This window comes from Escherichia sp. Marseille-Q3837 (assembly GCF_916618735.1).
GTDB classification, from domain to species: Bacteria; Pseudomonadota; Gammaproteobacteria; order Enterobacterales; family Enterobacteriaceae; genus Escherichia; species Escherichia ruysiae.
Genome location: NZ_CAKAKC010000001.1, coordinates 2,532,773 through 2,590,443, shown reverse-complemented (window position 1 = coordinate 2,590,443; position 57,671 = coordinate 2,532,773). Strand labels below are relative to the sequence as shown.

Here is a 57,671-nt window from a genome sequence, read left to right as displayed (position 1 = left end):
ACCCGCAAACCAGGTTTCCAGAATCGCGTCGGCCTGCTGATCTTCTTTCACCAGCGCCAGCGGACGACCGTTCATCAGCACCAGCACCAGCGGTTTACCGGTGGCTTTCAGCGCCGCAATCAAATCACGCTGACTTTGCGGGATGGTGATATCGGTACGGCTGGAGGCTTCGTGCGCCATCCCCTGAGCTTCACCGACCACAGCCACCACCACATCAGATTGTTTCGCGGTTTGCACCGCTTCATCAATCATCTCTTGCGGCGAGCGCGGATCGACTTTGACCGCTTCTTCATACTGATTCAGGAAATCGATAATGCCTTTGTCACTGGTAACGTTCGCCCCTTTGGCATACAGCACTTTACCGTTTTCACCGACGGCATTTTTAATCCCGGTCAGTACGGTCACGGATTGATCGGCAACACCGGCTGCGGACCAGCTGCCCATCACGTCACGTTTACTGTCCGCCAGTGGCCCAACCACCGCAATGGTGGCCGATTTTTTCAGCGGTAACGTTTCGAGACGGTTTTTCAGCAACACCAGGCTTTCACGCGCCACTTCACGCGCTTCTTTACGGTGCAGGCGGCTTTCGGCATTGGTATCCACCGGGTCAGACTCTTTCGGCCCCAAATGGCTGTATGGGTCGTTAAACAGCCCCATATCATATTTGACGTTCAGTACGTGACGCGCGGCATCGTCCAGCTCTGCCATCGTCACTTTGCCGGATTTGATCAACCCAGGCAGATACTTCGAGTAATACTCGTCGCTCATACTCATGTTGATCCCGGATTTCAGTGCCACGCGCACCGCATCTTCCGGATCTGCCGCCGTACCGTGTTTAATCAGTTCTTTGATTGCGCCATGATCGGAAACGGTGATGCCTTTAAAGCCCCACTGATCGCGCAGCACATCTTTCAGCAGCCAGGAATCGGAGGTGGCTGGCGTGCCGTTCAGCGAGTTCAACGCCACCATCACCGCGCCGCTGCCTGCATCCAGCCCCGCTTTGTACGGCGGCATATAGTCATTAAACAGACGCTGCGGGCTCATATCGACGGTGTTGTACTCTTTACCACCTTCTACCGCGCCGTATGCAGCAAAGTGTTTGACGCTGGTCATCACCGAGTAGCGATCTGCCGGGCTTTTACCCTGCATCGCTTCCACCATGGTTTTACCCATGATTGAGGTCAGATACGTATCTTCGCCAAAACCTTCGGAAGCACGTCCCCAGCGCGGATCGCGCGAGACATCGACCATTGGCGCCCAGGTCATATTCAGGCCATCATCTGCCGCTTCATAAGCAGAGACGCGCCCTACTGTTTTCACCGCATCGAGGTTAAAAGAAGAGGCCAGGCCGAGGCTAATCGGGAAGACAGTGCGCTGACCGTGCAGCACATCATAGGCAAAGAAGAGAGGAATTTTCAGGCGGCTTAATTCCATCACCTGATCCTGCATGGCGCGGATATCCTGACGGGTTACGGTGTTGAAAATCGCCCCAACCTGCCCGTCTTTGATCATCTCGCGGATCGCCTCTTTCGGGTTATCCGGGCCGACGCTGATTAAGCGCAGTTGACCAATCTTCTCATCAACCGTCATTTTTTTGAGCAGTTCGGTGACGAACGCATCACGCGCTTCGGGCGTTAATGGATGGTTACCGAACAAATCATCCGCCAGTGCTGGCTGTAAGGCCAGACTTACCGCGATACCTACTGAACATAGCCATTTCATGTGGATTTTTCTTCCTTTGTTGCCCGACGTGGCAGCGAAAATGGTGCAAAAACCGTAGTTTGCCATAAGCATGATGGAGAGAGAAAAAGAATGCTCAGTTTATTGTCTGAATTTTCAAAATATTCACTCGCTGAATTGTCATACAAGGCGCTATTCTAGTTTGTGATATTTTTTCGCCACCACAAGGAGTGGAAAATGTCTTCCATGACAACAACTGATAATAAAGCCTTTTTGAATGAACTTGCCCGTCTGGTCGGTCATTCACACCTGCTCACCGATCCCGCAAAAACGGCCCGCTATCGCAAGGGCTTCCGTTCTGGTCAGGGCGACGCGCTGGCTGTCGTTTTCCCTGGCTCACTACTGGAATTGTGGCGGGTGCTGAAAGCCTGCGTCACCGCCGACAAAATTATTCTGATGCAGGCCGCTAATACTGGTCTGACCGAAGGCTCGACGCCAAACGGTAACGACTATGATCGCGATATCGTTATCATCAGCACCCTGCGTCTCGACAAACTGCACGTTCTCGGCAAGGGCGAACAAGTGCTGGCCTATCCGGGCACCACGCTCTATTCGCTGGAAAAAGCTCTCAAACCGCTGGGTCGCGAACCGCACTCGGTGATTGGTTCGTCGTGTATAGGTGCATCGGTCATCGGCGGTATCTGTAATAACTCCGGCGGCTCGCTGGTGCAGCGTGGCCCGGCATATACCGAAATGTCGTTATTCGCGCGCATAAATGAAGACGGCAAACTGACGCTGGTGAACCATCTGGGGATTGATCTGGGCGAAACACCAGAGCAGATCCTCAGCAAGCTGGATGACGATCGTATCAAAGAAGATGATGTTCGCCACGATGGTCGTCACGCCCACGATTATGATTATGTTCACCGCGTTAGGGATATTGAAGCCGACACACCCGCACGTTATAACGCCGACCCGGATCGCCTGTTTGAATCCTCCGGTTGCGCCGGAAAACTGGCAGTATTCGCGGTACGTCTTGATACCTTCGAAGCAGAAAAAAATCAGCAGGTGTTTTATATAGGCACCAATCAGCCGGAAGTGCTGACTGAAATCCGCCGCCATATTCTGGCTAATTTCGAAAATCTGCCGGTTGCAGGGGAATATATGCATCGGGATATCTACGATATCGCGGAAAAATATGGCAAAGACACCTTCCTGATGATCGATAAACTTGGCACCGACAAGATGCCTCTCTTCTTTAACATCAAAGGGCGTACCGATGCGATGCTGGAGAAAGTGAAATTCTTCCGTCCGCATTTTACCGACCGTGCGATGCAAAAATTCGGTCATCTGTTCCCCAGCCATTTACCCCCGCGCATGAACAACTGGCGCGATAAATATGAACATCATCTGCTGTTAAAAATGGCGGGCGATGGCATTGGCGAAGCGAAATCGTGGCTGGTGGATTATTTCAAACAGGCTGAAGGTGATTTCTTTGTCTGTACGCCGGAGGAAGGCAGCAAAGCATTTTTACACCGTTTCGCCGCTGCGGGGGCGGCAATTCGTTATCAGGCCGTGCATTCCGATGAAGTCGAAGACATTCTGGCGCTGGATATTGCTCTGCGGCGTAACGATACCGAGTGGTATGAGCATTTGCCACCGGAGATCGACAGCCAGTTGGTACACAAGCTCTATTACGGCCATTTTATGTGCTATGTCTTCCACCAGGATTACATCGTCAAAAAAGGTGTGGATGTACATGCGTTGAAGGAACAGATGCTGGAGCTGTTACGCCAGCGCGGCGCGCAATATCCTGCCGAGCATAACGTCGGTCATTTGTATAAAGCACCGGAGACGTTGCAGAAGTTTTATCGCGAGAACGATCCAACCAACAGTATGAACCCTGGGATCGGTAAAACCAGCAAGCGGAAAAACTGGCAGGAAGCAGAGTAAATATAGCCGGATGCCTGATGCAGATGTAGGCCTGATAAGATGCGCCAGCATCGCATCAGGCATCGTGCCCGAATGCCGGATGCGGCGTAAACGCCTGATCCGGCCTACAGGCAAGCAAACTTAATCGTTCTGTGCCGTCTGCCCCGCCGCCGCCATCTGAGCGGCTTTTTGTTTTTTTATAGCTCAACGCCGCAGCCGGAACAGGCATCACTTTACCGGTTTCAATCCAGGTACGCAGGCGGCTAGCATCGGCAAAATGGGTATATTTGCCAAATGCATCCATCACCACCAGCGCCACCGGTTTATTATTGATAACCGTGCGCATCACCAGGCAATGCCCTGCGGCATTGGTAAAACCGGTTTTGGTTAACTGAATATTCCAGTTATCGCGATAAACCAGATGGTTAGTATTGCGGAACGGCAGGGTGTACGTCGGATTAGAGAAGGTCGCCATATCTTCACGGGTGGTACTCAACTGACCGATCAACGGATATTGTTTGCTGGCAATCAACAATTTGGTCAGGTCACGGGCCGTCGAAACGTTATGCACCGACAACCCGGTCGGTTCAACAAAGCGCGTGTTGTTCATTCCGAGCGACTTCGCTTTCGCATTCATCGCTTTAATAAAAGCGTTATAACCACCAGGATAATGGTGCGCCAGGCTTGCCGCCGCGCGGTTTTCCGAAGACATCAGCGCCAACAACAGCATATCTTTACGGCTGATTTCGCTGTTCAGTCGCACGCGCGAATAGACCCCTTTCATCTCTGGCGTCTGGCTGATATCCACTTTCAGTTTTTCATCCAGCGGCAGTCGTGCGTCAAGCACCACCATTGCGGTCATTAATTTGGTGATTGACGCAATCGGACGCACCAGATCCGGGTGGTTCGAATAGATCACTTTGTTGGTATTCAGATCAACAATCATCGCACTACCGGAAGCGATTTCCGGCTGCGAAGCTGTGGTAGCGGCGGTCGTTTTCGCAACGGCCTGCGGTGCAAAAGGCACAGCCAGCATTAGAGCCAGGCTAAATAAAGAAACTCGAAATTTCGGCATGATGAGCATTCAGATAGTGGTTCACGCGCACGGGTTGCGCACCGCCGGAGTAAGGATTTACTGAGGCTAGCGACGCCATCATAACGAGCAAAAAGTGCGATCGTCAAAGGAGAATCGTGAGGAAATGCTGCATTGCTGACATTTACGCCAGCAATGCAACGCAAAAGAACTTTCTAGAACAGCCGATAACCGTACCCCCACAGAATAACGGTAATAGCGAGCAGCACTTCCAGCACCAGTACGCCAATCGCCAGCGTCGAACTGGAGAAACTAAGACCTTCCTCTTTGTTGATATTCAGGAAGCTCGGAATACCGAGATAAAGCAGATAGCCGGTGTAAAACAGCGCCACCGTGCCGACCAGCGCGCACAGCCAAACCAGCGGATAAAGCGCCACCAGGCCGCTTAAAAACAGCGGCGTTGCGACATATCCGGCAAAGACCATACAGTGCGCAAGCGATGGACGTTGCGGATATTTGCGCGCCATCCACCAGATGACTCGCCCCATCACCGCGACCCCTGCCAGCATAACGCCATAAAACAGGACAGCCAGCGCCAGTCCGGTAAACCAGGATAACTTCAGGATAGTGCCATCGCCAAAATTCCAGCCAATTTGCGTGGTGCCAATGAAGGCACAGATCACCGGAATCGCCGCCATCAGCAAAACGTGGTGGGTGTAGTGATGAGAAATCGTTTCGTTTTCACGATTAATCACCTGCATTTCACGATCGGGATGGGAAAACAGTCCCCAGACATGGCTCATACCGCCCCCTTTTTGTGAGTTGCTGAACCTGACAGTTCAAGTATAAGTCAGCTTGTGGTTATTTTTTGCCCTGTTGTGAAATTTGCGTCGCGTGATGAAACGCCTTTTTCTGCGCAAACAATTCACAGGGTGTATGCTTACAGGCAACCAAAGGGAGACAGACTGGCCTATGGATCTCAATACACTCATCTCACAATATGGTTATGCCGCGCTGGTGCTCGGCAGTCTGGCAGAGGGTGAAACCGTGACTTTGCTGGGAGGCGTTGCGGCACATCAGGGATTATTAAAATTCCCGCTGGTGGTTCTTTCTGTGGCGCTTGGCGGCATGATTGGCGACCAGGTGCTTTATCTGTGCGGACGGCGGTTTGGCGGCAAGCTGTTGCGTCGTATCTCAAAGCATCAGGATAAAATTGAGCGGGCACAGAAACTGATCCAGCGCCATCCGTATCTGTTTGTTATTGGCACGCGTTTTATGTATGGCTTTCGGGTCATTGGCCCGACGCTGATTGGTGCCAGCCAGTTGCCACCGAAAATCTTTCTGCCGCTGAATATTCTCGGCGCATTTGCCTGGGCGTTGATTTTTACCACTATCGGTTACGCCGGTGGTCAGGTGATAGCGCCGTGGTTGCACAGTCTTGATCAGCATCTGAAACACTGGGTCTGGTTGATTCTGGTCGTGGTTCTGGTGGTTGGCGTGCGCTGGTGGCTGAAACGGCGCGGGAAGAAAAAGCCGAATAATCAGGCATAAAGCAGTTGCCCCAGATAAGTCGTTCGCGCCGCATCCGACACCGGGTGCACCATGCCTGATGCGACGCTGGCGCGTCTTATCATGCCTACCAAACGTGACCGGCCTGTAGGTCGGATAAGGCGTTCACGCGCATCCGACACCGGGTGCACCATGCCTGATGCGACGCTGGCGCGTCTTATCATGCCTACCAACGTGACCGGCCTGTAGGTCGGATAAGGCGTTCACGCCGCATCCGACACCGGGTGCACCATGCCTGATGCGACGCTGGCGCGTCTTATCATGCCTACAACATACCCATTGAAATATCCACATATCCCATTGCGCTACTCCGGTTTAAACTGCGGATTCGCCAGCATAAAACCGCCATCGACAATCAACGACTGCCCGGTGGTGTAATTTGCGCCTTCGGAACATAGCCAGGCCACCAGACTGGCAATCTCATGCGTTGTGCCGAAACGCCGCAGGGGAATTGATGGCTCTGCATCGGGCTTCACGTCGCCGTCATCCATGCCGTTCATCGGCGTGGCGATGGCACCTGGCGCGACCGCATTCACCAGAATCTTATGCCTGACCAGTTCGAGCGCCATCGCTTTGGTTAACCCGCCGAGTGCATGTTTAGCGGCGGTGTAGGCGCTGGCATCCGGCAGCGGCGTATGTTCATGTACCGATGTAATGTTGATGATGCGACCACCTTGCCCCTGTTTCACCATCTGGCGGGCGGCAATTTGCGAGCATAAAAAAGCACCATCGACATCAACGGTAAAAATCTTGCGCCACTCATCAAAAGCCATATCAAGAAACGGCGCTTTGGTCATCGCTCCCGCGTTATTCACCAGCACATCAATACGCCCCAGTCGTTGAATGAGTTTCTCCAGCGCCTGCGCACCTTCTGGTAGATTGCCGAGATCCAGTTGCACCATCTCCGCACGGACGCCGTAGCTAACCACTTCACGCGCGGTTTCTTTTGCCCCTTCTTCATCTGAGTGCCAGGTAACGCCTATATCAAAACCCTGTTGCGCCAGTAATAACGCGCACTCTTTACCGATCCCCGAATCGGAGGCGGTAATTATCGCGACCTGTGCCATAGAGTTCTCCACTTAACGCTGAATAAACGTTAAGTATAGAAGGCGCATATCATCAGCGTTTGTAGCCCCCACCCAGCGCGCCGGTGAGTTGAACGGAGGCATCCAGCCACTGCCCCTGCAAGAGCAGACCGTTCGCCCGCTCACGCAGCGCCGGGATTCTTGCCTCGCTGACGCGGGAACCAGCAATGATGCCCGCGTTAAAACGCGCCTGCGCCAGACCAACGACTCGCAGGGCATCGCGCTCAATTTGCGCCTGATGCTGGTTTTTCTCCGCCAGTGTCTGAACCTGACTGGCTGCCCGCGCCACGTCATTTACCGCTTCAACCACCGCTTTGTTGTAGCTGGCGATAGACAAGTTGCTTTCGGCTTTCGCAATATCGAGATTGGCGTTAAGACGGCCGCTATCGAAAATAGGTAGCGTCAAACCTGCCGTAACGCCCATTTGCTGCGCGGAATGGCGGAACAGATCGCTTAAGTGCAATGCATCTTGTTGCAGGAAGGCCATCAGGTTTATGTCGGGGTAAAAGGCCGCTTTTGCCGCGTCGATGCTGCTTAAGGATGATTCAACGTACCAGTGCGCCGCCTGCAAATCGGCACGGCGTGCCAGCAAGGAATAACCCAGTTCATCAGGAAGCTGGCTTGCCACTTCAGGCAGCACGACCGGATGCAGCTTTAAGGCGCTCGTCTGGCTGTTAGTCAGCGCACTTAACCGCGCCTCAATAATTTTCATTTTTCCCGCCGCATCGTTGCGCTGCTGCCGGGTTTTACTGGCATTAATATCGGTTTCCACACCTTCAACCGAAGAGGTAATTCCGTTTTGATACAACTGGCGATCGGTCGCGATAATGGTGTTCTGCTCTTTTTCGATTTGCTGCAAGACAGTATTTAACGCCGCCTGGGTTTGCCACTCCCAGTACAGACGTGCCACGCTGCCAGCCAGCAATTGGCGAGTTTGCTCGCGTTCCGCCACCCGTGCTTTAACCGTACCCAGGCGAGCAGTAACCTCCGCCCGATTCTTTCCCCAGATATCAAGATGCCAGCCCGCCGTTAAGCCCAAAGTACCGTTGGTGTACCACGGACCGGTCGTACCTGCCGCAGGATCGTTCAGAGCAAACGGCCCCATTAACCCTTCTGCCGACATTTTTTGCCGCTCCATATCCGCAGAAAAGTCGATCTGCGGACCATCCTGAGTGGCTACAGCTTTCGCCTGAGCTTCAGCCAGTTGAATGCGCTGTTCAGCCACCTGCATATCCGGTGCGTTCTGTAGTGCATTGTTAATTAATGAAGTGAGTTGATTATCGTGATATTCCAGCCACCACTGACTGTCTGGCCAACCATTCTTCAGCGCCATGGGTAATGCGGTGTCAACTTGTGCAGCGGGCGTTTGCTGGCTTAACGCCTGGCGGGTTTCGTGCACAGGCGCACACCCGGCCAGCATCAGTAACAGCGGAAAACAGGCGATGGCTGGATAAAAGGAATCACGATTCATGGGGGAATAATCAGGTAAGAAAAGGTGCGCGGAGATTACCGTGTGTTGCGATATATTTTTTAGTTTCGCGTGGCAATACATCACTGGCAATAAAACGACATATCCAGAAAAACATACAGTAAGTAAATGATATTCTCCGATTTATCTTAATCGGTTATGAATAACGGCAAAGGGTTTTATTTTTTCCTATACTTACTCAGCACTCACAAATAAAGGAACGCCAATGAAAATTATACTCTGGGCTGTATTGATTATTTTCCTGATTGGGCTACTGGTGGTGACTGGCGTATTTAAGATGATATTTTAAAATATCAGATAAACCAGATATGACATATAGGTAGTCAGGTTAGTCATTAGATGTTTTGTGTACTTGATTTACAAACAGCTCCGGTGTTGGTGGCGTCAAAATCGCCGAGGCGTTCCCTGGAGGCCGGGGCAGCCCACATGGATGTGGGCTGAGGGCGCGTCTTACAGGGATGTTACCTCGCGCCCGACCCGGTAGCCGTAAGGGATAAGCCGAGGGCACCGCGCAGCGGCGATTTTGTTCGCCAGAGCCCGGGGGTGCAGGGGGCGGCGGCGATTGGCCGCCCCCTGCGCGCTCCTTGCGCCAGTTGTGATATATGGCTTAGCTCATGAAAGGAGCGCAACAAAATGATGAAGCTGAATAAGCGATTTATTGTCTCTAATATGCTGCGATTCCACTATTATCGCAGCTTATCTATATCAATTGCCTGAATAGCCCTTGCAATATCAGGGGAATTATTCAACACCCGAACATGCTGAAATAATTCCGTTGCTTCATCGTATTCTTTACGCAAATAACTCAACCACTGTTTAATTCGCGCGACATGATATAGCCCGGTATCGCCCTGCTTTTCCAGACGGGTATATTTTTGCAGCAAAGCAACCACCTCCGGCCACGGCATTCGCGGTTCGTTATATTTTACCACCCGGCTCAGGTTGGGAATATTCAGCGCCCCGCGACCAATCATTACCGCGTCGCAGCCGCTCATCGCCATACATTGTTGCGCACTCTGCCAGTCCCAGATTTCACCGTTGGCAATCACCGGAATATTCAGCCGCTGGCGAATTTCGCCAATCGCCTGCCAGTCAATATGCTCCGCACGGTAGCCCTGCTCTTTTGTCCGCCCATGCACCACCAGTTCCGTGGCGCCAGCCTGTTGAACAGCATCGGCAATTTCAAACTTCTTATCGCCGCTGTCCCAGCCAAGCCGCACTTTCACGCTGACGGGCAAATGCGCCGGTACAGCTTCGCGCATCGCTTTTGCCCCCTGGTAGATGAGCTCGGGATCTTTGAGTAACGTCGCCCCGCCGCCGCTACCGTTAACCGTTTTCGATGGGCAACCGCAATTGAGATCCACGCCCCAGGAGCCTAACTCCACCGCACGAGCGGCATTTTCCGCCAGCCATTGCGGGAACTGCCCCAGCAGTTGTACGCGCACCAGCGTACCGGATAGCGTTCGACTGGCATTTTGTAGTTCAGGGCAAATGCGATGAAAGACTTTTACCGGCAGCAGTTGATCGACCACGCGGACAAATTCGGTGATGCACAGATCGTAGTCGTTAACTTCGGTCAGCAATTCACGCACCAGAGAGTCAAGCACACCCTCCATCGGCGCCAGTAGTACACGCATATCATCACCCGCAAAAAAATGAGGCGCTATGGTAGCGCCTCCGGTCAGCGGATTAAAGTGCTCAGCGTGGTTGCAGACAGTTATCTTCTTTCCAGCCGTACAGCCACTCCATACCACGATAAAACTCTGCCTGCGATTTCCCTTTCCACAGCAGGTTACGTACCTGGCGTTCGACCCCCGCAGCGTGGTATACCCGCCCCATTTCACGGGTTGACCAGACGATGCGCGCGGTGCGTGGAATACGTACCGACTCATACAGCGCAAAGGCTTGTGCCGCATCGCCGTCACATTCTGCCAGCGCCTTACCGAGCGTCACCGCGTCTTCCAGTGCCATACAGGCACCCTGCGCCATATATTGCGCCACCGGATGCGCCGCATCGCCCACCAGCGTTATGCGCTTCGTTCCCCACTTCGCCACCGGTTCGCGGTCGGCAGTTGACCAGCGTCGCCATGAGGTCGGTTTATCCAGCATCTGACGCGGGCGTGGATGAATGCCTTCAAAATAGGAGAGCACTTCCTCTTTGCTGCCATCCTTCACGCCCCACTCTTCCTGCTGGCGACTGTGGAATGTCACCACCAGGTTATACTGCTTGCCGCCGCGCAAAGGGTAATGCACCAGGTGACAGTGCGGCCCCGCCCACAGTACCGGCGCGTTAATACGCAAATCTTCCGGCATATCGGCACAATCGATAACCGCACGGTAGACCACATGCCCGGTAACGCGCGGCACATCGCCTAATAAGCTCTGACGCACCACTGACTTCACGCCATCACAACCAATCAGAATATCGCCGCTCCAGCTATTGCCGCGATCGTCAAAAACGGTGACATCGTCTTCCGTCTCACGAATATCCACCACCTGTGTGGAGGTGTGATATTCGACGTCCGGATGCGTCAGTACCGCTTCCCACACCGAGGCATGGATATCAACGCGATGGATCACCGCGTAAGGGCCGCCAAAATGGTCACGAAAGGCCTGCCCGGTTTCAATGCGCACCACCTCTTCGGCGTTTACTGCGTCCATCATGGTGATGTGATCGGTAAACACCGCGCGCTGACGGGCAATTTCCCCGACGCCAAGACTGTCCAGCGCCGAAAACGCGTTTGGCCCCAACTGGATGCCTGCGCCAATCTCACCGATTTCATGTGCCTTTTCCAGCAGCACGACTTTGATCCCCAGGCGGGCCAGTGACAGCGCAGTTGCCGCACCGCCGATCCCGCCTCCCACAATTACTGCGCGTGTCACTTTCGTCATTATGCTTCTCCTGGTCAGGCTGAAATTTTATCTTGTTGATTTTCTGGCGCGGCAGCTATAAATGCTGGCAGCTGCGTGCAGGCGTCGTACACCACTTTACAGCGCGGATATGCACTCAGGTCGCAGTTCATGCGTAACGCATTTGCCCACTGTGGGACAAGGCAGCAGTCTGCCAGCGTCGGCGTCTCGCCCACACAAAATTGCCCCGACTGGCTCTGGCGCAGCAGTTGTTCCACTGCGCTTAACCCTTGCTGGATCCAGTGCGCATACCAGCGTTTTTTCTCTTCTTCACTGACGTTCAGTTCTTCGGTCAGGTAGCGCAGCACACGCAAATTATTCAGAGGATGAATGTCGCAAGCGATGGCATAAACAATTTCCAGGACTTTATTGCGAGCCGGTTCTTCCTGCGGCAACAGCGGAACTTGTGGATAATGACGATCCAGCCAGTCAATTATCGCCAGCGATTGACCGAGTGACTCGCCATCATCGGTCAGCAGCGTCGGCACCAGCCCGACCGGATTCATCCGCCGGTAGGCCAGTTCGTTTTGCTGACCAATGCGGATATTCACCCCTTCGGTCTGGTAATCGATACCCTTTAGCGCCAGCGCGATACGCACCCGGTACGACGCTGAACTATTAAAAAAACTGTACAGCTTCATCTTGCACCTCAGACAATCTTCACCGCGATAGGGGTTAAACCCTCGACGTTGCCCGTGATCACATCGCCTTTCACCACCGGGCCAACACCTTCCGGCGTGCCGGTGAAGATCAGATCGCCCGGTTGCAGTTCAAAGAAGCCGGACAGGTAGCTGATGGTTTCATTCACTGACCAGATGAGATGACGAATATCGCTGCGCTGATGATCTTCGCCGTTAACCTGTAACCAGATTGGCGCGTTATCAATACCGCCGGTTTCGCTGGCTTTGTGCAGCGGCGCGATCGGCGCAGAGAGATCAAACGCTTTGCCGATTTCCCACGGGCGTCCCATCTGGCGCATTTCCATTTGACGATCGCGACGGGTCATATCAAGCCCCGTGGCATAACCCCAGACATATTCATGCGCGTTTTCCAGCGGGATATCGCTGCCCTTTTTGCCAATCGCCACCACCAGTTCAATTTCATAATGGTAGTTATCAGTCTGTGCCGGATACGGCAGCGCCAGCGTTTCGCCTGCGGCAACCGGAACAACGGCATCCGCTGGTTTGCAGAAGAAGAATGGCGGTTCACGATCCGGATCGAAGCCCATTTCGCGGGCGTGGGCAGCATAGTTACGTCCGACGCAGTAAACGCGACGCACGGGGAATTGTTCATCACTGCCAACAACCGGTACGGTAACGGGCGCTTGCGGTTCGAATACATATTGAGTCATTTTTTCTCTCCCAAATTAATAACGCGCTTCGCGGAACAGCCCCAGGGCTTCTTGTACCGGTCTGTCCGAAAAACTAAATAAAACGGTATCTTGCGTGGTCTGGAATGACACGCCGTGCCAGGTCGGCACCACGAAGATATCTTTTGCACTAAAGGTGAAGGTTTCATTGCCGATAGTGACCAGCCCGCCGCCTTCCACCACGTGGTAGATGGTGCTGTCAGTTGTGCGCGCCACGCGGGAGGCGAACCCTTTCGGCAACAGTTGCAGGAAAGCGCCCATCGACGGCATCGGATACCCGCCAGTGACCGGGTTGACGTAGCGCATTTTGTAGCCATCCCACTCATCGGCATCGCCCAGGCGGGTTAAATCGTGCAGCACTTCGCGGCTGCGGTCATAACGGTAGTTAAAGATCGGCGAGGAGTTCCCCGTCTGATGGCGCAGCGGCAACATATTGGCGGCATAACGCGGCAGATAATCCCCCTCTTTGCGCGTTACCGGTTGTTGCTCTTCCGGATAATCTTCGGCAAAACCGCAGCCCAGAGTGTTCACTAATGGCAGATCCAGTCCATCCAGCCAGATAACCGGTTCGTCGCCAGGATTACCGTGATCGTGCCAGCGCCACTGCGGGGTCAGGATAAAATCGCCCTCATTCATTGGCGTGCGTTCGCCATCAACGGCGGTAAATGCGCCTTTACCTTCAACAATAAAACGCAGCGCCGACTGGTTATGACGATGGCTTGGTGCCACTTCGCCTGGCATGATCAGTTGCAAACCGGCATACAAGGTGGCGGTAATAGAGGACTGACCGCGCAGCGCCGGGTTTTCCAGCACCAGTACGCGACGCACCGCCTCTTTCGCGCCAATCAGGCTGCCACTTTCCAGCAACAACGGGCGGATCTCCTGATAATTCCAGTACGCTGGCGCGCAATTAGCGTTGGGCGTTTTCGGCACCAGATGGTGCAACGACTCCCACAGCGGGGTCAGGTTTTGCCCGGAAATGTGTTGATAAAATTGCTCGCGGCTATTTTGATTGTTATCAGTCATTGAGATGCTCCTTATTCGTTCACAACGCCTGCGCGAGGCAGTGAGTCAGGGACAGAGGTCGACTGGCGAACGACGGTAATCAGCAGCGTTAACATCACCGCACTGATCGCCGCAGGCACAGCGATAATGAAAAACAGAGTGTCGAAAGAGAAATTCATCGCCATCATCACGCCGCCAGAAAGCGAACCGACAATCGCGCCGCAGCGGCCGACGGCGTTTGACCAGCTCACGCCCGTGGCGCGACTTTGTGTCGGGTAGAGCGTGGCGGTCAGCGCGTTCAGCCCCACTTGCGATCCGCTGATACCAATGCCAGTGCCAAAGACAGCCAGTGCCATCAGCCATAATCCGTCCTGACTTAAGCCAATCATCACGATGCATACAACGCCTATGGCATAGCTCAGCGCCAACACGCGGAAAGGATTGAATTTATCCATCAGTACGCCCAGCGCCAGCGCGCCCAACGTGCCGCCAATCTGGAATGCGGCGGTGACCCAGGACGCATGTTGCAGGTCGATACCACGATGGTTAAGCAACGTCGGCATCCAGCTTGAGAGCAGGTAAATGATCAGCAGGCTCATGAAGAAAACGACCCACAGCATCAACGTGATGGTTAACTGACGCCCGGCAAACAACTGGCGAATGCTGCCTTTGGCAATAGCGGCTGGTTCATTGAGATAAAAGTGGGTATCGACATAACGCTCGCGAGTCATGGCACTCACGGTTTTTGCAATTACCGCCTGCGGTAACTGGCGACGCACCTGCCAGCGTGGCGATTCCGGCAAAACCACCACCAGCGCGACAAATAAAATCAGCGGTAATACGCCTCCCAGCACCAGAATGCCGTGCCAGCCAATCACCGGCACCAGTTGCGCGCTGACAATCCCGCCAAAGGCTGACCCCAGCGTGAAACCGCAAAACATCAGCGTTACCAGCGCGCCTCGACGACGAGCTGGCAGATATTCCGACGTCATGGTGATGGTATTCGGCATTGCGCCGCCAAGCCCTAACCCGGTGAGAAAGCGCAGGATTACCAGTGTTTGCAGATCTGGTGAAAAAGCAGAGGCAAGACTTAACGCACCAAATAAAAAGACGCACAACTCAATGACCCGTTTACGACCAAAGCGATCCGACAACGGGCCGCAAAGCAGCGCGCCTGCGGTTAATCCCAACAGACCCGCGCCAAACAGCGGCGCGAGATCGCCTGCGGAGAGTTGCCAGTGAGTACGAATATCGGGAGCGATAAAGCCGATAGCCGCCGTGTCAAAACCATCGAGCATTACCACCAGAAAACAGCAGATGATAACGCGCCACTGCATCTTGCCGACCGGAGCGGCATCGATCAGTGCTTGTAAATCACGTCGTTGAGTCATAGTGAATGCCTCAGTGCAGGTAAGGTAGATGTTTCTATTGTTTTGTATATGTTGCGATATTGTGATTAAAGAGATGAAATGTACAATGGCATTTTCGGCAGAGAGATAACCTGGAGGTTATGGCAAATGGCAAACTGGGCGCAGAAATTAAAACTTCATCACCTGCAAATGCTGGTGGCGCTGGGCGAACAGGGTAATCTGACCCATGTGGCGCGGATGATGAATATCACTCAGCCTGCGCTGTCGAAATGGCTGTCACAACTCGAAGATGAGATCGGCCTCACACTCTTTGAGCGGCACAGCAAAGGGCTACGTCCGACCGAAGGTGGCAAATTGTTATTGCAACATGCCCAACGATTAATCAATGACATGGAGCGATCGCAACATGAACTGGCGCGCTTTAAACAAGGCGGGCTGGTCGGCAGTCTGAAAATAGGTTGTTCTCCTGTCGCCACTGACTGCGTATCCCAGGCAATTTTGCATTTGCTAAAAGAGATGCCGACGCTGCACCTGAATATCGAAGAGAAGGTGATGACGCCATTACTGCAAGACCTGCTGGCAGGTTCTGTGGATGTAGTGGTTGGTCGTATTGGTGGTCGTGCACTGCAACTGCCGCTAAATTATCAGGTGCTCTACACCGAGCCAGTGTGCTTTGTCGCTCGCCCAAACCATCCACTGGCGAAATATGCCGCTCTTGGCTGGGATGATCTGGCTAACTGGCGCTGGATAGTCTGGCCAACCGGGACACCTATTCGTCTCAGTATTGATAATGCGCTGGTAGAACATGGCGTGATGCTGCCAGAAAACACCATTGAATCGGCGTCAATGAACGTCAGCACCAATCTGCTCCAAAGCAGCGACATGATTTCTATACTCTCTTTACGTCTGGCGCAACGCTATGCCAGTCAGGGACAACTGGTGATCCTGAACCTGCCGAAGATAGAACAGAAAGGCAGCGTCGGCGTGTTCTGGCGTAATAACGAAACGCCCTCCCGTGCGCTAAGTCGGTTCCTGCACTTTTTGAACCAGAATTAGACCACTGAATTGGGCGCTTGCCCGATATTCGTCTCCTGTAATTCAACTATGCTCAGATTTCATGATGTGATCGGTAGCACGTTTTACAGATTAATTGTATGATGAATCCATCTCATCTGGGGTGTTGATCATGAGTAAGACACTGAACATTATCTGGCAATATTTACGCGCTTTTGTCCTGATTTATGCCTGCCTGTATGCAGGTATTTTCATTGCTTCCCTGCTACCGGTAACCATTCCGGGCAGCATCATCGGGATGCTGATCCTGTTTGTCCTGCTGGCCTTGCAAATTCTTCCGGCGAAGTGGGTCAATCCGGGGTGCTACGTACTGATTCGCTATATGGCGCTATTGTTTGTGCCGATTGGCGTAGGCGTCATGCAATATTTTGATTTGCTACGCGCACAGTTTGGCCCGGTAGTGGTTTCCTGTGCCATTAGTACGCTGGTGGTTTTTCTGGTGGTGAGCTGGAGTTCGCACCTGGTACACGGTGAACGTAAAGTCATAGGTCAGAAAGGATCAGAGAAATGATGGCGAATATCTGGTGGTCATTACCGCTGACATTGATTGTCTTTTTTGCCGCCCGCAAACTGGCAGCGCGGTATAAATTTCCATTGCTCAATCCGTTGCTGGTGGCAATGGTGGTGATCATTCCTTTTTTAATGCTGACCGGCATCTCTTACGACAACTATTTTAAAGGTAGTGAGGTTTTAAACGATCTGCTGCAACCGGCGGTGGTGGCGCTGGCCTATCCTTTATATGAACAGCTGCATCAGATCCGCGCGCGCTGGAAGTCAATCATCACCATCTGTTTTATCGGTAGCGTGGTCGCGATGGTGACAGGGACTTCCGTGGCATTGTTGATGGGTGCTTCACCAGAAATCGCCGCGTCAATCTTGCCGAAGTCGGTGACTACGCCAATTGCGATGGCTGTCGGCGGCAGTATTGGCGGTATCCCTGCAATTAGCGCAGTTTGCGTCATTTTCGTCGGTATTCTGGGCGCGGTGTTTGGTCATACGTTGCTTAATGCGATGCGTATTCGCACCAAAGCGGCGCGCGGTCTGGCGATGGGAACGGCCTCTCACGCCCTCGGTACGGCGCGCTGTGCCGAGCTGGATTATCAGGAAGGCGCATTTAGTTCGCTGGCACTGGTGCTGTGCGGGATTATTACCTCGCTGATCGCACCGTTCCTTTTCCCGATTATTCTGGCTGTAATGGGCTAAAATTTTGCGATGCGTCGCGCATTTTTGATGTAAGTTTCACGTGTTGCATAATTAATGAGATTCAGATCACATATAAAGCCATAGCGGGTTCGTAAACTGTTACCCCATTACATGATTATGAGGCAACGCCATGCATCCACGTTTTCAAACTGCTTTTGCCCAACTTGCGGATAACTTGCAATCTGCACTGGAACCCATTCTGGCAGACAAGTATTTTCCTGCGTTGTTGACCAAAGAGCAGGTCTCTTCGCTAAAGAGCGCAACGGGGCTGGACGAAGACGCGCTGGCTTTCGCACTGCTGCCGCTGGCGGCGGCCTGTGCCCGCACGCCATTGTCGAATTTTAATGTTGGCGCTATTGCGCGCGGCGTGAGTGGAACCTGGTATTTTGGTGCCAATATGGAATTTATTGGCGCGACAATGCAGCAAACCGTTCATGCCGAACAAAGTGCTATCAGCCACGCCTGGTTAAGCGGTGAGAAAGCACTCGCCGCTATCACCGTTAACTACACGCCTTGCGGTCACTGCCGTCAGTTTATGAATGAACTGAATAGCGGTCTGGATCTGCGTATTCATCTACCGGGTCGCGAAGCGCACGCGCTGCGAGACTATCTGCCGGATGCTTTTGGGCCGAAAGATCTGGAGATTAAAACGCTGCTGATGGACGAGCAGGATCACGGCTTTGCACTGACCGGCGATGCGCTTTCTCAGGCGGCGATCGCAGCGGCAAACCGTTCACACATGCCTTACAGCAACTCCCCAAGCGGCGTGGCGCTGGAATGTAAAGACGGTCGTATTTTCAGCGGTAGCTACGCTGAAAACGCGGCGTTTAACCCGACTCTGCCGCCATTGCAAGGAGCGTTAATTCTGTTGAATCTCAAGGGGTATGACTACCCGGATATTCAGCGCGCGATTCTGGCAGAAAAAGCCGATGCGCCGTTGATTCAGTGGGATGCAACCTCCGCAACGCTGAAAGCTCTCGGCTGCAACAATATCGACCGCGTTCTTCTCGCTTAAGCCTGGTGCCGGATGCGGCGTGAACGCCTTATCCGGCCTACAGGTCTGGCGCACTGATAAGCGTCGCATCAGGCTTGCCAACTTATCCTGGTGTCGAAAATCCCGGCAAACAGTTTGCCGTTTCTTGCGCAAAGCCCGCAGGTAAAGTAGCCTGATTGAAATTCCCCAAGATCGAGTTTTCTGCATGTTAAAGCGCGTGTTTTACAGCCTGTTAGTCCTGATCGGCTTGCTGCTGTTGACTGTGCTCGGCCTCGATCGCTGGATGAGCTGGAAAACTGCGCCTTATATCTACGACGAGTTACAGGATCTCCCCTACCGCCAGGTCGGCGTGGTACTTGGCACCGCGAAGTATTATCGCACCGGGGTGATTAATCAGTATTACCGCTACCGTATTCAGGGGGCAATAAATGCCTATAACAGCGGTAAGGTGAATTATCTATTACTTAGCGGCGATAACGCGTTGCAGAGTTATAACGAACCGATGACCATGCGCAAAGATTTAATTGCCGCTGGTGTCGATCCAGCTGATATTGTTCTCGACTACGCAGGTTTTCGAACTCTCGACTCTATCATACGCACGCGCAAAGTCTTCGATACTAATGACTTCATTATTATCACTCAGCGTTTCCACTGTGAACGGGCATTATTTATCGCTCTGCACATGGGTATTCAGGCGCAGTGTTATGCCGTACCATCACCCAAAGATATGTGGTCGGTACGTATTCGTGAATTTGCCGCTCGTTTCGGCGCTCTGGCTGATCTTTATATCTTTAAACGTGAGCCACGCTTTTTAGGTCCTCTGGTTCCTATTCCGGCAATGCACCAGGTGCCGGAAGATGCGCAGGGGTATCCGGCCGTTACCCCCGAACAATTACTTGAATTAGAAAAGAAACAAGGAAAGTAGTTATGGATGTTCAGCAGTTTTTTGTCATTGCCGTTTTTTTCCTGATCCCTGTATTTTGTTTTCGCGAAGCCTGGAAAGGCTGGCGTGCTGGCGCAATTGATAAACGGGTTAAAAATTCCCTGGAACCAGTGTATGTCTGGCGTGACAAAAATCCCGGACTCTTCTTCGCTTATATAGTGGCATATAGCGGCTTCGGACTTTTATCCATCGGCATGATTATTTATCTTATTTTTTACCGATAATATTATTTCTTCCTCTTGCTAATTATTGAGAATAATTATTAGTTCACCCACCAGGCTGCGGATATAACATTCTGAACCGCAGCTATTTGTGAATCTTTTCACAGTTTAAATTCCCCCGCACGCTTAGCCTTAATATTAGTACGTTATATTTACCCAAAATAATTTGAGTTGCAGAAAGGTGCTATGTCGCAGCACATGCCACTTGAAGTATTGCGGGTAAAACAGGCGTTCGCCTTAATTACCCATAGCATTAAGGAAGATCACATGCCGCAACAAAATTATCTGGATGAACTCACTCCGGCTTTTACGCCTTTACTGGCGATTAAAGAAGCCTCCCGCTGTTTATTATGTCACGACGCGCCCTGCAGTCAGGCTTGCCCGGCGCAAACCGATCCGGGGAAATTTATTCGCTCAATCTATTTTCGTAATTTTAAAGGCGCTGCCGAGACAATTCGCGAAAATAATGCCCTTGGTGCCGTTTGCGCCAGAGTGTGCCCTACGGAAAAATTATGCCAGAGCGGTTGTACCCGTGCGGGTGTCGATGACCCCATTGATATTGGTCGCTTACAACGTTTTGTTACTGATTTTGAACAACAAACCGGAATGGAGATTTATCAACCGGGCAGCAAGACGCGCGGTAAAGTCGCGATTATTGGTGCAGGCCCAGCCGGATTACAAGCCAGCGTGACGCTGACCAATCTGGGTTACGACGTCACAATTTATGAAAAAGGAGCGCAACCCGGTGGCTGGTTGTGTAACGGTATTCCGCAATTTCGTTTGCCGCAGTCGGTGCTGGATGCGGAAATCGCTCGCATCGAAAAAATGGGGGTGACCATTAAGTGCAACTGTGAAATTGGCAAAACGCTTTCGCTGGAACAACTGAAAGCAGAAAACCGTGCAGTGCTGGTCACCGTGGGGTTATCGAGCGGTTCTCGGCTACCGCTGTTTGAGCATAGCGACGTTGAGATCGCCGTCGATTTCCTGCAACGCGCGCGTCAGGCACAAGGCGATATCCGCATCCCGCAAAGCGCATTAATTATTGGCGGCGGCGATGTCGCGATGGACGTTGCCAGCACGCTGAAAGTTCTCGGCTGCCAGGCGGTGACCTGTGTGGCGCGCGAAGAGTTAGATGAATTTCCGGCAAGCAAGAAAGAATTCACCAGCGCCCAGAAATTGGGGGTATCGATTATTGATGGCTTTACGCCAGTGGCGGTAGAGGGCAATAAAGTTACCTTTAAACATGTTCGTTTGCCGGGCGAACTGACAATGGCAGCGGACAAAATTATTCTCGCCGTCGGTCAACATGCCGAACTTACCGCTTTTGCGGCGCTGGAGCCGAAGCGCAACATCATCGAAACGAAAAATTACCAGACTCGCGACCCACAACTGTTTGCCGCTGGCGATATTGTTGAGGGCGACAAAACCGTGGTTTATGCCGTGAAGACCGGGAAAGAAGCCGCCGAGGCGATTCATCACTATTTAGAGGGAGCTTGCTCATGTTAACGAAAGATCTTTCTATTACCTTTTGCGGCGTGAAGTTTCCCAACCCGTTCTGCCTCTCTTCTTCGCCGGTCGGCAACTGCTACGAGATGTGCGCCAAAGCGTACGACACCGGCTGGGGCGGCGTGGTGTTCAAAACGATCGGCTTTTTTATCGCCAACGAAGTTTCGCCACGTTTTGATCATCTGGTGAAAGAAGATACCGGTTTTATTGGCTTCAAAAATATGGAGCAGATTGCCGAACATCCCCTGGAGGAGAATCTGGCCGCTTTGCGTCGGTTGAAAGAAGATTACCCTGACAAGGTGCTGATCGCCTCGATCATGGGGGAAAATGAGCAACAATGGGAGGATCTGGCGCGTCTGGTGCAAAAAGCAGGCGCCGATATGATCGAATGTAATTTCTCCTGCCCGCAGATGACCTCTCATGCGATGGGGAGCGATGTCGGGCAAAGTCCGGAACTGGTAGAAAAATATTGTCGTGCGGTGAAACGCGGTTCCACTTTGCCGATGCTGGCGAAGATGACGCCGAATATCGGTGATATGTGCGAAGTGGCGCTGGCGGCGAAGCGTGGTGGCGCAGATGGCATTGCGGCGATTAACACCGTCAAATCCATCACCAATATCGATCTTAATCAGAAAATTGGTATGCCGATCGTTAACGGTAAATCGAGTATTTCAGGTTATTCCGGTAAAGCGGTGAAACCAATCGCCCTGCGCTTTATTCAGCAAATGCGCACCCATCCGGAACTGCGTGATTTCCCGATTAGCGGTATCGGTGGTATTGAGACCTGGGAAGATGCAGCGGAGTTTTTATTACTCGGTGCGGCAACGTTACAGGTGACCACTGGCATCATGCAGTACGGTTATCGCATTGTGGAAGATATGGCGAGCGGGTTGTCACATTATCTTGCCGATCAGGGATTTGATTCGTTGCAGGAGATGGTTGGCCTGGCGAATCATAATATTGTCCCGGCGGAAGATTTAGACCGCAGTTATATCGTCTATCCCCATATTAATCTTGATAAATGTGTCGGCTGTGGGCGCTGTTATATTTCCTGCTACGACGGTGGGCATCAGGCGATGGAATGGGATGAGAAATCGCGCACGCCGCACTGCAATACCGAAAAATGCGTCGGTTGTTTGCTTTGCGGTCACGTCTGTCCGGTGGGATGCATTGATCTCGGGGAAGTGAAGTTTAAAAAAGGAGAGAAAGAACACCCGGTAACGTTGTAGAACCAACATCGCATCCGGCATTTGGCTCCTGTCGCCGGATGCGGCGTGAACGCCTTATCCGGCCTACAAAAACCATACAAATCAGTATATTGATCCCATTGTAGGCCGGATAAAACGCGCCAGCGTTGCATCCGGCAATCCCTACATTCATATCACTTCTTACGCGCGTATTTCAGTGAATCCAGCGCCACGGCGAAGATAATAATCGCCCCTTTGATGATGTACTGCCAGTACGGATTTACGCCGATGTACGTCAGGCCATAGTTGATGACCGTAAAGATAATTACCCCGGTCACCACGCCAATGACCGTCCCCACACCGCCGCTGAACGATACGCCGCCCACCACGCACGCCGCGATGGCGTCCAGCTCATACATAAAGCCGAGGTTGTTAGTCGCAGAGCCGATACGTCCGGCTTCTAACATCCCGCCGAAGGCATAGAACACGCCAGACAGCGCATAAATCATCAGCAGGTTCAGGCCGACGTTGACACCAGAAACTTTCGCCGCTTCCGGGTTACCACCGATAGCAAAAATGTTCTTACCGAAGCGGGTTTTGTTCCACAGTACCCAAACGAACGCCACGGCAATCAGCGCGTAGAAGGTAATGTAAGAGAGACGGAAACTCCCCAGCGCGACAAAGCCCTGAGCAAAGGTGGAGAAACCGCTGTCAAAACCAGAAATTGGCGACGCACCCACAAAGTCATAATAGAGCGAGTTGATGCCGTAGACGATAATCATCGTGCCGAGCGTGGTAATGAACGGCGTTACGTTGAGATAAGCGATAATCAGGCCGTTGATTAAACCGATAACTGCGCCAATGGCACAGACAATCAGAATAACCAGTGCAATCGGCATCGTCGCCATTTCAGGAAATACTTTGTTGGCGTTTTCCATCGACTGCAATAACGTCGCGGCTACCACCGCTGCCAGCCCTACCTGGCGCCCGGCAGAAAGATCAGTCCCCTGAGTGACAATTAACCCTGCCACGCCGAGCGCGATAATAATACGTACCGATGACTGGGTGAGAATATTACTTAAGTTCAACAGACTTAAAAAAGTAGGATCCTGGAAAATTATAATCGCCAGCAAAACTAAAAGAACGACGTAAATACCGCCCTCTTTCAGGTAAGTAAGAAAACTTTTCTTATTTAACGCACTCATAGGAAGCCCCTAATCTTAAAGGTGCAAAGACGCAAGACGCAGAATTTCGTTTTGCGTTGTTGTTTTTGTATCGACAATTCCAGAAACGAGACCATTGCTCATCACCAGAATACGGTCTGTTATCCCTAACAACTCTGGCATTTCGGAGGAGATAATAATAATCCCCTTGCCTTTCTTCGCCAGTTCGGCAATTAACTGATAAATTTCAAACTTCGCCCCAACATCAATACCGCGCGTCGGTTCATCGAGCATTAATATTTCTGGTTGCGTTAGCAGCCAGCGACCAATGATCACCTTTTGCTGATTACCGCCGGAAAGTGAACCAATTTGCGTCCGATGCCCCGGCGTTTTTACCCGCATCGAATCAATCACCCACTGGGTATCGCTTTTCATCCGCGAGTTATCCAGTAAACCAACTTTATTTTTGTAGTTGCGAATATTGGAAATTAACGAGTTAAAACCAATATCCAGATAGGCATAAATTCCCGTCGAGCGGCGCTCTTCAGTGACCAGTGCAAATCCGTGGTTAATAGCTTCGTTGGCGTTATGGTTATTGATCTTTTTGCCATGCAGCGTAATGGTGCCAGCCGATTTCTCGCGAATACCAAATAACGTCTCAACAATATCAGTACGTTTCGCCCCCACCAGACCGGCAATACCGAGGATCTCCCCTTTGTGCAGATCAAACGAGACATCGCGGATGGAAGGCTGGCGCAGCGACGTCAGGTTACGCACTTCCAGAATCACTTCGCCCGGCTTGTTTTCTTTGTCAGGGAAACGTTGGTTAAGAGAACGCCCAACCATCATGGCGATGATCTTGTCCATCGTCAGCCCTGCCAGCGGTTCGGTAGCGATCCACTGACCGTCGCGCAATACGGTAACTTCATCACATAACTGGAAGATTTCTTCCATTTTATGCGAGATATAAACAATACCGCAGCCGCGCTCTTTTAATTTACGAATAATAGTGAACAGATGATTGACCTCTTTTTCGGTTAACGAAGAAGTCGGTTCATCCATAATCACAATTTTCGCGTTATAGGAAAACGCTTTGGCGATTTCGATCATCTGCATTTGCGAAACGGATAATGTGCCGACCCGCGCACGCGGATCGATATCAATATCCAGTTCATCAAAAATCGCTTTGGTTTCACGGTACATTTTGTCCTGATCGACAAACATGCCTTTGGTGGGATATCGCCCCAGCCACATGTTGTCCATCACCGAACGTTGTAATACCAGGTTTAACTCCTGGTGTACCATCGAAATCCCATTTTCCAGTGCTTCTTTGGCAGAATGAAAATCGATCTCTTTACCCTGGAATAAAATGGTGCCGGAGTCTTTTTGATAAATACCAAACAGGCATTTTAATAATGTTGATTTTCCTGCGCCATTTTCTCCCATTAATGCATGGATAGAATGTGGCCGGACTTTTAAATTAACGTTATCAAGTGCCTTAACACCGGGAAAAGACTTGTTGATACCGCTCATTTCCAACAAGTATTCCCCGGAAGACGGAGTCGTTGAGCTGACCATATAATTTTACCTTGTTGGCCATACAATAAGGGCGCAGTAAACGACTGCGCCCAATCAGTCTTATTTCTTGCTGAATTCAGCCAGGTTGTCTTTATCTACGCCGACATAAGGAACGCGGACAACTTTATTGTCGATTTTCCAGTTGGTGCCATCAGCCGCACCTTTGCCATCGGCCAGGTTTTTCGCCAGATCAAAGGTCGCTTTCGCCTGGTTGTTAGCATCGTTCAGCACCGTGCCCGCCAGTGCACCGGATTTCACCAGTGCCAGAGCTTCTGGCAGCGCATCGACGCCAAACACCGGAATGCTGGACTTGTTGTGCGCTTTCAGTGCTTCTACCGCGCCCATTGCCATCGCATCGTTGTTGGCAATAACCACTTCGATTTTGTTGGCGTTCGGGCCAGACAGCCACGCATCCATCTTATCTTTCGCCTGAGCGGTGTCCCACATAGCGGTATCTAATTGTAACTGCTCGGTTTTGATACCTTTATCGTTCAGTTCTTTTATCACGTAGGTAGTACGCGCTTCTGCATCCGGATGGCCCGGTTCACCTTTCAGCAGTACGAACTGAATCTGACCGTCTTTGTTAAGATCCCAACCCTGATTCGCCGCCCAGTGTTTAGCAATCAAATCGCCCTGAATAATGCCGGACTCTTTCGAGTCAGTGCCTACGTAGTAGGCTTTGTCATAGCTATCCAGCGCCTTACGGGAAGGTTCTTTGTTAAAGAAAACCACCGGCACGTTTTGCCCACGCGCTTTCTCAATCACCGTACCCGCAGCAGCCGGGTCAACCAGGTTGATTGCCAGCGCCTTCACCCCTTTCGCCAACAGCACGTCAATCTGATCGTTCTGCTTGGACTGGTCATTCTGTGAATCATTCATCAGCAGCTGGACGTCTGGCGCGGCTTTCGCATCTTGTTCGATAGCCTTACGCACCACGGACATAAAGTTATCGTCGTATTTATAAATCGTCACACCAATACGGGTATCTGCAGCGTGTGCAGCGGCACCGAATAACATGCTGGCCATCACAGCAGACAGGGTTAACACCTTCTTATTCATGGTATCTCCGGTTTTTCTTATGCAGGGTAGTGCTTGAGATAAATGCTCGGCGGGGCAGTATAGTTAATGAAGTGTTACTGAACGCCGAAGCTCACGTTTTAAAATTCGTTCTTCCATGCCCGGTAACGCTCCAGAAAACGACTTTAATTGTTGTTATGACGCTATAACCTCGATAAAAGTGATTATTCACTGTTACATATAGGTTACAACGTTAAAACGGTGCAATCATAGCTATCGCATTGTTAATATACTGTGAAATCACTCACAGATTGAAAGCGGTTACATCGCCTGATTTGTTGAGTTAGTGATCGCCGCCGCATTCTGGCGTGTTGCGACAGAATGCCGACGCACTAACGTCGGCATAAAACAGTGGCTGGCTCGCGGATCAATGTTGCCTGCTGCGCCCTGCAAGGCCAGTTCAGTAGCTAATTTTGCCATCGAAGCAATGGGATAACGCACGGTCGTTAATTGCGGGTCGGTGTAACGGGCGATGGGGATATCATCGAAACCGATGATGGAGAGATGTAACGGAATCGCAATGCCATTATCTTTTAATGCCGTCAGTGCGCCAGCGGCCATATTGTCGTTATAAGCAAACACAGCAGTAAGTTGCAGATTGCGTCCCAGCAGCTCGACCATTGCCGTCTCACCGCCGGGCATGTCCGGCGTGCCGGTGCCAATCCAGCTTTCCGGCGGAACAATATCCTGCTCTTTCAGCGCACTCATCCAGCCGGCTTTGCGCATTGCATCATCTTCAATGCCGTGGCTGGAAGAAAGATAACCGATGCGTTGATGACCGTTATTCAGCAACATACGCGTCGCCATTCGGGCACCGCTGAGATTATCCAGGCAAACGCAACGATGGGCGTAACCCGGTACAACGCGATTGATCAGCACCATACCGGGAATGTTGTCCATAAACTGCGCCAGTTCGTCGTCGCTTAACGCTTTCGAATGAACAATCAACGCATTACAACGCTGGCGAATTAACACCTCGATGGCGTGACGCTCTTTTTCCGCTTCATGATAGCTGTTGCCAATCAACACATATTTCTGATGCTGTTGGGCGACGAGATCGACGGCTTTCACCAGTGCGCCAAAAAACGCATCAGAAACGTCCATCACCACCACGCCAACGGTATCGCTCACCTGAGTTGCCAGCGCCTGGGCATTGGCGTTTGGTCGGTAATCCAGTTCGCTTACGGCTTTCATTACCGCTTCACGCGTTTCTGCACTTACCAGCGTGCTGTTATTGAGCACTCGGGAAACCGTTGCCACAGAGACGCCAGCCTGACGCGCTACATCACGAATGGTGATCATATTCACTACCTGTTGTGAGATTGCAGTAGGTTACTGCTTGCTGGCGGCTATTTTGTCAGCACTGAATACAGGACTTCGTGAATCGAGTCACAGCAATGGAAACGGTTACAACCATTTTGTTAATGAATGTGATCAAGATCGTTATCTTGATGTTTTGGACAATGCAGGTCCCGCAGCACGGAGGGTGAGCTGACGCCAGAGCCATTCTATCGGCCCCTGACGGAAGTAACGTAGCCAGATAACAGAGAAAAGGATATTCGCCAGCCATACCGGAATAACAAACGCCAGCAATTCCAGACGGTCAAACTGCATAAACAAACCGAAGTGGTAAAATAGTGTGGTACAAATCAGCGTTTGTAACAGGTAGTTGGTCAGCGCCATCCGTCCGACGCAGGCGATCGCCAGCACCAGCTTAAAACGGCTTAATTGCGGCCAGTAGCCGAACAGCAACGACGCATAACCCATCGCCTGAAATGGCGCACTCAGTTCACGCGGCATCTGAAGTAAGAAGGCGCACCAGCGATACGCCCAGTCCAGCCGCCATTGTAGTGCGATAGCAGGAAGGTTAATCATCAGCCCAATCGCCACCAGCACAAAACCGGTTCGGCGATAGTGGTGCAAGCTGTATTGCCCTTTCAGCCAACCGCTACGCATCAATGCCGCGCCAATTAACATCATCCCCGCCAGTTGCCAGCCATACTGCGCACCCAGTGCCAGTAAACTGTTCCCTACGCCATCGGCACGGTTACTGATGGCTTCCACGCCGCCGTGAAGTTTCCAGTATTTTTCATACAAAATGGCGGACGCATCCGGCGTCCAGGCGCGACTGGTCTGGCTGTCGGAAATCAACCCCAGCAGCAGCAAAACGCCAAGCCCTACCAGATATAGCATGACGCCGGTATTAAACAGGCTTTTTACCGATGGCGCATCGCGCACCAGCCGCCAACTGATTAAGCCCACCAGCCCGTAAGCCAGCAGAATATCGCCGTCCCAGAATAACAAGCCGTGAATAAAGCCCAACAAGACTAACAGGGTGAGCCGTGACTGGATCCAGCGTCTGCCACGCGGCAGCAGCATTTGCAGCCCCGCACCAAACAGCAACGCAAAAAGCGTGAGGAATTTCACCTGCCCGATGAGATCGAGAAATGCCCATGTCCAGGCATCAGACGGTGTAATAGCACCGTACCAGGCGGGGTTGAGATAAGCCGCCTTTGGAAGTCCAAAGGCGCTGATGTTAAGAAGCAGGATCCCCAGAATGGCGACGCCGCGAACAAAATCGAGCGTGACGTTGCGCTCCATGGTTCCTGCCTTTTAATCAGTTGTGATGACGCACGGCGCGCAGAAACTCGTGGCGTGTATTCTGACTGGATTTGAACAAACCACCGAGGGAGGTCGTTGTCGTGGCGCTGGTCGCATCGCGGATACCACGCGCTTTCACGCAGTAATGCACCGCATCGATAGAGACCGCCACGTTATTGGTGCCCAGCAGCGTTTGTAGCGCAATGAGAATTTGCTGGGTCAGACGTTCCTGCACCTGCGGACGCTGGGCAAAGAACTGCACAATACGGTTAATTTTTGACAGACCGATCACCGAATCCTTCGGGATGTAGGCCACCGTCGCTTTGCCATCAATAGTGACAAAATGGTGTTCACAGGTGCTGGTCAGAGTGATATCGCGCACGGTGACCATTTCATCGACCTTCATTTTATTTTCAATGAGGGTGATTTTCGGGAAGTTGGCGTAATCCAGACCGGAGAAAATTTCATCGACATACATTTTGGCGATGCGATGCGGCGTTTCCATCAAACTGTCATCAGCCAGGTCGAGATTCAGTAGCTGCATGATTTCGGTCATATGGCCGGCAATAAGGCTTTTGCGCGTTTCGTTATCCATTTCATGCACGGGCGGGCGTAGCGGTGTTTCCAGTCCTCGCGCAACCAACGCTTCATGAACCAGGGCCGCTTCTTTACTGAGTGATGGCATTTATATTTTCTCCTGCAGGTGTGACGCCTCCGCCCTGCGTGGGGGCAAAGTTATTAAGCTGATTAGCAGCCTGATTATTGTGCGTGAGGTGACGCACATAATCCAGTATTCACAGCGATAATTATTGTAATTGCCGCTGCCTTTCAGCCGTAGATGTTAAAACATCGTTATGCATATGCGGAAGTGAAAGTTACTCACAACACACTGAATAAACGGTATGATGAAAAAATTGCAAACAACATAACAAGGAGCCACGCATGGAAATGCTCGAAGAGCACCGCTGTTTTGAAGGCTGGCAACAACGCTGGCGGCACGACTCCAGTACCTTAAACTGTCCGATGACGTTCAGCATCTTTCTCCCACCTCCCCGCGATAACGCCCCGCCGCCGGTGCTGTACTGGCTTTCGGGATTAACCTGTAATGACGAAAATTTCACCACTAAAGCGGGTGCCCAGCGCGTAGCGGCGGAACTGGGGATTGTACTGGTAATGCCAGACACCAGCCCGCGCGGCGAACAGGTTGCCAATGATGACGGCTACGATTTAGGCCAGGGCGCAGGGTTTTATCTTAACGCTACGCAACCGCCGTGGTCGGCGCATTATCGGATGTATGATTATCTGCGTGATGAATTACCTGCGCTGATTCAGTCGCAATTTAACGTCAGCGATCGCTGCGCCATTAGCGGTCATTCAATGGGCGGTCACGGTGCGCTGATTATGGCGCTGAAAAACCCTGGCAAATACACCAGCGTTTCTGCCTTTGCGCCGATTGTGAATCCGTGCAGCGTCCCGTGGGGAATCAAAGCGTTTAGCGCCTATCTGGGCGAAGATAAAAATGACTGGGAGGAATGGGACAGTTGCGCGCTGATGTACGCCAGTAATGCGCAGGATGCGATCCCGACGCTTATTGATCAGGGTGATAGCGATCAGTTTCTTGCCGACCAACTCCAGCCTGCGGTGCTGGCAGAGGCCGCACGCCAGAAAGCGTGGCCAATGACGTTACGTATTCAGCCGGGTTATGACCACAGTTACTACTTCATTGCCTCTTTTATAGAGGATCATCTGCGCTTCCATGCGCAGCATTTACTGAAGTAAAACTTAGCCCGGTTCGCCGGGCATCTTCTCATCAGAAGCGATAATCCACCGCCATAAAGTAACGACGACCGTCTTCGTTATAGCTGTAGTCATCACGGCTGAGATCTTTATCAGTCAGGTTCAGCACGCCCGCACGCAGTTTGACGTCTTTGGTCAACTGCCAGGCTGCGCCGGTATTCCAGATCGTATAGCCACCCGGCGTTTTGGCCGTCGCGCTGTCGGCTCGTTTCTGCCCGGTATAGTGACCAGAAACATAGAATGACCAGTCTTCGAGCGCCAGCGGTTTCCAGTCCAGCGTACCGTTAGCGGTATGGAACGGCAGGTCGGAAAGTGGTTTGTTTTCGCCATTGCTGACATCACGACCATCGTTATAGGTGTAGTTGAGTGACAGTTTCCATTCATCGGCGAACGGAATTTTCAACTCAGTCTCCACGCCCTGAATCCGCGCTTTGTTAACGTTGTAGTAGCTGAATACCGGTATGCGTCGCCCGTTCGCTCCCGTTTCAAAACCGACAAAGTTCTGGTAACCCGGTGCAGCGTTAACGTCAGACGTGCGGCTGATACTAATACGATCTTTCACATCGTTGCGGAAAACAGTCACGCTGGATTCAACCCCTTCCAGCCAACCATCTTCGCCCATATAGTAAAGCCCCAGCTCCCAACTTTCGCTGGTTTCTGGTTTCAGATCCGGGCTACCCACAATCTTACATGCGCCACGGCAGGAATTGCTCGTCCAGTCAGGGCTAAGTTGCAGCAGAGAAGGCGCTTTAAAAGCTGTCGCCCAGCCACCTTTCACGGTAACGGTGTCGGTAGCGTTATAGACCAGATAGGCACGCGGGCTCCAGTGATCGCCGTAGGTTTCGTGATCGTCCATACGCACGCCGGTCGTCAGCGCCAGCGGCTCAAAGATCCGCCATTCATCTTCCACAAACAGCGCGTACTGGCTGGCAGACGTTTTGGAACTGGTGCCACCGGTCAGGTTTACTGCATCACTAAGTTTGTCGTGACGCCATTCACCGCCAACCGTGACAAACTGATTAATCGCCGTCAGCGGCAGCGTGTATTTGCCATCAACGGTATTGCTTTCAGAGGTAATTGGGCTGCTGTTGCCAGGGTTTTTGTTTTCGACTTTCTCGCCGTAGTATTTCAGTTCGCTGGTGCCGTAATCCCAGCGACCATTATGGCTGACAGAGTAGTTCTGGCGTTCCAGGCGGTTTTTGTCCAGCGAGTCGGAATCACGATCCTGACGGTCGAAACCGTAACCGGCGGTAAAATCGTGATTTTGATTCGGCGTCCAGGCAAATTCGACATTACCGTCGCGGCTGGAGAATCCTTCAATACGCGGAGTCTCTCCGGTATCGGTGGTGGTTGAGTTTTGCGGGTCATCCTTTTCACGTTTAGCCAGGCTGCCGTAGGCTTTCATTCCCAGCACACCATCAATTAATGGCCCACTGGTGAAGAACTGACCATTGTATGTGTCACCACGATCGCGATGTTCCTGAATGGTGGTATCGATCGTAACAGTGCCCGACCATTTCTGACCGATTTTTTTAGTGATGATATTGACCACGCCGCCGAGCGCATCAGAACCGTACAACGAGGACATCGGGCCACGTACCACTTCAATACGTTCAATGGAATCAACCGGGATCCAGTTCAGATCGAAGTCATTGTGACGAAAGACAGCATTGCGGGAGTTAACGCGTTTACCATCGACGAGAATCAGCGTGTAGCTGCTGTCCAGGCCACGAATACTGACGCCCTTGCGGTTATCCCCTTCGTTAGTCAGTTGTACGCCCGGCACTTCTTTGAGGACATCCTTCAGATTCTGTACTGGTTTACGCTGCAGGTCTTCCTGGGTAATGACGCTGATACTTGCAGGTGCATCTTTAAGGTTTTGTTCAACAGAAGATGCTGTGACAACCATCGTCTCGCCATCATCATCAACCGCCAACACAGGCCATGCACAAGAAATTGCGGACAAACACAGCCCGACCCGTACGAAAGGGTTCAACCTAAACATTCCATATCTCCATGAGGTAACTACGAAAATAAAATGGGTTATCGCTCACATCTTCTTCACGTCCCCTTGCGTACGGCAGCATCGCGGTGGACTTTTTTGTATGCAGGTGATCATCCCAGAAAGCTTGAACAGTCTCTGATTTGTCAGCCTTTTTTGATTTCGGCGTAACGATAATGCAAACGATAACAATTATCAATCCAAATGTTAAATTTTATATCCTCGTGTTTTATCAGGGAAATAGAATTGAAAAAGCCCTCTCAGTTGAGAGGGCTTAACAAGGAAGGGAGAAAACTTATTTCTTATCGTTCTGCGGGAACTTCATTTCGCTGTAACGCACGAAGTGGGTTCCTTTAATCAACTTGTAACCAAACCAGATGGCCAGGAACAGTGGGATACCAATATACGTTGCCGCTACGCCGCCCCAGTCAATGGTATCTTTCAGGAACGCCTCATAGTTCTGGCCCAGGGTGATGATCAGACACAGAATGAAAGCGAAGATCGGTCCCAACGGGAAGAAGCCCGAACGGTACGGCAGGTCGTTAATATCGTGTCCCTGCAATACATAGCCGCGACGGAAACGATAGTGGCTGATAGCAATCCCCAGCCAGGCGATAAAGCCTGTCATCCCGGAGGTGTTCAGCAGCCACAAATACACTGTCTGGTTACCAAACATGGAGGTCAGGAAACACAGACCGGCAATCACCGTCGTGGCATACAGCGCGTTACGCGGTACACCGCCACGCGACAGTTTGGCGAAAATACGCGGCGCTTTTCCGTCACACGCCAGGGTGTAAAGCATACGGGTAGATGCGTACATACCGGAGTTACCCGCCGACAGTACGGCTGTCAGAATGACCGCATTCATTACCGCTGCCGCAGAAAGCAGCCCCGCGTGCTGGAACACCAGCGTGAACGGGCTGACGCTGATGTCTTTCACATCGTTACGCAGCAGGCTGGGATCGGTGTACGGAATGATCAGGCTGATGATCAGAATCGCAAACACATAGAACAGCAGGATTCGCCAGAATACCTGACGCACCGCACGCGGAATATTTTTCCCAGGATCTTCAGATTCGCCCGCTGCAATACCAATCAGTTCGGTTCCCTGGAAGGAGAAGCCAACAATCATTGCCACGCCGATCATCGCCGCAAAACCACCGGCAAACGGTGCTTCACCTATCGTCCAGTTGCTCCAGCCCACAGGCTGCGCACCTTTGAAGATACCGATAATCATCATCACGCCGACGACGATAAAGATAATCACTGTCGTGACTTTGATCAGTGAGAACCAGTACTCCGCTTCACCAAAGCCTCTGACCGAAATGTAGTTCAGCAGGAAAATGACGCCAAGGAACAGCGCACTCCAGATCCAACCGGGAACATCCGGGAACCACCAGCTCATGACCAGCTGCGCAGCCACCAGGTCAACGGCGATAGTCACCGCCCAGTTGTACCAGTAGTTCCAGCCCAGCGCGAAGCCAAAGCCCTCTTCCACATAGTTCTGACCGTAAGTCGCAAACGAACCAGAAACCGGCATATACGCCGCCAGTTCGCCAAGACTGGTCATCAGGAAGTAGACCATCAGGCCAATCAAAATATACGAGAGCAGCGCCCCGCCCGGACCTGCCTGAGAAATCGTTGCGCCAGAGGCAACAAAAAGACCCGTACCGATGGAGCCGCCAATGGCAATCATCGTCAGGTGACGCGCCTTTAATTCACGGCGTAAGCCCGGCGCTTCTGTTGTTTTAGTTTCGGAAACCATACAAAAATGCTATCCATCTTAAAAATGAGGCGCGATTGTAGCAGACGATTTGCAATCCTTCCGGTAGAAATGCGCTTTTATAAGAGACCTTCATGATCGCCCAGGAATTATAAGTAAAGCAGTCTATCTCTTTTCTGGCGAATGCATGACGCTGGCGCTGCGTCACGAAATTGACACAGCACCAGCATGTTCCTGTACCGCAATTTAACGCGGCACATTAGCGGGATCGCAATAGTCCAGAAAGCGCCGTAGCGCGTTGGAAAGGTGTTTTTGCCGATGATGAATACGCCACAACGTACGCATCAGGCGCGGTAGAGGGACAGCAACTTCACTTAATGAGCCAGCCTGTAATTGATCTTCAATTACCCGTCGCGACAGGCAACTAATTCCCAACCCATGACGCACCGCATGTTTGATAGCCTCGGAGTTACCTAATTCCATCGCCATCTCAAATTTCGGTAAATGTGACAGCAACAGATAATCGACAATTTCCCGCGTGCCGGAACCGCGTTCGCGCAGGATCCACGGCGCAGCGGCCAGTTGTTCTAAGGTGACCGGACCACGAGCCAACGGCGAAGTCGGCGCGGCGAAAACCACCAGCTCGTCTTCCAGCCACGGCTCAGAAATGATTTCAGTGCTATGGCATGGCCCTTCAATAAAGCCAATATCAACGCGGAAATCCAGCACTGCCTGCATCACGTCCTGGCTGTTACCAACGCTAAGTTCAATCGGCAACTGCGGGTAATCATGGCGATAACGGGCGATAACGGCGGGCAGGATGTAATTACCAATGGTGCTACTGGCATAGACACGAATCGCGCCGTTGTCTTCGCGAAACAGTTGTTCGATTTCGACGGCCTGTTCCAGCAACGCCAGCGCACGCGGATAGAGCAGCCGCCCGTGTTCATTAACAACCAGTCTTTTCCCCACGCGATCAAACAGTTGCACGCCTAGCTGCCCTTCCAGATCGGTCAACGCCGCGCTCACTGCTGATTGCGACAACGCCAGCATCACCGACGCCTGGGTGGTGGATCCACTTTTCAATACTTCTGCAAAAACTTCCAACTGCCGGAGGGTGATGTGCATAGTCGCTTACCACTTATAAAGATTAATTATAAATATATAATCAATTTTATTTTTAAACCAATTAGTCGTAACCTTATGCCCGGATAAAGGAGAGGGTTATGACGAATATCACCTTACAGAAACAACATCGTACACTGTGGCATTTCATTCCGGGGTTAGCCCTGAGTGCAGTTATCACCGGGGTCGCCCTGTGGGGTGGTTCCATTCCCGCTGTTGCGGGTGCCGGGTTTAGTGCCCTCACTCTCGCAATCTTGTTGGGGATGGTTTTAGGCAACACAGTATATCCGCATATCTGGAAAAGCTGTGACGGCGGTGTGCTGTTTGCCAAGCAACATTTACTACGTCTGGGTATTATTCTTTACGGTTTCCGTTTGACGTTTTCACAAATTGCCGATGTCGGTATTAGTGGGATCATCATTGACGTGTTGACACTGTCCAGCACCTTCCTGCTGGCCTGCTTCCTGGGGCAGAAAGTGTTTGGCCTGGATAAGCACACCAGCTGGTTGATCGGTGCCGGTAGCAGTATTTGTGGTGCTGCGGCGGTTCTGGCGACTGAGCCGGTAGTGAAAGCGGAAGCCAGTAAAGTGACCGTGGCTGTTGCAACCGTGGTTATCTTCGGGACCGTCGCGATTTTCCTCTACCCGGCGATATATCCGCTGATGTCTCAATGGTTTAGTCCGGAAACTTTCGGTATCTACATTGGTTCTACTGTGCACGAAGTGGCGCAGGTGGTGGCGGCAGGTCATGCCATCAGCCCGGAAGCTGAGAACGCAGCAGTTATCTCCAAAATGCTGCGCGTGATGATGCTGGCTCCGTTCCTCATCCTGCTGGCGGCACGTGTTAAACAACTGTCTCCGGCTAATGGCGGCGAGAAAAGCAAAATCACCATTCCGTGGTTTGCCATCCTGTTCATCGTGGTTGCCATCTTTAACTCGTTCCACCTGTTACCGCAGAGCGTGGTGAACATGCTGGTAACGCTGGATACCTTCCTGCTGGCAATGGCGATGGCGGCGCTGGGTCTGACCACTCACGTCAGCGCGCTGAAAAAAGCCGGGGCGAAACCTCTGCTGATGGCACTGGTACTGTTTGCCTGGCTGATTGTTGGTGGTGCTGCGATTAACTATGTAATTCAAAGCGTCATCGCATAAACCACTACATCTTGCTCCTGTTAACCCGCTATCATTACCGTTTTCCTCCAGCGGGTTTAACAGGAGTCCACATATGAAATACATTGGAGCGCACGTTAGTGCTGCTGGCGGTCTGGCAAATGCCGCAATTCGCGCCGCCGAAATCGACGCTACCGCGTTTGCCTTGTTCACCAAAAATCAACGTCAGTGGCGTGCCGCACCGCTCACGACGCAAACCATCGATGAATTCAAAGCCGCCTGTGAAAAATATCACTACACGTCGGCGCAAATTCTTCCCCACGACAGTTATCTGATTAACCTCGGTCATCCGGTCGCTGAAGCTCTGGAAAAATCACGCGATGCGTTTATAGATGAAATGCAGCGTTGCGAACAACTGGGACTTTCTTTGCTCAACTTCCACCCAGGCAGCCATCTGATGCAGATTTCAGAAGAGGATTGTCTGGCGCGCATTGCCGAATCCATCAATATTGCGCTGGATAAAACACAAGGCGTGACAGCGGTGATTGAAAACACCGCCGGTCAGGGCAGCAACTTAGGGTTTAAATTCGAACATCTCGCGGCGATTATCGATGGCGTGGAAGATAAATCCCGCGTCGGCGTCTGCATTGATACCTGCCATGCTTTCGCTGCAGGGTATGATTTGCGTACTCCAGCCGAATGCGAGAAAACGTTCGCTGATTTTGCCCGTATTGTTGGCTTTAAGTATCTGCGTGGGATGCACCTTAACGATGCGAAAAGCACCTTTGGCAGCCGCGTTGACCGCCATCATAGCCTCGGTGAAGGCAATATCGGTCATGATGCGTTCCGCTGGATCATGCAGGACGACCGTTTCGACGGCATTCCGCTGATCCTTGAAACCATCAACCCGGATATCTGGGCAGAAGAGATCGCCTGGCTAAAAGCGCAACAAACTGAAAAAGCGGTAGCCTGAAGATGAATAACCGGGAAAAGGAGATCCTTGCAATTTTACGGCGTAACCCGCTGATTCAGCAGAATGAAATTGCGGACATGCTGCAAATCAGCCGTTCGCGCGTTGCGGCGCATATTATGGATTTAATGCGCAAAGGGCGGATTAAAGGCAAAGGTTACATTCTCACCGAGCAGGAATACTGCGTCGTGGTGGGGACAATCAATATGGATATTCGCGGGATGGCGGATATCCGTTACCCACAAGCGGCTTCTCATCCCGGAACGATTCATTGTTCGGCAGGCGGCGTTGGGCGCAATATCGCCCACAATCTGGCGCTGTTAGGCCGCGACGCCATTTACTCTCTGTGATTGGCAATGATTTTTATGGCGAGATGCTCTTAGAAGAGACGCGCCGTGCTGGAGTGAATGTCTCTGGCTGCGTTCGTTTACATGGTCAAAGCACATCAACGTATCTGGCAATTGCCAATCAAGACGAACAAACCGTATTGGCGATTAATGATACCCATCTGCTGGAACAGTTAACGCCGCAATTATTGAACGGGTCACGTGATTTACTTCGTCATGCGGGCGTAGTACTGGCAGATTGCAACCTGACTGCCGAGGCGCTGGAGTGGGTCTTTACCCTCGCCGATGAAATTCCGGTATTTGTCGATACCGTTTCAGAATTCAAAGCGGGCAAAATCAAACACTGGCTGGCGCATATTCACACCCTGAAACCCACTTTACCGGAGCTGGAAATTTTGTGGGAAAAGGCGATCACCAGCGATGCTGACCGTCATGCCGCAGTGAATGCGTTGCATCAGCAAGGTGTTCAGCAACTGTTTGTTTATTTGCCCGATGAATCCGTTTATTGCAGCGAAAAGGATGGCGAACAATTTTTGCTGACCGCGCCAGCGCATACGACAGTCGATAGTTTTGGTGCTGACGATGGTTTTATGGCGGGCCTGGTATATAGCTTTCTTGAAGGATACAGTTTCCGCGACAGCGCCCGTTTTGCGATGGCCTGCGCGGCAATTTCGCGCGCCAGCGGCAGCATAAATAACCCTACCCTGTCTGCTGATAACGCGCTTTCATTAGTGCCGATGGTGTAACAATGCTGCCGGATGCGACGCTTGACGCGTCTTATCCGGTCTTATTATCAACACTTAGTGGGTTTTGATGTAGCCGCGAACGCACTCTTCGACTAATCCCCAGAACCAGTCGGTATCAATAGTGATGCCGACTTTGGTATTGGCGGGCTTGCCAAGAACGCCCAGCTCGTCGCAGACGGTACGCCCGTAGCAAGGGCCGCTATTAACGTCCACTTCGACATACATTTCCTGGGTTTTAATGCCATCAGAGTTGATCAGATAACCTATGCAGGTGGCGTCATGCACCGGGCCGCCAGCCAGGCCGTAGTTTTCGAACTGGGTTTTGAGGGTGAAATTCATGATGTCGCGGAACAGTTCGCCGGCAGGGCCACCGGCCCTTTCCATCCGCGCAATCACATCCGGGGTACACACGGTCTGGTTAGTGAGATCCAGGCCCATCATCACCAACGGAACGCCGGAGGTGAATACCACGCGTGCCGCTTCTGGATCAGCAAAAATGTTGAACTCGGCAGACGGCGTGAAGTTACCTGTACCATAAGCGCCGCCCATCAGCACAATTTCACGGATTTTTGGCAGGATTGCGGGCTGCATACGCATCGCCACCGCGATGTTTGACAGCGGCCCCACCGGCACCAGAGTGATATCGCCTTCGCTTGCCATCAGGGTATCAATGATGTATTTCACCGCATGGATGCTTTCAGCCTGGCGGGTCAGCGGTTCGAACACCGGGCCATCCAGACCGGTTTCGCCATGAATATTATCGGCAACGATTTGTTTGCGCATAATTGGCTGCGGCATCCCCGCATACACCGGAACATTAATCTCCAGTTTCTGACAAACATTCAGACTATTAATTAATGTTTTATCAAGCGTCTGATTACCCGCCACAATGGTGATACCTAATAAATCAATCGCCGGATGTTTCGCGGCCATCATTATGGCAATAGCATCATCATGACCCGGATCACAATCCAGAATAATTTTCCTCTTTTCCATTGTTTATTTCCTCTGTTTCAGTTGCGTTATTTTTTGCTACAACAAAGAAATTTCCACCGGCCGATGATTGAATCTTAACAACAGCGTACGTATGCTAAATATGAGAAATCTCATAGCGGATAAACATCGTGAAAGAAATCCACAATAATGAACTTAAGCAGCAACTGATTAGTGAGTCCGCATTTAATGAGTGCTTTTTAACGGATGTTTCAGCCGATACGCGGCTGTTTCATTTTTTAGCGCGTGACTACATTGTGCAGGAAGGGCAACAGCCGTCCTGGCTATTTTACCTGACGCGAGGCCGCGCCAGGCTTTACGCCACGCTTGCCAATGGGCGCGTGTCGCTGATTGATTTCTTTGCCGCGCCCTGTTTTATTGGCGAGATTGAGTTAATCGATAAAGACCATGAACCACGTGCGGTGCAGGCTATTGAAGAGTGTTGGTGTATTGCACTCCCCATGAAACATTACCGCCCGTTGTTATTAAACGACACGCTATTTTTACGAAAACTCTGCGTCACCTTAAGTCATAAAAATTATCGCAATATTGTTTCTTTAACTCAGAATCAATCATTTCCATTAGTGAATCGCCTGGCAGCATTTATATTACTCTCGCAGGAAGGTGATCTTTATCACGAAAAGCATACGCAAGCGGCAGAGTATTTAGGCGTTTCTTATCGACACCTCTTATATGTTCTCGCACAATTCATTCACGACGGTTTATTAATTAAAAATAAGAAAGGATATCTCATTAAAAATAGAAAGAAGTTGTTGGGACTGGCGCTGGAGATGGACCCGGAGAATAAATTCTCCGGGATGATGCAGTAAAAATGATTTGCAATAGCGCGATTACCGGATGCGACGATTGATGCGTCTTATCCGGCCTACAAATCGAGCATTACGCCAGCCCAATAAAGAACCCGGCAATGGTCGCACTCATCAGGTTGGAAAGCGTCGCAGCTGCCAGCGCCCGTAAACCAAGCTGGGCGATTTCCGGCGCCCGTTTTGGCGAAATAGCCGAGAACGCCCCAACGACAACACCGATAGAACCAAAGTTAGCAAAACCACAAAGCGCAAAGGAGATAATGGCAACAGTTTTCACGTCCAGCGTGCCGCCCGTTTGCAAATATGGCGAGAAACTCAGGTAAGCGACAAATTCGTTAATCGCCAGTTTCTGCCCAATCAGGCTACCCGCAAGGTTGGCATCACTCCAGTCCACGCCCATGATCCACGCCAGCGGTGCCAGTACATAGCCAAAAATACTTTCCAGAGAGGCATTGGCAAAACCAAACCAACCGCCAATTCCACCGATAATGCCGTTGAACAGCGCAATAATCGCCACAAACGCCATCACCACCGTCGCCACACCTGCGGCTATTTTCAGTCCGGTCATCGCACCATTCGCCGCTGCTTCGATAAAGCTTTTTGGCGGCGTTTCGCTGAACGACAGATTTTCAAATGTCACCTGCGAAGGCTCGGTTGCCGGGCTAAGAATACGTGCAAACAAAATACCGCCAGGGATCGCCATCAGCGATGCCGCTAACAGATAGTCAATTGGCACGCCCATTCCGGCGTAACCAATCATCATCGAACCGGCAATAGACGCCATGCCGCTACAAATTGCGGTAAACAACTCGTTGCGATTCATACGATCAATAAACGGTTTTACGATCGCCGGGATCTCGTTTTGCCCAAGGAAAATGGTGGTGACCGCGACAAAAGATTCTATTTTGCTGATGTTGAGGGCTTTCTGGAAAATACTGCCAAGAATGCGAATCAGGAGTCCCATCACGCCAATGTAGTACAGCAGACTGATGAGCGCAGTAACGAAAATAATCGCCGGAAGTACGCGAAAGGCGAAGATAAAGCCCGCGCCATCAAACAGGACATCCATTTTCGGCCCCACCAGAGAGCCAAAAATAAAGGCGCTACCCGCATCGCTGTAGGACATCACTTTATGGACGCCCAATGCCGCCTGCTCTACAGCCCATTTTCCCGGTGGGAAGTAGAGCATAATGCCGCCAATGGCGATTTGCAGCAGCAGCGCGGCTCCAACCGTGCGCAAACTGATGCTCTTTTTATTCACTGACAACACAAACGCTATTGCCAGTAACACCACCATCCCCACAACACTTCTCATTATATCCATAATGATTTTCCCTTCATGCCCGTAAACCCGGCGCCAGCGCCAGGTTTCGGTTTGTATGATGAGTACGGGCGACGGCTTTCTGCCCGTCAGAAATTAACCCGCGAGACGCTGGTATTCTTTGGCAATTTCGCTCGCCAGAATGGCGTTGTTAAACACCAACTGGATGTTGGATTTCAGGCTGTCGCCACCGGTCAGTTCTGCAACGCGTGCCAGCAGGAACGGCGTGCTTTCTTTACCGATTACACCTTGCTCTTCAGCTTCGGCAACTGCCTGATCAATTGCAGCGTTAATACTTTCTTCCGGCATCGCAAACTGTTCCGGAATTGGGTTTGCCACCACCAGGCCACCGTTCAGACCGCTTTGCCATTTCACCGCCATCGCACGGGCAATTTCGCTGGCGCTGTCGAGACGGATGCTGACTTCAAACGGGCTGGTGCGGCAGAAAAACGCTGGTAATGCTTTGGTCTGATAGCCAATTAACGGCACACCGAAAGTTTCTAAATATTCGGTGGTTAAGCCTAAATCGAGAATAGATTTTGCTCCGGCACAAACTACGGTGACATTAGTGTGCGCCAGTTCCTGTAAATCGGCGGAAATATCGAAGGTATTTTCCGCCCCGCGATGAACACCGCCAATACCGCCAGTGGCAAATACTTTAATTCCGGCAAGCGCCGCAATAATCATGGTGGAAGCCACGGTGGTTGCGCCATTTTTTCCGGCGGCAACAACAAAAGGTAAATCGCGACGGCTAACTTTCGTTACGTTATGTCCTTCACGACCCAGCAATTCAATTTCTTCTTTGCTTAAGCCCACTTTCATCACGCCGCCAATAATAGCGATAGTGGCTGGTACAGCGCCCTGCTTACGAATTGTTTCTTCAACTTCAATTGCGGTCTGGGCATTTTGCGGGAACGGCATCCCGTGAGAAATAATGGTCGATTCCAGCGCCACAACCGGTTTTTTGTTTTTTAAAGCGTCCTGTACTTCCGGGGAAATTTGTAATAATTCAGGGGAAATTTTTAATTCAGACATTCTGCGTTCTCCACTAACGATATAACGTTGGCAATCGATAAATCAGGGTTATTGGTGTATTCACAGGAGAGCGCCATTGACGAACATCCCTGTGCAAAACGAACAGATTCGGCAAACGGCATCCCGTCTACCCAACACGAAGCAAGTCCCGCCATCATGGCATCGCCCGCTCCGGTAACATTAATGACATTGGTTTTAATCGGTGCAGACCAGCCGCTTTCGCCGCTGATATCGCTGTAATAAACGCCGTCGCCACCCATGCTCAGTACCAGTCGGTTCAGGCCATGTTGATGGAACCAGGCGGCAACCTTTGCTACATCTTCACGCCCGGAAAGCGCAATCCCGCTCAGGGTTTCCGCTTCAAGACGGTTTGGCTTCAGGGTATGAATTTGACTTAATCGCTCGCGTACTTTGACGCATTTCCAGGCCGAAACCGGATCGACAAATACCGGTACGCCAGCGGCATTATCCAGAATCCAGACCAATGTCTCTTCACTGATATTACAGTCTGCGACAATGACCTTTGCCCCCTGAATAAATTCACGGTGCTGTGCGAGATATTCCGCTGAAATACAGTTACTAATATTCATGTCATTTATAGCAACCAGCATTTCACCGGTATTATCGAGTAATGATAAATAACTCGACGTATTTTCTCCCGGCACAATCAGGCATTTATCGATATAAACGCCAGATTGATTGGTTTGCGTTAGCAGCGATTGACCATAAAAATCACTGCCTACTGCGCTCAGTAGCCAGGCTTTGTTACCCAGCAACGCCAGGTTTTGTGCAATATTGCGCCCTACTCCACCGGGAGTAAATTTTATTTTCCCTGGATTGGAATCCGCATAATTTAATGATTCATGTGAATATCCGGCGACATCAATATTCGCCGAACCTATAATTACGACATAATCCTTTTCGCGCATAGCACGTCCTCTGGTAAAAAATTACCAACCCTTTCAATCCACAAGAATAGAGATAACTGCAAAGACAGTTTAAACATGTGTTCATATTTAAACATGTGCTCATAGTATGCATGTTTTACTTAAAGTAAATTACCGCCAGAGGGGCAAAATGAGCAGATTTGAACAGGCTCACAAAACGCTATTATTGGCGGTTTTAGAAAAAGCGAAGAAATTGTGAAGTGATGCACAGAATGGAAACAATAAAAAAGGGCAGAAATTAATCTGCCCTTGAGGAAATAACGTTACTGTTTGATGAGAGTGTCAGCTTTCTATTGGAAAATAAAACCATTCAAAATCATAGAATTGCCGTCAACAATTTATCACTCACTTTGCACTCATCAAATGATACAGGGCAGAAAATTTCTGCCCCTGTAGTTCACGTTTTATTATGCTGCTTTCGCCATAACGTCCGCTTCCGGACGTTTCAGGAAGGCATAAGCCAAACCCGCCACCAGCGTACCAGCAATAATTGCCACCAGGTAACCCAGTACCGGCGTAATGGCGCCTGGGATCAGCAGAACAAACAGACCACCGTGCGGTGCCATCAATTTCGCACCAATCGCCATTGAGATTGCACCAGTCAGCGCCCCACCCACGATACAGCACGGCAGCACTCGCATCGGATCACGGGCGGCAAACGGAATTGCACCTTCCGAAATAAAGCACAGACCAAGAACCAGAGCTGCTTTGCCGCCTTCTTGCTGCGCTTTGTCGAATTTGCGACGCGCCACCATTGTTGCCAGCCCCATTGCCAGCGGAGGCACCATACCTGCCGCCATAATCGCCGCCATCGGGCCATAGGTTTGAGTACTCAGCAGACCCACACCGAATGCATACGCTGCTTTGTTTACCGGACCGCCCATGTCAGTACACATCATGCCACCGAGGATCGCGCCCAGCAGAACCGCATTCGCAGTACCCATGGTTTGCAGCCAGTGAGTCAGGCTTTCGAGGATGCCAGCAACCGGTTTACCGATCAGGTAGATCATCGCCAGACCGACCACCAGACTGGAAATCAGCGGAATGATCAGAATCGGTTTCAGCGCCTCCATACTCTGTGGCAGTTTCAGTTGCGTACTGATTAACTTCGCGATGTAACCCGCCAGGAAGCCCGCAATGATCCCGCCAATGAAGCCAGAACCTGTGCTGACCGCCAGCATACCGCCAATCAGACCCGGCGTGAGACCCGGACGATCGGCAATGGAGAAGGCAATGTAACCCGCCAGTACCGGCACCATCAGCGCAAAGGCTGAACCACCGCCAATCTGCATCAGCGCCGCCGCCAGCGTCCCCTGCTCTTTAAACGCTTCGATACCAAAAGCAAAGGAAAGCGCGATACACAGCCCCCCCGCAACCACCATTGGCAGCATGTAGGAAACGCCCGTCAGCAGGTGACGATACGCGCCTGCACTCTCTTTCTTACCTTCAGTGGTCGCCGTTTGAGCTTTACCCGCCGGTTCGTAAGGCGTCGCTTCAGCAACCGCTTTATCCAGCTCCTGAGCCGTTTTCTTCAGCGCCAGACCGGTAGAGGTGCGATACATTGGTTTACCGGCAAATTTCGCCAGATCCACTTCGATATCTGCTGCCACAATCACCAGATCCGCTGCTGCCACTTCTTCAGGCGTGATCGCGTTACCCGCACCAACGGAGCCACGGGTTTCAACTTTCACCCACCAGCCACGTTTTTTCGCTTCGGTTTCAATGGCTTCAGCCGCCATAAAGGTGTGTGCTACGCCAGTTGGGCAAGCAGTCACCGCAACCACGCGTTTCGGGCCACTGGCGACAACCGGTGCTGTCGCAGCGACCGGCGCAGTGTAAGGCTTTGCATGGCCTTTGGCTTCACTCAGGAATAGCTCAGGATGCGCGACTGCGCGGGAAATATCGCCCAGCCAGACATTTTTACCGTTCAGCGCGCTGTCGTTCGGGATGGAATCACCCAGAACAATCGCCATTTCAGCGTCGTTCGGATTGTCGATGATTTCCAGTTTTGCTTTTCGCGCCGCCGCGCCCAGCAGGGTCTTCGCCATATAGGCGCGTGCCTGACCGAGATTAGCGTCAATAATCAGCAGCGTTTTCATTATGCCTCTCCTGCTGTCAGTTAAAAGGTTGTAAGTCGACGCGCGCCATCATTGCGGCCAACTGCGGACGATCGGTAATACCCACATTGCTTTGACTGACCGCCAGGGCTGCAACAGCCGTTGCCAGACGCAGTGTGTGTTCACTGGATTCACGCATCAGCAAGCCATAAATGAGGCCGCCAACCATGGAATCCCCTGCGCCAACAGTGCTTACGACATCGACTGACGGTGGTTTGGCGATCCATTCGCCGGAGGCATTAACCCAAAGCGCGCCTTCGGCACCCAGTGAAATGACGACATGCGCGATACCTTGTTCACGTAGCGCATGTGCAGCTTCAATGACATCTTTCATTTCAGGCAGTTTACGGCCTGCCCAGATTTCCAGCTCGCGACGGTTAGGTTTCACCAGCCACGGTGCCGCTTTCAAACCTGCCACTAATGCTTCGCGGCTACTATCAAAGATAATGCAAGGACACTGACTACGCAGGCGAGTCATCCAGTCGGTGAATGCTTCCGGGCTGACGCCTGACGGTAAACTGCCGCTGACACAGACCATATCGAACTGACCGAGCCAGCTCAGAGAATCAGTCACAAAGCGTTCCCAGTCTGCTGGAGTGACTTCAAAACCCGAGAAATTGAGGTCAGTAACTTCGCCGTCTTTTTCCGTCAACTTAACGTTAATACGGGTACGCCCCTGTACAACCTGGAAACGGTTGGCAATGCCCAGCTCGCTGAACAGTTGCTGAAATCCGTCCTGATTGTCTTTACCCAGAAAGCCGCCAACGGTGACATCAATACCCAGATCTTTCAGAACTTTGGCAACGTTGATACCTTTACCCGCCGCATGAAGACCGGTGGTTTTCACCAGGTTCACTTCGCCGCGTTCAATTTCCGGGCAGAAACCAACAAGGTCATACGCCGGATTGAGGGTGATCGTAGCAACACGTCTGCTCATTACGCGCCCTCCCCAAGACCTGCGGCGATGGCGTCGCCAATTGCCTTCAGTGCCTGTTCAGCATCCGCCCCCTGGGCGGTAAAGCGCAGGCGATGACCTTTCTTAACGCCAAGTGCCACAACTTTCATCAGACTACGTCCGTTTGCCGGTTTGCCGGTGCCATCAAGGTTTGTCACGGTAATATCACTGTTAAATTGTTTAATGGTATTGACCAGCATGGTGCCTGGACGAGCATGCAGGCCGTGTTCGTTGCGCACCACAAACTCCGCGCTTAACACGTCGTCAGTCGGCGCATCATCGCTGGTCAGCAGTGCCAGCAATGTTGCCGCATCCGCTTTCAGCAAACGGTCAGCTTTATTGTCGAGTAACAGATCGGCGAGACGCTTAAGAACCGCGACGGGCTGATCGTCATTCATTGCCACACTCACCAGCATGGCTGCCGTTTCGCCCTCCACATCAAAAGCATTTGCCGCGCGGCTTACCGCAATCGCGCTACGCAGGTTGCCTTCGGCGCTATCGCTCAGCCAGATGCCCTGTCCGAGATTCAGAGGTTGTTCATTGATGGCTTTAGTGACGAAGGTGGCGTCAACGGCACCCGCTTCTTTCAGACGTGCAGCGTTCAGCGCCTGCAGAGTCAGCAGATCGCTGGCGACAATATCCAGCGTCAGCATTTCGTTATCGAGTTTCAGCTGCTCACTCTGCTTTTCGCCCATCAGCAATGCGCGAAGTTCTTCTGCTGTCGTTGCTGACTTCAGTTGTTCAGCAACGGAATCATCGCTTAGCACGTGGGTCAGCTGGCGCAGCAGGCCCAGGTGTTCGTCCGAGCTGGCGGCAATACCGATCGCCACGTACGCTACCTGACCGTCACCCCAGGTGACGCCTTCCGGGAACTGAAATACCTGAACGCCGGTTTTCAGCACCTGATCGCGGGTGTCGGTGGTGCCGTGAGGAATAGCAATACCATTGCCGAGGAACGTTGAGGTTTGCTGCTCGCGCGCCAGCATGCCATTGACGTAGCCTTCAGCTACATTACCGGCCCGCACCAGCGCCGCAGCGACCTGGCGAATCGCCTCTTCTTTGTCTCCGGCCTTTTCGCCCGGATGGATGTCCTGTACGGATAACTGGAACATAGTTCTCCTCTCTTGCTGAATTGAAACGATTCAGCTTCTATGAGAAAAAAAGCGCCAACCTGGCTTACGGTTAAAGACAAGATCGCGCTGAAACGTTTCAATAAAGCATAATACTTCTGTTTCAGCACGCAAGGGAAGCTGTAAATTTATGACCAAAATTTTGATGTGCTGCACAATTTTTTGTCATTTTTCCTAATTGCTGACGGGAAAACTCGTTGCCAGCAATTTCATTTCAGCAGCGTCAGCAGACAATCAACAAGAGTGAAATGGCATTTTGATTATTCGTGGCGAGTTTGATTTCACTGACTGTTTATTTTCTGACAAGCAGCGTAAACTCCGCGTCTCCATCTTTCAGTGATCGACCAGCATGCATAACTCCCCCGCAGTCTCCAGCGCGAAATCGTTTGACCTGACATCGACGGCGTTTTTAATCGTTGCCTTTCTCACCGGTATTGCGGGCGCTCTGCAAACCCCGACGCTCAGTATATTCCTTACCGATGAAGTGCACGCCCGTCCGGCGATGGTGGGATTCTTCTTTACCGGCAGTGCTGTCATCGGGATTCTGGTGAGTCAGTTTCTCGCCGGACGCTCTGATAAGCGTGGCGATCGTAAATCACTGATTGTCTTTTGCTGCCTGTTAGGCGTGCTGGCCTGCATCCTTTTTGCCTGGAACCGCAACTACTTTGTTTTGCTGTTCGTTGGTGTCTTTCTTAGTAGCTTTGGCTCTACCGCCAACCCGCAAATGTTTGCTCTCGCCCGTGAGCACGCTGACAAAACCGGGCGTGAAGCGGTGATGTTCAGCTCTTTTTTACGCGCTCAGGTTTCGTTGGCATGGGTCATTGGTCCGCCGCTGGCTTATGCCCTGGCGATGGGGTTCAGCTTTACGGTGATGTATCTCAGCGCAGCAGTGGCGTTTATTGTCTGCGGCCTGATGGTGTGGCTATTTTTACCGTCGATGCAAAAAGAGGTTCCGCTGGCAACCGGCACGGTTGAAGCGCCGCGCCGTAATCGTCGCGATACGCTACTGCTGTTTGTCATTTGTACGTTGATGTGGGGGTCAAATAGCCTGTACATCATCAACATGCCGCTATTTATTATCAACGAATTGCATCTTCCCGAGAAACTGGCGGGCGTGATGATGGGAACCGCCGCAGGCCTGGAAATCCCGACCATGTTGATCGCGGGTTATTTTGCCAAACGTCTGGGTAAGCGTTTCTTAATGCGCGTTGCCGCCGTGGGTGGCGTCTCTTTTTACGCAGGTATGCTGATGGCGCATTCACCTGTCATTCTGTTGGGCTTGCAGCTGCTGAATGCTATTTTTATTGGCATTCTGGGTGGCATCGGGATGCTCTATTTTCAGGATCTGATGCCCGGTCAGGCGGGTTCAGCAACCACGCTCTATACCAATACCTCGCGTGTGGGCTGGATCATCGCGGGGTCAGTGGCGGGCATAGTCGCCGAAATCTGGAATTATCACGCCGTGTTCTGGTTTGCGATGGTGATGATTATCGCCACTCTGTTCTGCTTACTGCGGATTAAAGATGTTTAAGGCGCGGTCAGTATTTCCAGATCGATAAGCCAGGTCATCGCCTGCTGACGCGTGTTACCGCACATTTCAGCACTGGCTTGTAAACCTGCGCAAACTTTCGGACGTAGCGGCGATGTAAAAATTTTACAACGTTGCTGTTCATCAAGCTGAATGCAGGGCGTATTGGCGGGCTTGCCATCTGGCATACCGGGTATAGGGCTGGAAATTGAAGGGGCAGTGCAACACGCCCCGCAACCCGGACGGCATTCCATACGTTGTTCTCTTAAGGTTAACCACCGGATTGATGAGCGCGCACAGTACCACCTTTTTTGCACCAGCAAAAGTGCGAATACCACTTGCCTGAAAGGCTCGTCGCGAGTAGTTTGACGCGATATTTTTGACATTTTCGATAACAGGAATTTTTCGATGCCAAGAGCGAACGAAATTAAAAAAGGTATGGTACTGAATTACAACGGCAAATTGCTGCTGGTTAAGGATATTGATATTCAGTCTCCCACCGCCCGTGGTGCCGCTACGCTGTACAAAATGCGTTTTTCTGATGTCCGTACCGGGCTGAAAGTGGAAGAACGCTTCAAAGGCGATGATATCGTTGACACCGTAACGCTGACCCGTCGTTACGTTGACTTCTCCTACGTCGATGGCAACGAATATGTCTTTATGGATAAAGAAGACTATACCCCGTATACCTTCACTAAAGATCAGATCGAAGAAGAGCTGCTGTTTATGCCGGAAGGCGGTATGCCGGATATGCAGGTTCTGACCTGGGACGGTCAACTTCTGGCGCTTGAACTGCCGCAAACCGTTGATCTGGAAATTGTTGAAACCGCACCGGGCATCAAAGGCGCGTCTGCCAGCGCCCGTAACAAACCGGCGACATTGAGCACCGGTCTGGTCATTCAAGTACCAGAATACTTAAGCCCAGGCGAAAAAATTCGTATCCATATCGAAGAACGCCGCTATATGGGTCGTGCTGACTAACTTCAGCCAGATATCAGAAAAGGGATGGCTCAGACTGTCCCTTTTTTAATTTATTATACCAATCTTCTATTTTGCGCTTCCTGAACATCGTTCTCCCGCAATATTCACCACTAAATTGATCGCCCTCACACTTCATCGCATTAACAATCCAGACCAATTTCAATTGCTGTCATATAACTTTACACTGTCGTTGTTAATTAATCGTTACTAAGACGTGACTCCTATGAATACAATCGCCTCCGTTACGCTCCCGCAGCATGTACACTCGCCCCGCTACGATCGGCAACAATTGAAATCTCGTATCGTTCATTTTGGATTTGGAGCCTTCCACCGTGCGCATCAGGCGCTATTAACCGACCGTGTGCTGAATGCCCAGGGCGGCGACTGGGGGATCTGTGAAATCAGCCTGTTCAGTGGCGATCAGTTGATGAGCCAGCTTCGCGCGCAGGATCATTTATACACCGTGTTAGAGAAAGGCGCAGACGGCAACCAGGCTATTATTATTGGAGCCGTTCGCGAGTGCCTGAATGCAAAACTGGATTCCTTAGCGGCGATTATTGAGAAGTTTTGCGAGCCGCAGGTGGCGATTGTTTCCCTGACGATTACCGAAAAAGGCTATTGCATCGACCCGGCTACCGGCACACTCGACATCAGCAATCCACGTATCGTTCACGATCTACAAAGTCCCGAAGATCCTCACTCCGCGCCAGGCATTCTCGTCGAAGCACTAAAGCGCCGCCGTGAACGCGGCCTTGCCCCGTTTACCGTGCTCTCCTGCGACAACATTCCCGATAATGGCCATGTGGTGAAAAACGCGGTGCTGGGGATGGCGGAAAAACGTTCGCCAGAACTTGCGGAATGGATAAAAGATCACGTCAGCTTTCCGGGAACCATGGTAGACCGCATTGTCCCGGCAGCAACAGACGAATCACTGACGGAAATTAGCCAGCATCTGGGCGTGAATGATCCCTGTGCGATTAGCTGCGAGCCGTTTATCCAATGGGTGGTGGAAGATAACTTCGTCGCGGGGCGCCCTGCCTGGGAAGTCGCTGGCGTGCAGATGGTCAATGATGTTCTGCCGTGGGAGGAGATGAAACTGCGTATGCTTAATGGTAGTCACTCTTTTCTCGCTTATCTGGGTTATCTCGCAGGATTCGCCCATATCAGTGATTGTATGCAGGATCGCGCATTTCTCCATGCCGCCAGAACATTAATGCTGGATGAGCAAGCGCCGACGCTGCGGATCAAAGATGTCGATTTAACACAATATGCGGATAAGTTAATTGCACGTTTTGCTAACCCGGCGCTGAAACATAAGACCTGGCAAATCGCGATGGATGGCAGCCAGAAATTACCGCAGCGTATGCTGGCAGGCATTCGCATACATCTGGCGCGCGGAACGAACTGGTCATTGTTGGCATTAGGCGTTGCTGGCTGGATGCGCTATGTGAGCGGTGTTGATGATGCCGGAAATGCTATTGATGTTCGCGATCCGCTTAGCGATAAAATTCGCGACCTGGTCGCGGGCAGCAGCAATGAACAACGCGTAACCGCCCTGCTTTCCCTGCGTGAAGTTTTCGGTGATGACCTGCCAAATAACCCGCATTTTGTGCAGGCTATCGAACAAGCCTGGCAACAAATCGCGCAGTTTGGGGCGCATCAGGCGCTATTAAACACTCTCAAAATTTAACGATTTCTGCGGTTAAAGCGGATGAAGCCCGTCTTCGTCCGCTCTCCCCTTCTCTTTTCTGCCTTTTTTAGCCAGGATTAACGCACAGTTAACTTATCAGAGTATTGCGGAGCCGCTGTGACCAGGACCAACCTCATCACCGGTTTTCTCGGCAGCGGGAAAACCACGTCGATTCTTCATCTATTAGCCCATAAAGATCCCAACGAAAAATGGGCGGTGCTGGTTAATGAATTTGGAGAAGTCGGAATTGATGGCGCTTTGCTCGCCGATAGCGGCGCATTGCTGAAAGAGATCCCCGGCGGCTGCATGTGCTGCGTTAATGGTTTACCCATGCAGGTAGGTCTGAATACCTTACTGCGTCAGGGAAAACCAGACCGCTTGTTGATAGAGCCAACCGGGCTGGGCCATCCGAAACAGATCCTCGATCTGTTAACCGCACCAGTTTATGAACCGTGGATCGACTTGCGCGCCACGTTGTGTATTCTCGATCCACGCCTGCTGCTGGATGAAAAAAGTGTCAATAATGAAAACTTCCGTGACCAGTTGGCTGCCGCAGACATCATTGTCGCCAATAAATCCGACCGCGCGACGCCCGAAAGCGAGCAAGCGTTGCAACGCTGGTGGCAACAAAATGGTGGCGATCGGCAATTAATTCACAGCGAACATGGGCAAATTGAAAGTCATCTTCTGGATTTATCCCGTCGCAATTTAACTGAGTTGCCTGCCAGCGCCGCCCATTCACATCAGCATGGCGTGAAAAAAGGGTTAGCGGCGTTAAGCCTGCCAGAACATCAACGCTGGCGTCGCAGTCTGAACAGCGGACAAGGACATCAGGCCTGTGGCTGGATATTCGACGCTGATACGGTGTTCGACACCATCGGCATTCTGGAATGGGCACGACTTGCACCAGTAGAGCGAGTGAAAGGCGTTATGCGCATTCCGGAAGGCCTTGTGCGAATCAACCGTCAGGGCGATGACCTGCACATTGAAACGCAAAACGTTGCACCACCGGATAGCCGTATTGAGCTGATTTCCAGTAGCGAAACTGACTGGAACGCCTTACAAAGCGCGCTGTTGAAGCTTCGTTTAGCGACCACCGCGTAAGGTTGCCTGCGTTTTTCAGTAAGATAATTAGAGAAAATATGATTAAAAATTTGCCGCAAATAGTGTTGTTGAACATTGTCGGCCTCGTGCTGTTTCTTTCCTGGTACATACCCGTTAATCATGGATTCTGGTTATCGATTGATACGAATATTTTTTATTTCTTTAATCAGAAACTGGTCGAAAGTAAGGCCTTTTTGTGGCTGGTTGCATTGACCAACAATCGCGCTTTCGACGGTTGTTCACTGCTGACGATGGGAATGTTGATGCTGAGTTTCTGGCTGAAAGAAAATGCCCCTGGCAGACGACGTATCGTAATTATTGGTCTGGTCATGCTGTTAACCGCAGTGGTATTAAACCAGCTGGGTCAGGCATTAATTCCGGTAAAACGGGCCAGCCCGACATTAACCTTTACAGATATTAACCGCGTCAGCGAACTGCTACCTGTACCCACGAAAGATGCATCACGAGATAGCTTTCCCGGCGATCACGGCATGATGTTACTTATTTTTTCCGCCTTTATGTGGCGCTATTTCGGAAAAGTCGCAGGTCTTATCGGCATTATTATTTTTGTGGTTTTTGCATTTCCCAGAGTAATGATTGGCGCGCACTGGTTTACCGATATCATTGTCGGCTCCATGACCGTGATATTGATCGGTTTACCCTGGGTGCTGTTGACGCCATTAAGTGATCGATTAATCACCTTTTTTGACAAATCACTACCGGGAAAAAGCAAACATTTCCAAAACAAATAACTCACAGTAATTAACATCATCAGGTTTATTTTTATAGTAAGGATAATCCTGATGATGCGCACGATTGCTTTCATTCATCGAATACAATGCTCATTCTTTAAGCAAATGAATAGGTTGCATGTTTTTCGCACAATCGTTCTTTAATTGACCAATCCCACTTATTAACTTTCTGTATCACTTTTTCTTATAAAAAATCATGTAAAACCGCTCGCCAAGACCGCGCCAATCGGGTAATCTCGGACTCGTTTTGCCTCGGCGTTAAATTATCCTCACAGCATATAATTTTGTGCGTTAGTCCACAGATTTGGCCTTAAGGAATTGTTTCAACATGCCCAGGTAATTAGTCTCGTGTCGCTTGGCATTTTTTATAACGATATTTATCGTTAAGGACTTCAAGGGAAAACAAACAACATGGTCAAATCTCAACCGATTTTGAGATATATCTTGCGCGGCATTCCCGCGATTGCAGTAGCGGTTCTGCTTTCTGCATGTAGTGCAAACAACACCGCAAAGAATATGCATCCTGAGACACGTGCAGTGGGTAGTGAAACATCATCACTGCAAGCTTCTCAGGATGAATTTGAAAACCTGGTTCGTAATGTCGACGTGAAATCGCGAATTATGGATCAGTATGCTGACTGGAAAGGCGTTCGTTATCGTCTGGGCGGCAGCACCAAAAAAGGTATCGATTGTTCTGGTTTCGTACAACGTACATTCCGTGAACAATTTGGCTTAGAGCTTCCGCGTTCAACGTATGAACAGCAGGAAATGGGGAAATCAGTTTCCCGTAGTAATTTGCGTACAGGCGACTTAGTCCTGTTCCGCGCGGGTTCAACCGGACGCCATGTCGGTATTTATATCGGTAATAATCAGTTTGTTCACGCATCCACCAGCAGTGGTGTAATTATTTCCAGCATGAATGAGCCGTACTGGAAGAAGCGTTACAACGAAGCACGTCGGGTTCTCAGCCGTAGCTAATAAATCGTTTGGATGCAATCCCTTGGCTATCCTGACGAGTTAACGAAAAGCACTGCTTAGGCAGTGCTTTTTGGTTTTTCTCATCCGAGAAAATGATGTTTCCACATCTTGAACCAGGCTATAGTCCCGTCATTCTTTCCTTTTAGTGTTGTCGTATTTTCAGGATATTATCGGAACCATGTTCATACGAGCTCCCTCTTCTGGACGTAAGATCCTGCTCACCTGCATTATTGCGGGCGTGATGATTGCGATACTGGTAAGCTGCCTTCAGTTTTTAGTGGCCTGGCATAAACACGAAGTCAAATACGACACCTTGATTAGCGACGTACAAAAATATCTCAATACCTATTTTGCCGACCTGAAATCCACCACTGACAGGCTCCAGCCGCTTACCTTAGATACCTGCCAGCAAGCTAACCCGGAGCTGACTGCACGCGCAGCATTTAGCATGAACGTGCGAACGTTTGTGCTGGTAAAGGATAAAAAGAGCTTCTGTTCTTCTGCAACTGGTGAGATGGACATCCCACTCAGTGAACTGATTCCGGCACTAAACATCGGCAAAGATATTGATATGGCAATATTGCCAGGCACACCGATGGTGCCCAATAAACCAACGATCGTCATCTGGTATCGTAACCCTTTATTAAAAAATAGCGGCGTTTTTGCAGCATTGAATCTGAACCTGACGCCGTATATTTTCTATAGCTATCACCAGCAAGATTTCAACGGTATCGCGCTCATTATTGGTGATACTGCGCTATCGACTTTTACGTCGCATTTGATGAACGTCCGTGAGTTAACCGGCACGCCGGTACGTGAAACCAAAATTGCAGGCCTTCCGCTGACCGTTCGGCTTTATGCTGATGACTGGACATGGAACGATGTGTGGTACGCGTTTCTACTGGGTGGTATGAGTGGAACTGTCGTTGGCCTGCTCTGCTATTACCTGATGAGCGTGCGTATGCGCCCAGGCAGAGAAATTATGATGGCCATCAAACGTGAGCAATTTTACGTGGTGTATCAACCGGTGGTTGATACGCAAACACTGCGGGTAACTGGCCTGGAAGTACTGCTACGCTGGCGTCACCCGGTAGTGGGTGAAATTCCCCCGGACGCCTTCATTCACTATGCCGAATCGCAAAAGATGATTGTACCTCTCACCCAGCATCTGTTTGAGCTGATTGCTCGTGATGCCGCAGAATTAGAAAACATACTGCCGGTGGGCGTGAAATTTGGCATTAACATCGCGCCGGATCATCTGCACAGCGAGAGCTTTAAAGCAGATATCCAAAAACTGCTCACTTCCCTGCCCGCACACCATTTCCAGATTGTGCTGGAAATTACCGAGCGCAATATGCTGAAAGAGCAAGAAGCCACGCAACTCTTCGCCTGGCTGCATTCAGTCGGCGTAGAAATTGCTATTGATGACTTCGGCACCGGGCACAGCGCGCTTATTTATCTGGAACGTTTCACGCTCGATTACCTGAAAATTGACCGTGGCTTTATCAACGCCATAGGTACGGAAACGGTCACCTCACCCGTACTTGACGCGGTGCTGACGCTGGCGAAACGTCTCAATATGCTGACAGTTGCTGAAGGGGTCGAAACACCGGAACAGGCGCGCTGGCTGCGCGAACGTGGCGTTAATTTCCTGCAAGGTTACTGGATTAGTCGCCCCCTGCAGCTGGATGATTTTATCCGCTGGCTGGAGAAACCTCATACGCCACAGTGGTAAGGTGTGCGTGCGTCCCTTATTATTCATAGTGAAAGCATGCCGGATTGCGGCTAATGATGAGTAAAAGGAAATCCGTTGCAGATGATTGTGCGCATACTGCTGCTGTTTATCGCTCTGTTCACCTTTGGTGCGCAGGCGCAGGCTATCAAGGAAAGCTATGCCTTTGCAGTGCTGGGAGAACCTCGGTACGCGTTTAATTTCAACCATTTTGATTATGTGAACCCCGCCGCGCCAAAAGGTGGGCAGATAACGTTGTCAGCCCTCGGCACCTTCGATAATTTCAACCGTTATGCATTGCGCGGCAACCCCGGCGCACGCACCGAGCAGTTGTACGACACGCTATTTACCACCTCCGATGACGAGCCAGGCAGTTATTACCCGCTGATTGCCGAAAGCGCGCGCTATGCTGACGATTATTCCTGGGTGGAAGTCGCCATTAATCCACGCGCCCGTTTTCATGACGGTTCGCCTATTACTGCCCGCGATGTTGAATTCACTTTTCAAAAATTTATGACCGAAGGCGTGCCGCAATTTCGTCTGGTTTATAAAGGCACTACCGTTAAAGCCATTGCGCCTTTAACCGTGCGCATTGAATTAGCCAAACCCGGTAAAGAAGATATGCTGAGTCTGTTTTCGCTGCCGGTGTTTCCAGAAAAGTACTGGAAAGATCACAAACTTAGCGACCCGCTCGCCACGCCTCCGCTTGCCAGTGGTCCGTACCGAATTACGTCCTGGAAAATGGGGCAGAATATTGTCTATTCCCGCGTGAA

The 57,671-nt window shown here is 51.3% G+C and carries 50 protein-coding genes and 2 pseudogenes (2 of these 52 running past the window's edge); 24 read left to right on the top strand and 28 right to left on the bottom strand.

What is annotated here, in order from left to right:
* Positions 1-1,722 carry the 5' portion of a beta-glucosidase BglX gene (gene bglX / locus LG381_RS12090; RefSeq protein ID WP_000871482.1) on the bottom strand. The gene continues 576 nt to the left of window position 1, outside the view, so 1,722 of the gene's 2,298 nt are visible here — the first part of the coding sequence; it begins with the start codon at positions 1,720-1,722; the stop codon falls past the left edge of the window.
* Positions 1,723-1,917: 195 nt separating this feature from the next.
* Here bglX and dld point away from each other — a divergent pair, with 195 nt between their 5' ends.
* Positions 1,918-3,633, top strand: a complete 1,716-nt coding sequence (gene dld, locus LG381_RS12085; protein ID WP_000097383.1) for a D-lactate dehydrogenase — start codon at positions 1,918-1,920, stop codon at positions 3,631-3,633.
* A 120-nt stretch (positions 3,634-3,753) separates the two neighbouring features.
* Here dld and pbpG read toward each other — a convergent pair.
* Positions 3,754-4,687: pseudogene (pbpG, locus tag LG381_RS12080) on the bottom strand (D-alanyl-D-alanine endopeptidase).
* A gap of 173 nt (positions 4,688-4,860) precedes the next feature.
* A complete protein-coding gene (locus tag LG381_RS12075; RefSeq protein ID WP_000020073.1) occupies positions 4,861-5,448 on the bottom strand; it encodes a Yip1 family protein in 588 nt (195 codons plus the stop codon).
* 169 nt (positions 5,449-5,617) lie between these two features.
* Between LG381_RS12075 and LG381_RS12070 the strand changes: the two genes are divergently transcribed.
* Positions 5,618-6,196 (top strand): DedA family protein, encoded by a 579-nt coding sequence (locus LG381_RS12070; RefSeq protein WP_032225676.1) that lies wholly within the window; start codon positions 5,618-5,620, stop codon positions 6,194-6,196.
* A 323-nt stretch (positions 6,197-6,519) separates the two neighbouring features.
* On the opposite strand, the gene LG381_RS12065 is transcribed toward LG381_RS12070, so the two are convergent.
* The gene (locus tag LG381_RS12065; RefSeq protein ID WP_225762455.1) at positions 6,520-7,281 is read right to left on the bottom strand and encodes an SDR family oxidoreductase; all 762 of its coding nucleotides are present in this window, start codon (positions 7,279-7,281) and stop codon (positions 6,520-6,522) included.
* A 52-nt stretch (positions 7,282-7,333) separates the two neighbouring features.
* Entirely contained in the window at positions 7,334-8,770 is a 1,437-nt protein-coding gene (gene mdtQ, locus LG381_RS12060; protein ID WP_225762454.1) for a multidrug resistance outer membrane protein MdtQ, read from the bottom strand.
* 223 nt (positions 8,771-8,993) lie between these two features.
* On the opposite strand from mdtQ, the gene yohP reads away from it, so the two are divergent.
* Positions 8,994-9,077: a small membrane protein YohP gene (gene yohP, locus LG381_RS12055; protein ID WP_000691708.1), complete on the top strand. Its 84-nt coding sequence runs from the start codon at positions 8,994-8,996 to the stop codon at positions 9,075-9,077.
* Between the two features lie 397 nt (positions 9,078-9,474).
* Here yohP and dusC read toward each other — a convergent pair whose 3' ends face one another.
* From dusC to LG381_RS12025, 6 genes are all read right to left on the bottom strand, one after another.
* Positions 9,475-10,425: a tRNA dihydrouridine(16) synthase DusC gene (gene dusC / locus LG381_RS12050; protein WP_225762453.1), complete on the bottom strand. Its 951-nt coding sequence runs from the start codon at positions 10,423-10,425 to the stop codon at positions 9,475-9,477.
* A gap of 61 nt (positions 10,426-10,486) precedes the next feature.
* Positions 10,487-11,680 carry a 3-hydroxybenzoate 6-monooxygenase gene (locus LG381_RS12045; RefSeq protein WP_000170146.1) on the bottom strand — a complete coding sequence of 398 codons (1,194 nt, stop codon included), beginning with the start codon at positions 11,678-11,680 and terminating at the stop codon, positions 10,487-10,489.
* A gap of 14 nt (positions 11,681-11,694) precedes the next feature.
* Positions 11,695-12,339, bottom strand: a complete 645-nt coding sequence (gene maiA, locus LG381_RS12040) for a maleylacetoacetate isomerase (RefSeq protein WP_000781173.1) — start codon at positions 12,337-12,339, stop codon at positions 11,695-11,697.
* Between the two features lie 8 nt (positions 12,340-12,347).
* A complete protein-coding gene (locus LG381_RS12035; protein WP_000196041.1) occupies positions 12,348-13,049 on the bottom strand; it encodes a fumarylacetoacetate hydrolase family protein in 702 nt (233 codons plus the stop codon).
* 15 nt (positions 13,050-13,064) lie between these two features.
* Complete coding sequence (gtdA, locus tag LG381_RS12030; RefSeq protein ID WP_000131690.1) at positions 13,065-14,093, bottom strand: gentisate 1,2-dioxygenase; 1,029 nt, start codon at positions 14,091-14,093, stop codon at positions 13,065-13,067.
* 11 nt (positions 14,094-14,104) lie between these two features.
* Positions 14,105-15,463 (bottom strand): aromatic acid/H+ symport family MFS transporter, encoded by a 1,359-nt coding sequence (locus LG381_RS12025; protein WP_000194207.1) that lies wholly within the window; start codon positions 15,461-15,463, stop codon positions 14,105-14,107.
* A 126-nt stretch (positions 15,464-15,589) separates the two neighbouring features.
* Here LG381_RS12025 and LG381_RS12020 point away from each other — a divergent pair, with 126 nt between their 5' ends.
* From LG381_RS12020 to preA, 8 genes are all read left to right on the top strand, one after another.
* Positions 15,590-16,498: a LysR substrate-binding domain-containing protein gene (locus LG381_RS12020; RefSeq protein ID WP_000024642.1), complete on the top strand. Its 909-nt coding sequence runs from the start codon at positions 15,590-15,592 to the stop codon at positions 16,496-16,498.
* A gap of 130 nt (positions 16,499-16,628) precedes the next feature.
* Positions 16,629-17,027 (top strand): CidA/LrgA family protein, encoded by a 399-nt coding sequence (locus LG381_RS12015; protein ID WP_001516704.1) that lies wholly within the window; start codon positions 16,629-16,631, stop codon positions 17,025-17,027.
* Positions 17,024-17,719, top strand: coding sequence for a CidB/LrgB family autolysis modulator (locus LG381_RS12010; protein WP_000968197.1), 696 nt, complete (start codon positions 17,024-17,026; stop codon positions 17,717-17,719). Before LG381_RS12015 ends, LG381_RS12010 begins: the two co-directional genes overlap by 4 nt.
* Positions 17,720-17,849: 130 nt before the next feature.
* The gene (gene cdd, locus LG381_RS12005) at positions 17,850-18,734 is read left to right on the top strand and encodes a cytidine deaminase (RefSeq protein ID WP_000553574.1); all 885 of its coding nucleotides are present in this window, start codon (positions 17,850-17,852) and stop codon (positions 18,732-18,734) included.
* A gap of 184 nt (positions 18,735-18,918) precedes the next feature.
* Entirely contained in the window at positions 18,919-19,638 is a 720-nt protein-coding gene (sanA, locus tag LG381_RS12000; protein WP_225762452.1) for an outer membrane permeability protein SanA, read from the top strand.
* A gap of 2 nt (positions 19,639-19,640) precedes the next feature.
* Entirely contained in the window at positions 19,641-19,880 is a 240-nt protein-coding gene (locus LG381_RS11995) for a DUF2542 family protein (RefSeq protein ID WP_000383083.1), read from the top strand.
* Between the two features lie 264 nt (positions 19,881-20,144).
* Complete coding sequence (locus LG381_RS11990; protein ID WP_137325609.1) at positions 20,145-21,383, top strand: NAD(P)-dependent oxidoreductase; 1,239 nt, start codon at positions 20,145-20,147, stop codon at positions 21,381-21,383.
* Complete coding sequence (gene preA, locus LG381_RS11985) at positions 21,377-22,612, top strand: NAD-dependent dihydropyrimidine dehydrogenase subunit PreA (RefSeq protein ID WP_000956051.1); 1,236 nt, start codon at positions 21,377-21,379, stop codon at positions 22,610-22,612. The genes LG381_RS11990 and preA overlap by 7 nt, the downstream gene beginning before the upstream one ends.
* A gap of 152 nt (positions 22,613-22,764) precedes the next feature.
* Here preA and mglC read toward each other — a convergent pair whose 3' ends face one another.
* The 6 genes from mglC to folE all read right to left on the bottom strand — a co-directional run bounded on the left by mglC (position 22,765) and on the right by folE (position 29,674).
* On the bottom strand, positions 22,765-23,775 hold the full coding sequence (mglC, locus tag LG381_RS11980; protein ID WP_001275122.1) for a galactose/methyl galactoside ABC transporter permease MglC: 1,011 nt from the start codon (positions 23,773-23,775) through the stop codon (positions 22,765-22,767).
* Positions 23,776-23,790: 15 nt separating this feature from the next.
* Positions 23,791-25,311: a galactose/methyl galactoside ABC transporter ATP-binding protein MglA gene (gene mglA / locus LG381_RS11975; RefSeq protein ID WP_000255032.1), complete on the bottom strand. Its 1,521-nt coding sequence runs from the start codon at positions 25,309-25,311 to the stop codon at positions 23,791-23,793.
* Positions 25,312-25,371: 60 nt separating this feature from the next.
* The gene (gene mglB, locus LG381_RS11970; RefSeq protein ID WP_001036964.1) at positions 25,372-26,370 is read right to left on the bottom strand and encodes a galactose/glucose ABC transporter substrate-binding protein MglB; all 999 of its coding nucleotides are present in this window, start codon (positions 26,368-26,370) and stop codon (positions 25,372-25,374) included.
* A gap of 279 nt (positions 26,371-26,649) precedes the next feature.
* Positions 26,650-27,690, bottom strand: coding sequence for an HTH-type transcriptional regulator GalS (gene galS, locus LG381_RS11965; RefSeq protein WP_000628680.1), 1,041 nt, complete (start codon positions 27,688-27,690; stop codon positions 26,650-26,652).
* A gap of 141 nt (positions 27,691-27,831) precedes the next feature.
* The gene (gene yeiB, locus LG381_RS11960) at positions 27,832-28,989 is read right to left on the bottom strand and encodes a DUF418 domain-containing protein YeiB (RefSeq protein ID WP_225762451.1); all 1,158 of its coding nucleotides are present in this window, start codon (positions 28,987-28,989) and stop codon (positions 27,832-27,834) included.
* A 16-nt stretch (positions 28,990-29,005) separates the two neighbouring features.
* Positions 29,006-29,674 carry a GTP cyclohydrolase I FolE gene (folE, locus tag LG381_RS11955; RefSeq protein ID WP_001139613.1) on the bottom strand — a complete coding sequence of 223 codons (669 nt, stop codon included), beginning with the start codon at positions 29,672-29,674 and terminating at the stop codon, positions 29,006-29,008.
* Positions 29,675-29,931: 257 nt separating this feature from the next.
* Here folE and yeiG point away from each other — a divergent pair, with 257 nt between their 5' ends.
* Positions 29,932-30,768, top strand: a complete 837-nt coding sequence (yeiG, locus tag LG381_RS11950) for an S-formylglutathione hydrolase (protein ID WP_000425475.1) — start codon at positions 29,932-29,934, stop codon at positions 30,766-30,768.
* Positions 30,769-30,799: 31 nt separating this feature from the next.
* Here yeiG and cirA read toward each other — a convergent pair whose 3' ends face one another.
* From cirA to yieE, 3 genes are all read right to left on the bottom strand, one after another.
* A complete protein-coding gene (cirA, locus tag LG381_RS11945; RefSeq protein ID WP_032225696.1) occupies positions 30,800-32,791 on the bottom strand; it encodes a catecholate siderophore receptor CirA in 1,992 nt (663 codons plus the stop codon).
* A 292-nt stretch (positions 32,792-33,083) separates the two neighbouring features.
* Positions 33,084-34,553, bottom strand: a complete 1,470-nt coding sequence (lysP, locus tag LG381_RS11940; protein ID WP_000253268.1) for a lysine-specific permease — start codon at positions 34,551-34,553, stop codon at positions 33,084-33,086.
* Between the two features lie 204 nt (positions 34,554-34,757).
* The gene (yieE, locus tag LG381_RS11935) at positions 34,758-35,639 is read right to left on the bottom strand and encodes a DNA-binding transcriptional regulator YeiE (RefSeq protein ID WP_085460940.1); all 882 of its coding nucleotides are present in this window, start codon (positions 35,637-35,639) and stop codon (positions 34,758-34,760) included.
* A 98-nt stretch (positions 35,640-35,737) separates the two neighbouring features.
* On the opposite strand from yieE, the gene LG381_RS11930 reads away from it, so the two are divergent.
* The 3 genes and pseudogenes from LG381_RS11930 to LG381_RS11920 all read left to right on the top strand — a co-directional run bounded on the left by LG381_RS11930 (position 35,738) and on the right by LG381_RS11920 (position 38,808).
* Positions 35,738-36,787 (top strand): YeiH family protein, encoded by a 1,050-nt coding sequence (locus LG381_RS11930; RefSeq protein ID WP_225762450.1) that lies wholly within the window; start codon positions 35,738-35,740, stop codon positions 36,785-36,787.
* Positions 36,788-36,860: 73 nt separating this feature from the next.
* Positions 36,861-37,718, top strand: coding sequence for a deoxyribonuclease IV (gene nfo / locus LG381_RS11925; RefSeq protein ID WP_000873880.1), 858 nt, complete (start codon positions 36,861-36,863; stop codon positions 37,716-37,718).
* 2 nt (positions 37,719-37,720) lie between these two features.
* Positions 37,721-38,808: pseudogene (locus LG381_RS11920) on the top strand (sugar kinase).
* A 54-nt stretch (positions 38,809-38,862) separates the two neighbouring features.
* On the opposite strand, the gene rihB reads toward LG381_RS11920, so the two are convergent.
* Positions 38,863-39,804: a ribosylpyrimidine nucleosidase gene (gene rihB / locus LG381_RS11915; RefSeq protein ID WP_225762449.1), complete on the bottom strand. Its 942-nt coding sequence runs from the start codon at positions 39,802-39,804 to the stop codon at positions 38,863-38,865.
* Positions 39,805-39,932: 128 nt separating this feature from the next.
* Between rihB and LG381_RS11910 the strand changes: the two genes are divergently transcribed.
* The gene (locus LG381_RS11910; protein WP_032225701.1) at positions 39,933-40,631 is read left to right on the top strand and encodes a transcriptional regulator YeiL; all 699 of its coding nucleotides are present in this window, start codon (positions 39,933-39,935) and stop codon (positions 40,629-40,631) included.
* Positions 40,632-40,701: 70 nt separating this feature from the next.
* On the opposite strand, the gene LG381_RS11905 is transcribed toward LG381_RS11910, so the two are convergent.
* The 6 genes from LG381_RS11905 to fruB form a co-directional block, all read right to left on the bottom strand.
* On the bottom strand, positions 40,702-41,952 hold the full coding sequence (locus LG381_RS11905) for a NupC/NupG family nucleoside CNT transporter (protein WP_225762448.1): 1,251 nt from the start codon (positions 41,950-41,952) through the stop codon (positions 40,702-40,704).
* Between the two features lie 93 nt (positions 41,953-42,045).
* The gene (gene psuG / locus LG381_RS11900; protein ID WP_001292473.1) at positions 42,046-42,984 is read right to left on the bottom strand and encodes a pseudouridine-5'-phosphate glycosidase; all 939 of its coding nucleotides are present in this window, start codon (positions 42,982-42,984) and stop codon (positions 42,046-42,048) included.
* The gene (locus LG381_RS11895) at positions 42,972-43,913 is read right to left on the bottom strand and encodes a pseudouridine kinase (RefSeq protein WP_225762447.1); all 942 of its coding nucleotides are present in this window, start codon (positions 43,911-43,913) and stop codon (positions 42,972-42,974) included. The genes psuG and LG381_RS11895 overlap by 13 nt, the downstream gene beginning before the upstream one ends.
* Positions 43,914-44,338: 425 nt before the next feature.
* Positions 44,339-46,030, bottom strand: a complete 1,692-nt coding sequence (gene fruA, locus LG381_RS11890) for a PTS fructose transporter subunit IIBC (protein ID WP_105289951.1) — start codon at positions 46,028-46,030, stop codon at positions 44,339-44,341.
* A 16-nt stretch (positions 46,031-46,046) separates the two neighbouring features.
* A complete protein-coding gene (gene fruK / locus LG381_RS11885; protein ID WP_000091270.1) occupies positions 46,047-46,985 on the bottom strand; it encodes a 1-phosphofructokinase in 939 nt (312 codons plus the stop codon).
* On the bottom strand, positions 46,985-48,115 hold the full coding sequence (fruB, locus tag LG381_RS11880) for a fused PTS fructose transporter subunit IIA/HPr protein (protein WP_000487271.1): 1,131 nt from the start codon (positions 48,113-48,115) through the stop codon (positions 46,985-46,987). Before fruB ends, fruK begins: the two co-directional genes overlap by 1 nt.
* Positions 48,116-48,482: 367 nt before the next feature.
* On the opposite strand from fruB, the gene setB reads away from it, so the two are divergent.
* The gene (setB, locus tag LG381_RS11875) at positions 48,483-49,664 is read left to right on the top strand and encodes a sugar efflux transporter SetB (RefSeq protein WP_225762446.1); all 1,182 of its coding nucleotides are present in this window, start codon (positions 48,483-48,485) and stop codon (positions 49,662-49,664) included.
* On the opposite strand, the gene LG381_RS11870 is transcribed toward setB, so the two are convergent.
* Positions 49,661-49,915, bottom strand: coding sequence for a YkgJ family cysteine cluster protein (locus LG381_RS11870; RefSeq protein ID WP_024165195.1), 255 nt, complete (start codon positions 49,913-49,915; stop codon positions 49,661-49,663). The two genes, setB and LG381_RS11870, sit on opposite strands and share 4 nt — an antisense overlap.
* A 154-nt stretch (positions 49,916-50,069) precedes the next feature.
* Between LG381_RS11870 and yeiP the strand changes: the two genes are divergently transcribed.
* From yeiP to LG381_RS11835, 7 genes are all read left to right on the top strand, one after another.
* Positions 50,070-50,642, top strand: a complete 573-nt coding sequence (gene yeiP / locus LG381_RS11865; protein ID WP_001136827.1) for an elongation factor P-like protein YeiP — start codon at positions 50,070-50,072, stop codon at positions 50,640-50,642.
* 223 nt (positions 50,643-50,865) lie between these two features.
* Complete coding sequence (locus LG381_RS11860; RefSeq protein ID WP_222680273.1) at positions 50,866-52,332, top strand: mannitol dehydrogenase family protein; 1,467 nt, start codon at positions 50,866-50,868, stop codon at positions 52,330-52,332.
* A gap of 117 nt (positions 52,333-52,449) precedes the next feature.
* Positions 52,450-53,436, top strand: a complete 987-nt coding sequence (gene yeiR, locus LG381_RS11855; protein WP_222680272.1) for a zinc-binding GTPase YeiR — start codon at positions 52,450-52,452, stop codon at positions 53,434-53,436.
* Positions 53,437-53,474: 38 nt separating this feature from the next.
* Complete coding sequence (lpxT, locus tag LG381_RS11850; protein WP_010347233.1) at positions 53,475-54,188, top strand: Kdo(2)-lipid A phosphotransferase; 714 nt, start codon at positions 53,475-53,477, stop codon at positions 54,186-54,188.
* 411 nt (positions 54,189-54,599) lie between these two features.
* Positions 54,600-55,166, top strand: coding sequence for a bifunctional murein DD-endopeptidase/murein LD-carboxypeptidase (mepS, locus tag LG381_RS11845; protein ID WP_000241011.1), 567 nt, complete (start codon positions 54,600-54,602; stop codon positions 55,164-55,166).
* Between the two features lie 178 nt (positions 55,167-55,344).
* The gene (locus LG381_RS11840; protein ID WP_225762445.1) at positions 55,345-56,901 is read left to right on the top strand and encodes a cyclic di-GMP phosphodiesterase; all 1,557 of its coding nucleotides are present in this window, start codon (positions 55,345-55,347) and stop codon (positions 56,899-56,901) included.
* A gap of 81 nt (positions 56,902-56,982) precedes the next feature.
* On the top strand, positions 56,983-57,671 hold the 5' end (the start) of the coding sequence (locus LG381_RS11835; protein WP_222680270.1) for an extracellular solute-binding protein. 1,126 nt of this gene lie beyond the right edge of the window; 689 of the gene's 1,815 nt are visible here — the first part of the coding sequence; the start codon lies at positions 56,983-56,985; its stop codon lies off the right edge, out of view.

Bases quoted from the DNA above. Each gene is read 5' to 3' on its own strand.
- LG381_RS11930 (WP_225762450.1), top strand. From the start codon at position 35,738: ATGACGAATATCACCTTACAGAAACAACATCGTACACTGTGGCATTTC.
- fruK (WP_000091270.1), bottom strand. From the start codon at position 46,985: ATGAGCAGACGTGTTGCTACGATCACCCTCAATCCGGCGTATGACCTT.
- LG381_RS12065 (WP_225762455.1), bottom strand. From the start codon at position 7,281: ATGGCACAGGTCGCGATAATTACCGCCTCCGATTCGGGGATCGGTAAA.
- LG381_RS11840 (WP_225762445.1), top strand. From the start codon at position 55,345: ATGTTCATACGAGCTCCCTCTTCTGGACGTAAGATCCTGCTCACCTGC.
- LG381_RS12035 (WP_000196041.1), bottom strand. From the start codon at position 13,049: ATGACTCAATATGTATTCGAACCGCAAGCGCCCGTTACCGTACCGGTT.
- LG381_RS12015 (WP_001516704.1), top strand. From the start codon at position 16,629: ATGAGTAAGACACTGAACATTATCTGGCAATATTTACGCGCTTTTGTC.
- LG381_RS12045 (WP_000170146.1), bottom strand. From the start codon at position 11,680: ATGACGAAAGTGACACGCGCAGTAATTGTGGGAGGCGGGATCGGCGGT.
- sanA (WP_225762452.1), top strand. From the start codon at position 18,919: ATGTTAAAGCGCGTGTTTTACAGCCTGTTAGTCCTGATCGGCTTGCTG.
- LG381_RS12070 (WP_032225676.1), top strand. From the start codon at position 5,618: ATGGATCTCAATACACTCATCTCACAATATGGTTATGCCGCGCTGGTG.
- mdtQ (WP_225762454.1), bottom strand. From the start codon at position 8,770: ATGAATCGTGATTCCTTTTATCCAGCCATCGCCTGTTTTCCGCTGTTA.
- LG381_RS11870 (WP_024165195.1), bottom strand. From the start codon at position 49,915: ATGGAATGCCGTCCGGGTTGCGGGGCGTGTTGCACTGCCCCTTCAATT.
- LG381_RS12075 (WP_000020073.1), bottom strand. From the start codon at position 5,448: ATGAGCCATGTCTGGGGACTGTTTTCCCATCCCGATCGTGAAATGCAG.
- folE (WP_001139613.1), bottom strand. From the start codon at position 29,674: ATGCCATCACTCAGTAAAGAAGCGGCCCTGGTTCATGAAGCGTTGGTT.
- LG381_RS11990 (WP_137325609.1), top strand. From the start codon at position 20,145: ATGCCGCAACAAAATTATCTGGATGAACTCACTCCGGCTTTTACGCCT.
- maiA (WP_000781173.1), bottom strand. From the start codon at position 12,339: ATGAAGCTGTACAGTTTTTTTAATAGTTCAGCGTCGTACCGGGTGCGT.
- cdd (WP_000553574.1), top strand. From the start codon at position 17,850: ATGCATCCACGTTTTCAAACTGCTTTTGCCCAACTTGCGGATAACTTG.
- LG381_RS11860 (WP_222680273.1), top strand. From the start codon at position 50,866: ATGAATACAATCGCCTCCGTTACGCTCCCGCAGCATGTACACTCGCCC.
- yeiP (WP_001136827.1), top strand. From the start codon at position 50,070: ATGCCAAGAGCGAACGAAATTAAAAAAGGTATGGTACTGAATTACAAC.
- lpxT (WP_010347233.1), top strand. From the start codon at position 53,475: ATGATTAAAAATTTGCCGCAAATAGTGTTGTTGAACATTGTCGGCCTC.
- preA (WP_000956051.1), top strand. From the start codon at position 21,377: ATGTTAACGAAAGATCTTTCTATTACCTTTTGCGGCGTGAAGTTTCCC.
- psuG (WP_001292473.1), bottom strand. From the start codon at position 42,984: ATGTCTGAATTAAAAATTTCCCCTGAATTATTACAAATTTCCCCGGAA.
- yohP (WP_000691708.1), top strand. From the start codon at position 8,994: ATGAAAATTATACTCTGGGCTGTATTGATTATTTTCCTGATTGGGCTA.
- fruA (WP_105289951.1), bottom strand. From the start codon at position 46,030: ATGAAAACGCTGCTGATTATTGACGCTAATCTCGGTCAGGCACGCGCC.
- LG381_RS12020 (WP_000024642.1), top strand. From the start codon at position 15,590: ATGGCAAACTGGGCGCAGAAATTAAAACTTCATCACCTGCAAATGCTG.
- nfo (WP_000873880.1), top strand. From the start codon at position 36,861: ATGAAATACATTGGAGCGCACGTTAGTGCTGCTGGCGGTCTGGCAAAT.
- LG381_RS11895 (WP_225762447.1), bottom strand. From the start codon at position 43,913: ATGCGCGAAAAGGATTATGTCGTAATTATAGGTTCGGCGAATATTGAT.
- LG381_RS12025 (WP_000194207.1), bottom strand. From the start codon at position 15,463: ATGACTCAACGACGTGATTTACAAGCACTGATCGATGCCGCTCCGGTC.
- mglA (WP_000255032.1), bottom strand. From the start codon at position 25,311: ATGGTCAGCTCAACGACTCCGTCTTCCGGGGAATACTTGTTGGAAATG.
- LG381_RS12010 (WP_000968197.1), top strand. From the start codon at position 17,024: ATGATGGCGAATATCTGGTGGTCATTACCGCTGACATTGATTGTCTTT.
- LG381_RS11905 (WP_225762448.1), bottom strand. From the start codon at position 41,952: ATGGATATAATGAGAAGTGTTGTGGGGATGGTGGTGTTACTGGCAATA.
- mglB (WP_001036964.1), bottom strand. From the start codon at position 26,370: ATGAATAAGAAGGTGTTAACCCTGTCTGCTGTGATGGCCAGCATGTTA.
- lysP (WP_000253268.1), bottom strand. From the start codon at position 34,553: ATGGTTTCCGAAACTAAAACAACAGAAGCGCCGGGCTTACGCCGTGAA.
- dusC (WP_225762453.1), bottom strand. From the start codon at position 10,425: ATGCGTGTACTACTGGCGCCGATGGAGGGTGTGCTTGACTCTCTGGTG.
- setB (WP_225762446.1), top strand. From the start codon at position 48,483: ATGCATAACTCCCCCGCAGTCTCCAGCGCGAAATCGTTTGACCTGACA.
- mepS (WP_000241011.1), top strand. From the start codon at position 54,600: ATGGTCAAATCTCAACCGATTTTGAGATATATCTTGCGCGGCATTCCC.
- yeiB (WP_225762451.1), bottom strand. From the start codon at position 28,989: ATGGAGCGCAACGTCACGCTCGATTTTGTTCGCGGCGTCGCCATTCTG.
- yeiG (WP_000425475.1), top strand. From the start codon at position 29,932: ATGGAAATGCTCGAAGAGCACCGCTGTTTTGAAGGCTGGCAACAACGC.
- LG381_RS11995 (WP_000383083.1), top strand. From the start codon at position 19,641: ATGGATGTTCAGCAGTTTTTTGTCATTGCCGTTTTTTTCCTGATCCCT.
- mglC (WP_001275122.1), bottom strand. From the start codon at position 23,775: ATGAGTGCGTTAAATAAGAAAAGTTTTCTTACTTACCTGAAAGAGGGC.
- galS (WP_000628680.1), bottom strand. From the start codon at position 27,690: ATGATCACCATTCGTGATGTAGCGCGTCAGGCTGGCGTCTCTGTGGCA.
- cirA (WP_032225696.1), bottom strand. From the start codon at position 32,791: ATGTTTAGGTTGAACCCTTTCGTACGGGTCGGGCTGTGTTTGTCCGCA.
- gtdA (WP_000131690.1), bottom strand. From the start codon at position 14,093: ATGACTGATAACAATCAAAATAGCCGCGAGCAATTTTATCAACACATT.
- dld (WP_000097383.1), top strand. From the start codon at position 1,918: ATGTCTTCCATGACAACAACTGATAATAAAGCCTTTTTGAATGAACTT.
- yieE (WP_085460940.1), bottom strand. From the start codon at position 35,639: ATGCACATCACCCTCCGGCAGTTGGAAGTTTTTGCAGAAGTATTGAAA.
- rihB (WP_225762449.1), bottom strand. From the start codon at position 39,804: ATGGAAAAGAGGAAAATTATTCTGGATTGTGATCCGGGTCATGATGAT.
- fruB (WP_000487271.1), bottom strand. From the start codon at position 48,115: ATGTTCCAGTTATCCGTACAGGACATCCATCCGGGCGAAAAGGCCGGA.